At 72.6% G+C, this 41,917-nt stretch carries 36 protein-coding genes (1 of these 36 only partly in view); 18 read left to right on the top strand and 18 right to left on the bottom strand.

Going from position 1 to position 41,917, the window contains the following annotated elements; all coding sequences use genetic code 11:
- Positions 1–131: 131 nt before the first annotated feature.
- Positions 132–3,425, top strand: a complete 3,294-nt coding sequence (locus ACH4K4_RS33620) for a sacsin N-terminal ATP-binding-like domain-containing protein (protein WP_398172733.1) — start codon at positions 132–134, stop codon at positions 3,423–3,425.
- Positions 3,426–3,535: 110 nt separating this feature from the next.
- Here ACH4K4_RS33620 and ACH4K4_RS33615 read toward each other — a convergent pair whose 3' ends face one another.
- Both ACH4K4_RS33615 and ACH4K4_RS33610 read right to left on the bottom strand, forming a co-directional pair.
- A complete protein-coding gene (locus tag ACH4K4_RS33615; protein WP_398172731.1) occupies positions 3,536–5,977 on the bottom strand; it encodes an HAD-IC family P-type ATPase in 2,442 nt (813 codons plus the stop codon).
- A gap of 130 nt (positions 5,978–6,107) precedes the next feature.
- Positions 6,108–6,392, bottom strand: a complete 285-nt coding sequence (locus tag ACH4K4_RS33610; protein WP_398172729.1) for a DUF2530 domain-containing protein — start codon at positions 6,390–6,392, stop codon at positions 6,108–6,110.
- A gap of 275 nt (positions 6,393–6,667) precedes the next feature.
- On the opposite strand from ACH4K4_RS33610, the gene ACH4K4_RS33605 reads away from it, so the two are divergent.
- Positions 6,668–8,137 carry an NCS2 family permease gene (locus tag ACH4K4_RS33605; RefSeq protein WP_398172727.1) on the top strand — a complete coding sequence of 490 codons (1,470 nt, stop codon included), beginning with the start codon at positions 6,668–6,670 and terminating at the stop codon, positions 8,135–8,137.
- A gap of 28 nt (positions 8,138–8,165) precedes the next feature.
- Here ACH4K4_RS33605 and ACH4K4_RS33600 read toward each other — a convergent pair whose 3' ends face one another.
- The gene (locus tag ACH4K4_RS33600; RefSeq protein WP_073759267.1) at positions 8,166–8,354 is read right to left on the bottom strand and encodes a ribbon-helix-helix protein, CopG family; all 189 of its coding nucleotides are present in this window, start codon (positions 8,352–8,354) and stop codon (positions 8,166–8,168) included.
- Between the two features lie 130 nt (positions 8,355–8,484).
- On the opposite strand from ACH4K4_RS33600, the gene ACH4K4_RS33595 reads away from it, so the two are divergent.
- The 3 genes from ACH4K4_RS33595 to thpR are packed head-to-tail and all read left to right on the top strand — an operon-like array spanning position 8,485 to position 11,008.
- Positions 8,485–8,922 carry a MarR family winged helix-turn-helix transcriptional regulator gene (locus tag ACH4K4_RS33595; protein ID WP_053696432.1) on the top strand — a complete coding sequence of 146 codons (438 nt, stop codon included), beginning with the start codon at positions 8,485–8,487 and terminating at the stop codon, positions 8,920–8,922.
- A gap of 30 nt (positions 8,923–8,952) precedes the next feature.
- Positions 8,953–10,359 carry an MFS transporter gene (locus ACH4K4_RS33590; RefSeq protein WP_398172725.1) on the top strand — a complete coding sequence of 469 codons (1,407 nt, stop codon included), beginning with the start codon at positions 8,953–8,955 and terminating at the stop codon, positions 10,357–10,359.
- A 40-nt stretch (positions 10,360–10,399) separates the two neighbouring features.
- Entirely contained in the window at positions 10,400–11,008 is a 609-nt protein-coding gene (gene thpR, locus ACH4K4_RS33585; protein WP_398172723.1) for an RNA 2',3'-cyclic phosphodiesterase, read from the top strand.
- Between the two features lie 105 nt (positions 11,009–11,113).
- On the opposite strand, the gene ACH4K4_RS33580 is transcribed toward thpR, so the two are convergent.
- The 5 genes from ACH4K4_RS33580 to ACH4K4_RS33560 all read right to left on the bottom strand — a co-directional run bounded on the left by ACH4K4_RS33580 (position 11,114) and on the right by ACH4K4_RS33560 (position 14,765).
- Entirely contained in the window at positions 11,114–12,112 is a 999-nt protein-coding gene (locus ACH4K4_RS33580) for an aldo/keto reductase (protein ID WP_398172721.1), read from the bottom strand.
- A gap of 90 nt (positions 12,113–12,202) precedes the next feature.
- Positions 12,203–12,892: a GDSL-type esterase/lipase family protein gene (locus ACH4K4_RS33575; RefSeq protein WP_398172719.1), complete on the bottom strand. Its 690-nt coding sequence runs from the start codon at positions 12,890–12,892 to the stop codon at positions 12,203–12,205.
- Positions 12,893–13,041: 149 nt separating this feature from the next.
- Positions 13,042–13,545 carry an RICIN domain-containing protein gene (locus ACH4K4_RS33570; RefSeq protein ID WP_398172717.1) on the bottom strand — a complete coding sequence of 168 codons (504 nt, stop codon included), beginning with the start codon at positions 13,543–13,545 and terminating at the stop codon, positions 13,042–13,044.
- Positions 13,529–13,978: an RICIN domain-containing protein gene (locus tag ACH4K4_RS33565; protein ID WP_398172715.1), complete on the bottom strand. Its 450-nt coding sequence runs from the start codon at positions 13,976–13,978 to the stop codon at positions 13,529–13,531. The genes ACH4K4_RS33570 and ACH4K4_RS33565 overlap by 17 nt, the downstream gene beginning before the upstream one ends.
- Positions 13,979–14,228: 250 nt before the next feature.
- Positions 14,229–14,765, bottom strand: a complete 537-nt coding sequence (locus ACH4K4_RS33560; protein WP_398172713.1) for a hypothetical protein — start codon at positions 14,763–14,765, stop codon at positions 14,229–14,231.
- Between the two features lie 335 nt (positions 14,766–15,100).
- Here ACH4K4_RS33560 and ACH4K4_RS33555 point away from each other — a divergent pair, with 335 nt between their 5' ends.
- Positions 15,101–16,126, top strand: coding sequence for a hypothetical protein (locus ACH4K4_RS33555; RefSeq protein ID WP_398172711.1), 1,026 nt, complete (start codon positions 15,101–15,103; stop codon positions 16,124–16,126).
- A gap of 16 nt (positions 16,127–16,142) precedes the next feature.
- On the opposite strand, the gene ACH4K4_RS33550 is transcribed toward ACH4K4_RS33555, so the two are convergent.
- Positions 16,143–16,910 carry a TetR/AcrR family transcriptional regulator gene (locus ACH4K4_RS33550; RefSeq protein ID WP_398172709.1) on the bottom strand — a complete coding sequence of 256 codons (768 nt, stop codon included), beginning with the start codon at positions 16,908–16,910 and terminating at the stop codon, positions 16,143–16,145.
- 133 nt (positions 16,911–17,043) lie between these two features.
- On the opposite strand from ACH4K4_RS33550, the gene ACH4K4_RS33545 reads away from it, so the two are divergent.
- Complete coding sequence (locus ACH4K4_RS33545; RefSeq protein WP_398172707.1) at positions 17,044–18,006, top strand: ATP-binding cassette domain-containing protein; 963 nt, start codon at positions 17,044–17,046, stop codon at positions 18,004–18,006.
- A complete protein-coding gene (locus tag ACH4K4_RS33540; protein WP_398172705.1) occupies positions 18,003–18,830 on the top strand; it encodes an ABC transporter permease in 828 nt (275 codons plus the stop codon). Before ACH4K4_RS33545 ends, ACH4K4_RS33540 begins: the two co-directional genes overlap by 4 nt.
- Positions 18,831–18,889: 59 nt before the next feature.
- On the opposite strand, the gene serC is transcribed toward ACH4K4_RS33540, so the two are convergent.
- The gene (gene serC / locus ACH4K4_RS33535) at positions 18,890–20,008 is read right to left on the bottom strand and encodes a phosphoserine transaminase (RefSeq protein WP_398172703.1); all 1,119 of its coding nucleotides are present in this window, start codon (positions 20,006–20,008) and stop codon (positions 18,890–18,892) included.
- A gap of 17 nt (positions 20,009–20,025) precedes the next feature.
- The gene (locus tag ACH4K4_RS33530) at positions 20,026–21,048 is read right to left on the bottom strand and encodes a helix-turn-helix transcriptional regulator (protein WP_398172701.1); all 1,023 of its coding nucleotides are present in this window, start codon (positions 21,046–21,048) and stop codon (positions 20,026–20,028) included.
- Between the two features lie 68 nt (positions 21,049–21,116).
- Between ACH4K4_RS33530 and ACH4K4_RS33525 the strand changes: the two genes are divergently transcribed.
- From ACH4K4_RS33525 to ACH4K4_RS33515, 3 genes are all read left to right on the top strand, one after another.
- A complete protein-coding gene (locus tag ACH4K4_RS33525) occupies positions 21,117–22,499 on the top strand; it encodes an FAD-binding oxidoreductase (RefSeq protein ID WP_398172699.1) in 1,383 nt (460 codons plus the stop codon).
- 41 nt (positions 22,500–22,540) lie between these two features.
- The gene (locus ACH4K4_RS33520) at positions 22,541–25,393 is read left to right on the top strand and encodes an FAD-binding and (Fe-S)-binding domain-containing protein (RefSeq protein WP_398172697.1); all 2,853 of its coding nucleotides are present in this window, start codon (positions 22,541–22,543) and stop codon (positions 25,391–25,393) included.
- A gap of 97 nt (positions 25,394–25,490) precedes the next feature.
- Positions 25,491–26,465, top strand: a complete 975-nt coding sequence (locus ACH4K4_RS33515; RefSeq protein ID WP_398172695.1) for an EamA family transporter — start codon at positions 25,491–25,493, stop codon at positions 26,463–26,465.
- 73 nt (positions 26,466–26,538) lie between these two features.
- On the opposite strand, the gene ACH4K4_RS33510 is transcribed toward ACH4K4_RS33515, so the two are convergent.
- The 7 genes from ACH4K4_RS33510 to ACH4K4_RS33480 all read right to left on the bottom strand — a co-directional run bounded on the left by ACH4K4_RS33510 (position 26,539) and on the right by ACH4K4_RS33480 (position 32,432).
- The gene (locus ACH4K4_RS33510; protein WP_398172693.1) at positions 26,539–26,772 is read right to left on the bottom strand and encodes a ferredoxin; all 234 of its coding nucleotides are present in this window, start codon (positions 26,770–26,772) and stop codon (positions 26,539–26,541) included.
- Between the two features lie 3 nt (positions 26,773–26,775).
- Positions 26,776–28,023 carry a cytochrome P450 gene (locus ACH4K4_RS33505; RefSeq protein WP_398172691.1) on the bottom strand — a complete coding sequence of 416 codons (1,248 nt, stop codon included), beginning with the start codon at positions 28,021–28,023 and terminating at the stop codon, positions 26,776–26,778.
- A gap of 72 nt (positions 28,024–28,095) precedes the next feature.
- On the bottom strand, positions 28,096–28,887 hold the full coding sequence (locus ACH4K4_RS33500; RefSeq protein WP_398172689.1) for an ABC transporter permease: 792 nt from the start codon (positions 28,885–28,887) through the stop codon (positions 28,096–28,098).
- Positions 28,887–29,891: an ATP-binding cassette domain-containing protein gene (locus tag ACH4K4_RS33495; protein ID WP_398172687.1), complete on the bottom strand. Its 1,005-nt coding sequence runs from the start codon at positions 29,889–29,891 to the stop codon at positions 28,887–28,889. Before ACH4K4_RS33495 ends, ACH4K4_RS33500 begins: the two co-directional genes overlap by 1 nt.
- A 41-nt stretch (positions 29,892–29,932) precedes the next feature.
- The gene (locus ACH4K4_RS33490) at positions 29,933–30,823 is read right to left on the bottom strand and encodes a DUF4097 family beta strand repeat-containing protein (protein ID WP_398172685.1); all 891 of its coding nucleotides are present in this window, start codon (positions 30,821–30,823) and stop codon (positions 29,933–29,935) included.
- A 120-nt stretch (positions 30,824–30,943) separates the two neighbouring features.
- Positions 30,944–31,474 carry a hypothetical protein gene (locus ACH4K4_RS33485; protein WP_398172683.1) on the bottom strand — a complete coding sequence of 177 codons (531 nt, stop codon included), beginning with the start codon at positions 31,472–31,474 and terminating at the stop codon, positions 30,944–30,946.
- A 268-nt stretch (positions 31,475–31,742) separates the two neighbouring features.
- The gene (locus ACH4K4_RS33480; protein ID WP_398172681.1) at positions 31,743–32,432 is read right to left on the bottom strand and encodes a nitroreductase family protein; all 690 of its coding nucleotides are present in this window, start codon (positions 32,430–32,432) and stop codon (positions 31,743–31,745) included.
- Between the two features lie 106 nt (positions 32,433–32,538).
- Here ACH4K4_RS33480 and ACH4K4_RS33475 point away from each other — a divergent pair, with 106 nt between their 5' ends.
- From ACH4K4_RS33475 to ACH4K4_RS33445, 7 genes are all read left to right on the top strand, one after another.
- Entirely contained in the window at positions 32,539–33,150 is a 612-nt protein-coding gene (locus ACH4K4_RS33475) for a TetR/AcrR family transcriptional regulator (protein ID WP_398172679.1), read from the top strand.
- Positions 33,151–33,315: 165 nt separating this feature from the next.
- Positions 33,316–34,125, top strand: coding sequence for a TIGR03084 family metal-binding protein (locus ACH4K4_RS33470; RefSeq protein WP_398172677.1), 810 nt, complete (start codon positions 33,316–33,318; stop codon positions 34,123–34,125).
- A complete protein-coding gene (locus tag ACH4K4_RS33465) occupies positions 34,122–35,843 on the top strand; it encodes an acyclic terpene utilization AtuA family protein (protein WP_398172675.1) in 1,722 nt (573 codons plus the stop codon). The genes ACH4K4_RS33470 and ACH4K4_RS33465 overlap by 4 nt, the downstream gene beginning before the upstream one ends.
- Positions 35,840–37,438: an acyl-CoA carboxylase subunit beta gene (locus ACH4K4_RS33460; RefSeq protein WP_398172674.1), complete on the top strand. Its 1,599-nt coding sequence runs from the start codon at positions 35,840–35,842 to the stop codon at positions 37,436–37,438. Before ACH4K4_RS33465 ends, ACH4K4_RS33460 begins: the two co-directional genes overlap by 4 nt.
- Positions 37,439–37,445: 7 nt before the next feature.
- Positions 37,446–39,344: an acetyl/propionyl/methylcrotonyl-CoA carboxylase subunit alpha gene (locus ACH4K4_RS33455; protein WP_398172673.1), complete on the top strand. Its 1,899-nt coding sequence runs from the start codon at positions 37,446–37,448 to the stop codon at positions 39,342–39,344.
- Between the two features lie 26 nt (positions 39,345–39,370).
- Complete coding sequence (locus tag ACH4K4_RS33450; RefSeq protein ID WP_398172672.1) at positions 39,371–40,540, top strand: acyl-CoA dehydrogenase family protein; 1,170 nt, start codon at positions 39,371–39,373, stop codon at positions 40,538–40,540.
- A 130-nt stretch (positions 40,541–40,670) separates the two neighbouring features.
- On the top strand, positions 40,671–41,917 hold the 5' portion of the coding sequence (locus ACH4K4_RS33445; protein ID WP_398172670.1) for a 4-coumarate--CoA ligase family protein. 346 nt of this gene lie beyond the right edge of the window; the window shows 1,247 of its 1,593 coding nt (coding positions 1–1,247); its start codon is at positions 40,671–40,673; its stop codon lies beyond the right edge, outside the window.

Here is a 41,917-nt window from a genome sequence, read left to right as displayed (position 1 = left end):
TAGATGTCGCAATCCACACCGAGCCAGAAGGCCCTCACCTCGTTCAAGCACCACTCCAGGCGCGTCGCCTGTCACCAACGTCCCGGGACAGCACACCTAGGCGCAGGACGCGCACCCCCACCCGGTAAAAAATGAATCACGCGTCGACAACGGGAGAGAACGTGAGCGAAGCGGCAGAGGCAGATCCGTTCGGGACGGCTCGGCTGCGGCGGGGGGTGCTCGATGCCTGGGCGGCCTCGCCGGCCCGGTTCCGGGAGGATGCGAACGCCGAGGAGGACCTCGCGCTCGGCGGGTACCGGGACCGGCTCGTCGTGGAGCTGGCGCAGAACGCCTCGGACGCCGCCGGCCGCGCCGGCGTGCCCGGGCGGCTGCGGCTGACGTTGCACCCGGCGCGCGGTAACGACCCGGCCGTGCTGGTCGCCTCCAACACCGGTCTGCCCATCGACGCCACCGGCGTCGAGTCGCTGGCCACGCTGCGCGCTTCCGCCAAGCGCGAGACCGAGGCCGCGGTGTCCGTCGGCCGCTTCGGTGTCGGGTTCTCGGCGGTGCTCGCGGTCAGTGACGAGCCCGCGCTGATCGGCCGCACCGGCGGCGTCCGCTGGTCGCTGGCGGAGGCCCGCGAGCTGGCGAGCAAGGTCGCGGCGCACAGCCCGGGGCTGGGTGGTGAGCTGCGCCGCCGCGACGGCCACGTACCGCTGCTGCGGTTGCCGCTGCCTGCCGAGGGCTCCGCGCCGCAGGGGTACGACACCTCCGTCGTGCTGCCGCTGCGTGACGGTGCGGCGCACGAGCTGACGGTGCGGCTGCTGGCGGGTATCGACGCGGCGCTGCTGCTGACGCTGCCGGGCCTGGCGGAGGTCGTGATCGAGTGTCCGGACGGCGTGCGGGAGCTGAGGCGGCGTCAGGAGGGCGCGTACGTCGTCATCGAGGACAGCGAGCGCGGTTCCTCGCGCTGGCGGGTGGCGAGCGAGAGCGGCGCGCTGGACGCGGCGCTGCTGGCCGACCGCCCGGTGGAGGAGCGGCTGCGGCCGTTCTGGGCGGTGACCTGGGCGGTGCCGGTGGACGAGGAGGGCGCGCCGGTGCGTCCGGTGACGGCGCCGGTCGTGCACGCGCCGACGCCCACCGACGAGCCGCAGGGCCTGCCGGCGCTGCTGATCGCTTCGTTCCCGCTGGAGCCGACGCGGCGGCGGGTCGCTCCGGGTCCGCTGGCGGATCATCTGGTGCGGTGTGCGGCCGAGGCGTACGCGACGATGCTGGCCGGCTGGCAGCCGGTGTCGGCGGGGACGATCGATCTCGTACCGGGGCCGTTGGGCAAGGGGGAGCTGGACAACGAGCTGCGGCGGCTGGTGTTGGAGCTGTTGCCGCGGGTGCGTTTCCTGCCGAGCGCGGCGGCGCCTGCGACGGGTGTGGAGCTGTCGCTTGAGGCGGTGCCGGGTTCGTCGGGGCCGGACGAGCTGGCTCCCGGTGAGGGGGGCGGCTGGGGCGGTGCCAGGGGCGAGGAGGACGCGTTCGTCCTGCGGCCGGTGGACGCTGAGCTGGTCGAGGGGGCCGGGGCGGACACGGTCCGTGTCTTGGCGGAGCTGTTCCCGAGCCTGCTGCCCGCGGGGCTGGAGCGGCGGTCCGAGCTGCGTGCGCTGGGGGTGGCGCGGGTGCCGTTGGGTGAGGTGGTCGACCGGTTGGCGGGTGTGGACCGGTCGCCCGCGTGGTGGTGGCGGCTGTACGACTCGCTGGCCGGTACGGATCCGGAGCGGCTGAGCGGCCTGCCGGTGCCGCTGGCCGGGCCCGCGGGGGAGGACGGGCGGGCGGCGCGTACGACCATCGGGCCGCGGCAGGTGCTGCTGCCGTTGCCGGACGGTGACGGCGGCGACGCGGAGCGGCACGGGACGCTGGCCCGGCTGGGGCTGAAGGTGGCGCACCCCGACGCGGTGCATCCGCTGCTGGAGAAGCTGGGCGCCACTCCGGCGACCCCGCGTGCCGTGCTGACGACGCCTCAGGTGCGGGCGGCGGTCGCGGGCTCCCTGGACGCGGAGGAGGACGACTACGCCTTCGGGTTCGACGGCGGGCCGGGCGGGCTCGGTGGTGAGGAGCTGGCGGAGACCGTGCTGGGGCTGGTGCGCGACGCACACCTGGCGCCGGGTGACGAGCCGTGGCTGGGCGCGCTCGCGCTGCCGGACGAGGAAGGGGAGCCGGCGCCGGCGGGCGAGCTGGTGCTGCCGGGGAGTGATTTCGAGCGGGTCATGCGGGAGGGCGAACTCGCGAGGGTCGACGCGGGGTTCGCGGAGCGCTGGGGGGAGCAGCCGCTGACCGCCGTGGGCGTGCTGGCGGGGTTCGCTCTCGTACGCGCCCCTGACGTGGTGCTGGACCCGGACGAGCTGGAGCCGCGCGACGGCGACTTCACCGAGCCGGACGACGTCGGCGTGCTGGACGCGGTGGACGTGTGGTGCGAGGACGTCCTCGACGGGCTGCCGGAGACGCCGGTGCCGCCGGTCGCGACGGAGATCGTGGCCGTGCGGGACCTGGATCTCGTGGACGACGACGCGTGGCCGCAGGCGCTGGCGATGCTGTCGCGGCCGCCGCTGCGGGACGCGCTGACCGCGCCCGTACGGGTGCTGCTGCCGGACGGTACGACCGAGCTGGTGCGGCCGTACACGGCGTGGTGGCTGCGCGGGCACCCCGTGCTCGGCGGCCGCCGGCCGGCCGGGCTGCGTGCCGCGGGCGGCGATCCGCTGCTGGCCGGGCTGTACGAGTCGGCGGACGCGGGCGGGGTGGACGCCCAGGTGCTGCGGGCCCTCGGCGTACGGACCTCCGTGGCCGCGCTCCTGGAGGAGCCGGGTGGCGCGGCCGAGCTGCTGGGCCGTCTGGCGGACCCGGCGCGGGAGGTGGACTCCGCGCAGCTGCACGCGCTGTACGGGGTGCTGGCCGACCTGGACCCCGAGCAGGTGACGCTCCCCGACGAGCTGCGGGCCGTCGTCGACGGCGAGGTCCGGGTGGTGGACGCGTCCGAGGCGGTGGTCGCGGACGCGCCGGACCTGATGCCGCTGGCGGCCGGGCTGCCGCTGCTGCCGGTGACTCCCGGGCGCGCCGCGGAGCTGGCGGAGCTGTTCCAGGTACGGCGGCTGAGCGAGGTCTTCGCGGCGCCGGTGGCCTCGGAGGGCAGCCGGCACGAGGTCCCGGAGCCGGTGCGTACGCTGCTCGGTCCGGGCACGCCTGCCGTGTACGTCGAGCACGAGGAGCTGACCGTCGAGGACGGCACCGAACTGGACTGGCGCTGGACACCGGACGGCACGCTGCACGCGGCCACGCTGGAAGGTGTGGCGGCCGGTCTCGCCTGGGCCGCGGGCCAGTGGCCCCGCCGCTTCGAGACGGCGGCCCTCCTGGAGGATGTGGACCGGGCGGAGGAACTGGCGGAAGCCCGCTGGTTCGACTAGGCGCCGGGCGCCGCGGCCCGGCCGTAGACGCTCGCTTGAGCGTCCGCTGCACCGCCGGGCCGCGCCGTCGAGGTGTCGCGCCGTCGCGGAAGACCGCCGACGTGGCCGGCCTACGCCGGGAAGCGCCGCCCCACCACCCGCCAAGCGACCTCCAGGAGCGCCGCTGCCGTCACCGCTATGCCCACCGCGGCCCACGGCATCGTCGTGCCCACGAGTTTCAGGTCGAAGAAGTTCTGGAGCCAGGGGACGACGAGGACGATCAGGAAGCCGAGGCCCATGGCCAGGACCAGGCCGACGCGCCACCACGTGTACGGGCGGGCGATGATCGCCAGGACCCACATGGCGCTGAGGAAGAGGGTCAGCGTGGCCGCGCTGGTCTCGGCGGGCAGGGCGTCCGGGCCGGTGTAGTGGCTGCGGGCCAGGAGGTACGTGGCGAAGGCGGCGAGGCCGACGATCAGGCCGGAGGGGACCGCGTAGCGCATCACCCGCCGTACGAAGTGCGGCTTGGCGCGTTCCTTGTTGGGGGCGAGGGCCAGGAAGAAGGCGGGGACGCCGATGGTGAGGGTGGACAGCAGGGTGAGGTGCCGCGGCAGGTACGGGTACGGGATCTGGCAGCAGGCGACGAGGATCGCGAGCAGGACCGAGTAGACGGTCTTGGTCAGGAAGAGGGTGGCGACGCGGGTGATGTTGCCGATCACCCGGCGGCCCTCGGCGACGACGGACGGCAGCGTCGCGAAGCTGTTGTTGAGCAGCACGATCTGGGCGACGGCCTTGGTGGCCTCGCTGCCGGCGCCCATGGAGACGCCGATGTCCGCGTCCTTGAGGGCGAGGACGTCGTTGACGCCGTCGCCGGTCATCGCGACGTTGTGGCCGCGCGCCTGGAGCGCGCCGACCATGTCGCGCTTCTGCTGTGGTGTGACGCGGCCGAAGACCGCGCCCTCTTCCAGGACCTTGCCCATCTCCTCCCGGTCGGCGGGGAGCTTGCGGGCGTCCACGGGGGACTCGGCGCCGGGCATGCCGAGCTTGCCGGCCACCGCGCCGACCGACACCGCGTTGTCGCCGGAGATGACCTTCGCCTGGACGCCCTGTTCCTCGAAGTACCGCAGGGTGTCCATCGCGTCGGGCCGCAGCCGCTGTTCGAGGACGACGAGGGCAGTGGGGCGTACGTGGTCGGCGACGGAGGGGTCGTGCAGGTCCTGTTCGGCACGGGCCAGCAGGAGGACGCGCAGGCCCTGGGCGTTGAGGTCGTCGATTTCGGCGAGGGCGTCGTCGCCGGAGGGCAGGAGGACGTCGGGGGCGCCGAGCAGCCAGGTGGCGCTGTCGCCGTCCGGGCCTTCGAGGGCCGCGCCGCTGTATTTGCGGGCGGAGGAGAAGGGCAGCGCGTCGATGGACCGCCAGTGGTCGTCGGCCGGGTAGGCGTCGATGATCGCCTGGAGGGAGGCGTTGGGGCGGGGGTCGGACGCGCCGAGGGCGCCGAGGACCTGCTTGAGGTGGCCCTCGTCCGTGCCGCCGAGCGGCCGCAGGTCGCTGACGTCCATGCCGCCCTCGGTGAGGGTGCCGGTCTTGTCGAGGCAGACGACGTCGACGCGGGCCAGGCCCTCGATCGCGGGCAGCTCCTGGACCAGGCACTTCTTGCGGCCGAGCCGGATCACGCCGATCGCGAAGGCGACGGAGGTGAGCAGGACCAGGCCCTCGGGGATCATCGGGACGATGCCGGCGACCATCCGGCGCACCGCCTCGTCGCCCGGCATGTTCAGGGTGAACAGGTGGCTGAGGATGAGGCCGATGGCGGTCGGCACCATCATCCAGGTCACGTACTTGAGGATCTGGCTGATGCCGCTGCGCAGCTCGGAGTGGACGAGGGTGAAGCGGGACGCCTCTTCGGCGAGCTGGGCCGCGTATGCCTCGCGTCCGACCTTCGTGGCGGTGAACGCGCCGCCGCCGGCGACCACGAAGCTGCCGGACATCACTTTCTCGCCGGGCTGTTTGACCACCGGGTCGGCCTCGCCGGTCAGCAGCGACTCGTCGATTTCCAGGCCGTCGCTCTCCAGGACCTCGCCGTCGACGATGACCTTGTCGCCGGGGCCGAGTTCGATGACGTCGCCGAGCACCACCTCGGAGGTCGGGATCTCGGCGGCCTGCCCGTCGCGCCGTACGGTCGGCTTGGACTCGCCTATGACGGCGAGGCTGTCCAGGGTCTTCTTGGCGCGCAGCTCCTGGATGATGCCGATGCCGGTGTTGGCGACGATGACGAAGCCGAACAGGCCGTCCTGGATGGGCCCGACGATCAGGATGATCACGAAGAGGACGCCGATGATGGCGTTGAAGCGGGTGAAGACGTTCGAGCGGACGATGTCGGTGGTGGAGCGCGAGGACCGTACGGGGACGTCGTTGACCTCACCTCTGGCCACCCGCTCGGCGACCTCGCCGGTGGTCAGCCCGCGGTGGGCCGGCTCGGTGGCGGCCCCCGGCGCGGCCCCGGCGGCGGATCCGTTCGCGGCCCCGTCGTCCGGCTCGGGTCCCTCGACTTCGGTCTTCGCCCGCTGAGTCATGCCTTCGACGGTACGGGCGGACCGGACGATTCACCCGCTGGATGCGGACAGGAAGGTGGCGAAAGTTGTTGGAGGGGCCTGTGTCAACCCGGAAGAGGTGCGATGCGTCCTCGATCGGGTGGATTTGTCGTCAGGACGCGTCCACGGGGGCCCGGTCGGCGTCCGGGGCGGCGGCCGCCGCGCGCTTGATGGCGGCGTCGCGCTTGCGCACGTACCAGATGCCGAGGATGCCGAGGCCGCCGCCGGCCAGGCAGGTCCACACCCACCAGGTGCGGTCGTGGTCGGCGAACCAGCCGTAGAAGGGGAGCTGGGCCAGGAAGAGCACGAACCAGATGATGGTGCCGCCGGTGATCGTGCCGACGACGGGGCCCTCAAGAGGCTCCGGGGCCTCGCGCAGTTCGGACTTCTTCCACATGGGGCCAGCTTACGGGCAGCCGCTGACAGTGCCGGTCCCGGCAGGGCGGTGCGCGTCGGACGCTCCCGGTCAGGCAGCGGAAGGCCGGCGGCCCGTTTCCCACCGGGGTCTACGCGCGGAGATAGCGATCATCGACTTGTTTATTCATACTGAACCTATCCGGATCTGATTGGTTTGATTCGTTGAATCCTCCAATCTGATCCGGTTTGTTCGTGTTCTGGGCCCGATCCGGGGCCCCCACGCCTCCCCCAGGCCCGTACGACTGAGGTCCGCGCATGTCCCCCTCGGCCACCACGCCGGTCGACGCCGTCGAGAGTCCAGGCCCGCAGCAGCCCAAGAACGGTTTCGACCGGTTCTTCAAGATTTCCGAGCGGGGGTCGACGGTCTCCCGGGAGCTGCGCGGCGGCCTCGCCACCTTCTTCGCCATGGCGTACATCGTCGTGCTGAACCCGATCATCCTCGGCGCCGGCCAGGACAAGTTCGGGCACCACCTGGACAACGGTCAGCTGGTCACCGCCACCGCTCTGATGGCGGGCCTGTCCACGCTCCTGATGGGCGTCATCGGCAACGTGCCGATCGCCGTCGCCGCCGGACTCGGCATCAACGCCGTCGTCTCCCTCCAGCTCGCCCCCAAGATGAGCTGGCCGGACGCGATGGGCATGGTCGTGCTCGCCGGTCTGGTGCTGATGATCCTGGTCGCCTCCGGCCTGCGGCAGCGCGTCATGGACGCCATCCCGAACGGGCTGCGGCGCGCCATCGCGATCGGCATCGGCCTGTTCATCTCGCTGGTCGGCCTGGTCGACGCGGGCTTCGTCAGCCGCAACCCGGACGCCGCGCACACCACCGTCCCGCTCGCGCTGGGCCAGGGCGGCCAGCTCCAGGGCTGGCCGGTGCTGGTCTTCGTGGTCGGCCTGGCGCTGATGTTCCTGCTGACCGTGCGCAAGACCAAGGGCGCGATCCTGATCGGCATGGTCGTGATGGCGGTCGTCGCGATCGTGATCAACTCCGTCGCGCGGATCCCGGACGCGAGCTGGGGCCTGGCCGTGCCGAACGTGCCGGACAGCATCGTCGGCGCGCCGGACTTCGGCCTGGTGGGCCAGATCAGCCTGTTCGGCGGGTTCAAGGAGGTCGGCCTGCTGACCGGCTGCCTCTTCGTCTTCACCGTGCTGCTCTCGGGCTTCTTCGACGCGATGGGCACCATCATCGGCGTCGGCGAGGAGGCCGGGCTGACCGACAAGGACGGCAACCTGCCGGGCATGGGCCGCATCCTGATGGTGGACGGCATCGCGGTCGCGGCCGGCGGTGTCGGCTCCGCCTCCGCCAACACCTGCTTCGTGGAGTCCACGGCGGGCGTGGGCGAGGGGGCCCGTACGGGGCTGGCGAACGTGGTGACCGGCGGGCTCTTCCTGCTGGCGCTGGTCTTCACGCCGCTGGCGACGGTCGTCCCGTCGCAGGCCGCGACGCCCGCGCTGCTGGTCGTCGGCTTCCTGATCATGTCGGCGAATGTCCGGGACATCGACTGGAGCGACTTCACGATCGCGATCCCGGCGTTCCTGACGATCATTTCGATGCCGTTCACGTACAGCATCACCAACGGCATCGGCATGGGCGTGCTGGCCTTCATCCTGCTGCGGTCGGCGACCGGCCGCTTCAAGGAGATCCCCTGGCTGCTGAACGCCGTGGGGCTGTGCTTCCTGGTCTACTTCCTGCTCAACCCGATCGAGCAGGCGCTGGGCGTCAGGTAGCGCGCGGCGGCCCGCCGGGCGGCGGTCGTCACAGCGGCGGTGCCGCGTAGAACCGTTCCGTCCGGTCGACCGACATCTTGAAACGTTCGTCGAAGTCCTCGCGGATGAGCGTCCGGGTCACATAGTCCTGGACGCTCATTCCGCGTTTTGCGGCGTGCTGCCGAAGGCGCTCCAGCAGTTCCCCGTCCATGCGCAGGCTGAGCACTCCCGATCCCATACCGACACGGTCCTCTCGTTCCCTGGTCAGGTGCGTCACTTTCCGCTGCGTCCTCACCCGGAAGGGTGATGCGGGCGGACGCGCGTCCACCGGCTTTCATTAGAAAGGGTAATGAGTTATGCTAACGAACATGCCGGAACTGTCCCTGGGCGACGATGCTGCCGCCGTGAACGCACTGCGGTCCGCCGTGATGCGTCTGTCCCGCCGACTCAAACACCAGCGAGTCGACGAGTCGCTCAGCCCGACCGAGATGTCGGTGCTCGGCACCCTCGCCAGGTGCGGCCACGCCACCCCCGGCGAACTGGCCCGAAAGGAACACGTCCAGCCGCCGTCGATGACCCGCATCGTGGCGATGCTGGAGGCCAAGGGCCTGGTCCGGCTCGAAGCACACCCCGACGACCGCCGGCAGAAGGTCGTCACCCAGACCGAACAGGCCGAGGCGATGCTCGAAGAGAGCCGCCGCAAGCGCAACGCGTGGCTGGCCGAGCTGGCCTCCGGGCTGGACGAGGACGAGTGGGCCGCACTGCGGACCGCCGCACCCGTACTGGAGAAGCTCGCCCAGCTGTAGAACCGAAGAAGCCGAGGAGGCGAACCCGCTTTGAGTACGGGATCCGGAGCAGACTCCGCCCCCGCACCGATACCCGACGACACCACCGCCACCGACGCCGCGACCGCGCCCCCCAAAGGCTCCACGGGCACCGCCACCGCACCGCGCGGGGGCATGTTCCGTTCGCTGCGCGTCCGCAACTACCGCCTGTTCGCCACCGGACAGGTCGTCTCCAACACCGGCACCTGGATGCAGCGCATCGCCCAGGACTGGCTGGTCGTCAGCATCACCGGCTCCTCCGCCGCGGTCGGCATCACCACCGCCCTCCAGTTCCTGCCCATGCTGCTCTTCGGGCTGTACGGGGGCGTCATCGCCGACCGGGTCTCCAAGCGCAAGCTGCTGCTGGTCACCCAGGCGTCGATGGGCCTGACCGGCCTGGCGCTGGCCGTACTGACCCTCAGCGGGCACGTCGCGGTCTGGCACGTCTACCTGATGGCCTTCGTACTCGGCCTGATCACCGTCGTCGACAACCCGGCACGGCAGGCGTTCGTCGTCGAGATGGTCGGCCCCGACGACCTGCGCAACGCCGTCAGCCTGAACTCCGCCAACTTCCAGTCGGCCCGGCTGGTGGGCCCCGCGGTGGCCGGCGCCCTGATCACCTCCCTCGGCAGCGGCTGGGCCTTCCTCCTGAACGGCCTGTCCTTCGTCGCGCCGCTCGCCGGACTGCTGCTGATGCGCACCGGCGAGCTGCACAAGGTCGACCGCGCGCCGCGCGGCAAGGGCCAGCTCCGGGAAGGCGTGCGCTACGTCGCGGGCCACCCCGAGCTGATCTGGCCGATCGTCCTGATCGGCTTCATCGGCACCTTCGGCTTCAACTTCCCGATCTGGCTGACCGCCTTCGCCGACAAGGTCTTCCACGGCGGCGCCGGCATGTACGCCTGGTTCAACGGGCTGATGGCGGCCGGTTCGCTGGCGGGCGCCCTGCTCGCGGCCCGGCGCGGCACCTCGCGGCTGCGGCTGCTGGTGGGCGCGGCGCTGGTCTTCGGCGTGCTGGAGATGACCGCGGCGCTCTCCCCGGCCGTCTGGATCTTCGGGACGCTGCTGGTCGTCATCGGCGTCGTCGGCCTGACGATCAACGTTACGGCCAACTCCAGCGTGCAGATGGCGACCGACCCGCTGATGCGCGGGCGGGTGATGAGCCTGTTCATGATGGTCTTCATGGGCGGTACGCCGCTGGGCGCGCCCCTGGTCGGCTGGGTCACCGACGCGTACGGCGCTCGGCTCGGCTTCCTGGCGGGCGGCGCGGTCTCCGCCCTGGCGGCGGTCGGCGTCGGCCTGATGCTGACCCGCGCGGGCGGCCTGCGGGTGCGGATAGACCTGCGGCGCGGCCATCAGCACGTACGGTTCGTGCCCCGCGAGCGGGAGGGGGAGCCGGAGCGGCTGGCGGCGGCGGCCTGAGGCGCGCCCCGGCGCCCGTGGGGTGCGCGACACTGACCGCATGAGACTCTTCGCCGCGGTACTGCCGCCCGAGGACGCCGTCAGCGAACTCGACGCCCGGGTGCGCCGGTTGCGGGCGCTGCCGGGCGCGGACCGGCTGCGCTGGACCGGGCGGGCCGGCTGGCACTTCACGCTCGCCTTCTACGGCGAGGTGCCCGACGCGGCCCTCCCTGACCTGCGGGAACGGCTCGCGCGGGCCGCCCGGCGGCACGAGCCGTTCCCGCTGCGCCTCAAGGGCGGCGGGCACTTCGCCGACCGGGTGGTGTGGGCCGGGGCGGAGGGCGGCCTGCCCGGCATGCGCAAGCTGGCGGACTCGGCAGCGGCGGCGGCCCGCCGGGCCGGGGTGGAGATGTCCGGGCACCGTGCGTACACCCCGCACCTGACCGTCGCCCGCAACCGCGCGGACTCCCTGGACCCCGCCCCGTTCGTGGCGGGCCTGGCGGATTTCGCGGGCACCGGGTGGACCGTGCGGGAGCTGGCGCTCGTCCGCAGCCGGCTGCCGGTGGCGGGAGTGGCGGGCGAACAGCCCCGGTACGAGACGGTGGCGGCCTGGCCGCTGGGTTGCCGAGCGGTCCGGTTACGCTCGAAGGGTGGATCCCAAAACCCGTAACCGGATCATGTCCGGCCTGTTCGCCGTGCTCCTCGTCGTCGTGATCGTGGCGGCCGCCCTGCGCTGAGACGTGCCGGACGGCCCCGACGACTGAGCGGACTCACCTCACCAGGCGAACGCCTCCGGCGTGGGGCCAGGGCCCGGGAAGATCTCGTCGAGCGACTCCAGCAGCCCGGCCGGCAGCTCCAGCTCGACGGCGCGCAGCGCGGATTCGAGCTGCCCTGTGGTGCGCGGCCCGACGATCGGCCCCGTCACACCGGGCCGGGTGAGCAGCCAGGCCAGCGCGACCTCGCCGGGCTGCAGCCCGTGCTTGTCGAGCAGGTCCTCGTACGACTGGATCTGCGCCCGGATCGAGGAGTTCGCCAGCGCGTCGGCCGAGCGGCCCCCGTTCGTACGGGACGCGCCGCCCTCGCGCTCCTTGCGGAGGGCGCCGCCGAGCAGCCCGCCGTGCAGCGGCGACCACGGGATGACGCCGAGCCCGTAGGACTCCGCCGCCGGGATCACCTCCATCTCGGCGCGCCGCTCGGCGAGGTTGTACAGGCACTGCTCGCTGACCAGGCCGTACGAGGAGCGCCGCGCGGCGGCTTCGTTGGCCTGGGCGATGTGCCAGCCGGCGTGGTTGGAGGACCCGGCGTAAAGGATCTTGCCCTGCTGCACCAGGACGTCGATGGCCTGCCAGATCTCGTCCCACGGCGTGTGCCGGTCCACGTGGTGGAACTGGTACAGGTCGATGTAGTCGGTGTTCAGCCGCTTGAGGCTGGCGTCCACCGCCCGCCGGATGTTCAGCGCGGAGAGGCGTTCGTGGTTGGGCCAGGCCCGCCCGGTGTCGCCGCCCATGTTGCCGTACACCTTGGTGGCGAGCACGGTCTTGTCGCGGCGGCCGCCGCCCTGGGCGAACCAGGAGCCGACGATCTCCTCCGTGCGGCCCTTGTTCTCGCCCCAGCCGTAGACGTTGGCGGTGTCGAAGAAGTTGACGCCCGCGGCGAGCGCGGCGTCCATGATGGCGTGACTGTCGGCCTCGTCGGTCTGGGGGCCGAAATTCATGGTGCCGAGGACCAGTCGGCTGACCTTGAGTCCGGTGCGTCCGAGCTGCGTGTACTCCATGGCGCCTTAGCCAACGCCTTGGAGTGCGCTCGAATCAAGCGGTACGACGTGTCCGGCCGCCCCTCGTGCGGAACGCGTGGCCCGGCTCCGTCAGCCGGCCGACGGCTCGTACGGCGCGCCCACGTCCCACGCCTGGTACATGGCGTCCGCGAAGGCCGCCGCGAGCAGGTGCTCGCCGGACGGGGCGGGATGCGTCCCGTCGTACGTGTCCCGGTCCAGGTCGTAGCCGGCCGGAGGGGAGGCCAGCAGCAACGGCGAGGCCGGGGTGGAAAGGTCCGCGACCGCCTTGGCCAGCAGCTCGTTGAAGCGCTCGCACTCGGCGGCGAAGGGCGCGTCGGACAGGGCGCGGGTGTTCGGGATGACGGGCAGCAGCACGGCGCGTATCCGCGCGTTGGCCGCCCGCGCCCCGGCGACGAACGCGCGGACGTTCTCCGCCGTCTGTGCCGCGTCCGTATAGAAGCCGAGGTCTATCAGGCCGAGCGAGACCAGCAGGGTGTCGGCCTTGCCCGCCCGTACGGCACCGCCGATCAGCGGGGCCATGTGGCACCAGCCCTCGCCCCACCCGGCGAGGTGCCGCCGCGCCCGCTCGGGGAAGTCGGGAGCGCGGTAGGCGTGGGAGACCGCGGCGCCGGCGGACACGTCGTACAGCTCGGTGCGCGGCCCGACGATGCGGTACGGGCCGCCGAAGGTCCGGTTCAGGTGCTGCCACATGCGGTAGCGCCAGGTGAAGTCGCCCGCGCTGCCGATCGTCATCGAATCGCCGACGAACATCACGCGCATACGGACTCCCGGTGGTGCGGACCGGGGGCGCCGGAGGGCGCTGTCGGTGCGGTCATGCGGAGATCATAGGGAGCGCGGCGGCGGGGGCGGCAGCGCGGGGCCCGCTTCCGCCGGGAGGCTCGGGCCCTCGGGGAGGGCCCGAGGGCTGCTCAGAAACGCTCGCGCTTCCAGGTGGTGCGGCATTCGGTCTCGTCGTTCACGCGCACCGGATTCCCGCTCCCCTTGTCTTCCAGGCACCCCCCTTCCGGGATGGCGAGGATCTCGTCGGCGGAGGTGAACACCCATCGCTGGGGCCGCTCCGCCGGGTCGGCGCACGTCTGGAGGGTGACGTAGCCCTCTTCCTCCCGGCCCAGGCACAGGTCGGACTCGTCGTGCACGATCCGCTGGAAGCCGCCCTTGACCCGGAGCACCTGCCAGGACTGCGCGGGGCTCTGGTGGCACGGCCGCCACGTCATCACCACGGTGCCCACCTGGGGGGAGCGTGTCCCGTCGAGGCAGTTCCCGAGGCTGCTGCGGATCTCGTACCGGTCCGGCCGCTGGTACGCCGTGCCCGTAGCGGCCGAGTCCGTACCGGCCGAGGCCGCGGGGTGCCCGGCGCACAGCAGCGCCGCCACGGCGAGGGCGGCGACCGCCGCCTTACGCCCGCGTGGCATGCGGACCACCTCCTCGTACGCGGTCGAACGCCCAGGTGCTGCCGCGGTTCGCCATGCCGACGACCCGCCCGGCATCGCGGTCGTCCAGCAGGTATTCGCCGTGCTGGCGGGACCGGAGCTGGTGCGGGTTGGTCTCGTGGCCGGCGGGGAGGTGCTTGAAGTCCTGCGCGCCGCGCCGGACGGCGGGGGTGTCCTCACCGCAGGGCCGCAGGGTGAATTCGGACGCGCCCACCGTGCCGCCGGAGCGGGTGACGCACAGCATCGGCCACACTGCCGAGACGATGACGTCGTGGCCGCCGATGCCGCCGGGGGCGCGCATCCACAGCTGGGTGCCCTCCCGGTGACAGCGACGGGTGACGACCACGTGCTCTGCTTGTTCCTCGGGTGACACGTCCAGGCAGCGACCCGTTTCGGCGGCTCTGATCGCGTACATGGGCGAGGGAGGCGGGTCCTGCCCGGCTGCGGCGGCAGTCGGAAGGCCCGTGAGTACGGCGGTGAGCAGTCCTCCCACTACTCCGCTGACAGTTCTCCAGGTGCCGGGCATATGGCCGGCTCCGTACAATTCATCGTCGCTCCAGGCGATCGGAATGAGAAAAAGAAAAAGGAGAGGCGGGCCCGCTGCCCGGGGTGCGCACTAACCGGGCAGCGAGCGACGACGCAACAAGGTAAACAAATATCCGAGGCTAGACGATCTTCTTGAAGTCCCATCGGTTTGCGGAGCCGGCCACGCCTGAAATGGGGACGTTGTGGCCGTTGTCCTTCAGGTATTCACCGTGCCGCCGGTTGCGAATCTGCCCGACGTTGGGGTCGCCCTGGGGAAGGTGCCTGAAGTCCTGGGCGCCCTTCCGGTTCTCCTGGGTGTCCTCGTCGCACTTCTGGAGGGTGTACACGCCCGAGCCGACGCTTCCGCTGGTGCGGGTGACGCACAGAGAGGGGGTGTCGTAGAGGTAGTACTGCTCGTGGCCCACGGCGCCGCCCTGCCCCCGGCCCCACAGCTGGGCCGAGGACTCGTGGCACGGCGACCAGGTGACGACGGCGACGCCCTCCTTGGGGTCGGGCGTCGCGTCGAGGCACCTGCCGTTGTCGGACTTGATCTCCCACTTGGCCGCCGGCGCCGAGGGCGGCGGGTCGTCGTCGGCGTGCGCCGTCGTCGCCGCGGTGCCGAAGAACACGGCTGTGACAGCCGTAAGGGCCAGCGTGGCCTGCCATGTGCGCTTCATTCTTTTGTCTCCATCGGTAAAGTCAGCACAAATAATTCACGGGTGTAATATTGCGCACGGGGTGCCGCTCCGGCGTGCTGCCGCATCTCGCGCGGGAGGGGTATCCGGGTATCGGCTCCCCTCCAGGAGCGTGCATGCCCAGGCATTTCCCGGGTTATTCGACGGTGCGCCGAATTAATTATTTCGAAAGAATACGCACCCGTTCGGTCCGACCTGGCGGTGTGTCCGGACAAAAAATCGTGAAATGTGGTCCCGCGGTACGACTTTCATACGCCGCGAAGTATGCGCGGAGCCGCGGCCTGGGGCCCGCCGTGCCGAAGTGGCAAGCTGACCCCATGCGTTCGCTACTGTGCGCGGCCGGTGCCGCGGGGGTTCTCCTGTTCGCGGCGGCCGGGCCGGTGGTGGCCGACGACGGTCCGGACACCGACGGGTTCACGATCGGGGACGCGCGGATCACCGAGTCCAGCGGCCTGGCGGCCAGCCGGGCGCACCCCGGCGTGTACTGGACCCACAACGACAGCGACGACGGCCCGTACGTCTACGCCGTCGACGGGCGTACCGGCCGCACCGTCGCGACGGTCACCCTGCGCGGCATCGGCGATCCGCGCGACGTGGAGGCGGTCTCGGTCGGCCCGGACGGCAACGTCTACGTCGGCGACATCGGCGACAACTACGGCGGCAGCTGGAAGAACGTGTGGATCTACCGCTTCCCCGAGCCCCGGCGGTTGCGCGACCAGACCGTCACCGCGACCCAGTTCACCGTCACGTACGACGAGGGGCCGCGGGACGCGGAGGCGCTGATGGTGCACCCCAAGACCGGGCGCGTGTACATCGCCAGCAAGAAGAAGAGCGGCGGGGCCGCCCTGTACGAAGGGCCCGAGCGGCTGGCGGCGCGCGGCCCGAACGTCTTCCGCCGGGTCGCCGCCATCGACCAGTGGGTGACCGACGGGGCGTTCTCCCCGGACGGTACGCGGCTGGTGCTGCGCGGGTACTTCGGTGCGCAGATGTACCGGTGGGAGAGTGGCCGGCCCAAGGCCGCCGGGAGCGTGGGCGTGCCGTTCCAGATGCAGGGGGAGTCGGTCAGCTTCACCCCCGACGGGCGGACGCTGCTGTTCGGGTCCGAGGGCAAGGGCAGTCAGGTGCAGCCGGTGGGGCTGAGCGGCGACCAGTTGCCGGAGTCGGCGGCGGAGGGGGCCGACGGGAAGGGCGGCGGCGAGGGCAAGGGCGACGGCGCGGGAGCGAGCGAGGACGGGCAGGCGGGCGGCGACGGCAAGAACCGCAACGTGCTGCTGGCGGCGGCGACGTTCGGGGCGGCCACGGTGCTGGTGTTGCTGCTGCGACGGGTCTTCCGCCGCCGGTGAAGCCCCGGCGGTCGCCTCAGGCGCCGTGCGCCTCGATGTAGGCCGCGAAGCCGTCGAGCAGGCGGCCCAGCCCCAGTTCGAACACGGCGTCACCTTCGTCGCAGTCGTCGTCGAACGCGAACGTGTCCTCGGAGAGCTGGGCGAGGTGCGGGTAGCGGCCGCTCTCCATCGCCTGGACGAGGAAGGGGCCCTGGATCTTCCACCACTCCTCGTCGGTGATGCCGGTGCGCTTCTCGGCCATGGCGGAGTTCAGCCGGGTGCGTGCCGCGCCCGCGACATAGCCTTCCACGATCGTCAGCAGCCGGATCTTCTCCGGGTCGGGCAGGGAGACGCCGGACAGCCCGCGGACGGTGTGTTCCAGCACGTTCACCGAGTTGGGGCCCAGGAGCGGGCGCGTCTGGTCGACCTGGAGCAGCCAGGGGTGCCGGTGGTGGAGCTGCCAGGCGCGGCGCGCGACGTTCTCCAGGACGGCCCGCCAGCCGGCCTCGGGCCCGGGGAACCCGTCGGCGCCGAACGCGGCGATCTTGTCGAGCATCAGGTCCAGCAGCTCGCCCTTGCCCGGGACGTAGCGGTAGAGCGACATCGTGCCGACGCCCAGCTCGGTGGCGACCCGGCGCATCGACACCGCGCCGATCCCCTCGGCGTCCGCGACCGCCACCGCGGCGGTGACGATCCGGTCGAGGGTCAGGCCGGGCTTGGGGCCGCGGGTGGGGCGCTCGCCGGTGCCCCAGAGCAGCTCCATGCTGCGTGCCGCGTCGCCGCTGCCACTGTGTTCTGTCGTCATGGTGCCGTCAGTCTATGCCGCCGCCCCAAAACTGGGTACGCCGTACGCGGCCATCGGGTACGGTGGGCCGTATTACTGGGTACGGCGTACCCGATTCCGGGGTGCGCGGAGAACGGGGAGGACGGGGAAGCGCATGCACACATCCGACGTGGCGGTGCTCGTGGAGGGGCTGACCAAGCGGTACGGCGACAAACGCGCACTCGACGGCTTCGACCTCGCCGTACGGCGCGGCACCGTCCAAGGCCTGCTCGGCCCCAACGGCGCGGGCAAGACCACCGCCGTACGCATCCTGGCGACACTGCTGCGGCTGGACGGCGGCCGGGCGACGGTGGCCGGGCACGATGTGGCGCGCGACCCGCACGCCGTCCGCGCGCGGATCGGCCTCGCCGGGCAGTACGCGGCCGTCGACGAAATTCTGACCGGCCGCCAGAACCTGGAGATGTTCGGACGGCTCTTCCACCTCGGCGGGCGCCGTGCGCGGGCCCGCGCACAGGAGCTGCTGGACCGCTTCGGGCTGGCCGACGCGGGGGACAAGCAGGTCAGGGCGTACAGCGGCGGTATGCGGCGGCGCCTGGACCTGGCGTCGAGCGTGCTGCTCGCACCCGAGGTGCTCTTCCTGGACGAGCCGACCACCGGACTCGACCCCCGCAGCCGCAACGAGGTCTGGGAGGCCGTGCGGAACCTCGTCGCGGGCGGTACGACCGTCCTGCTGACCACGCAGTACCTCGACGAGGCCGACCGGCTCGCCGACCGGATCGCCGTCATCGACCACGGCCGCACCATCGCGGACGACACCCCGGACGGGCTCAAACAGGGCATCGGCGGCGACCGCGTCCAGGTGGTGCTGCGTGAGGCCGCCGAACTGCCGCGCGCCGCGCGGATCGTGGCGCGGGTGGCGGCGGACGGCGCCGAGCCGGACACGGACGAGGCGGAGCGCCGGGTCGGTGCGCCGGTCACGGACGGCGTGGCGGCGCTGACCGAGGTGGCGCGGGCGCTGCAGGACGCGGGCGTCGGCGTGGCCGACATCGGGCTGCGGCGGCCGACGCTGGACGAGGTCTTCCTGCGGCTGACGTACGGGACGGGGGCGGCGGCGTGAGCGCGCACACCCCCTCGGCCGGGAACCACCCGGGGCGGCGCTTGTACTGGGCCCTGGCCGACTGCCGGACCATCGTCCGCCGCGACCTCACCCACCTCGTCAAGCAGCCCGCCAACGTCGCCTGGCAGCTGGGTTTCCCGGTCGTCTCCGTCCTCCTCTTCGTCTATGTCTTCGGCAGCGCGATGGACGTCGGCGGCGAGGGCGACTACCGCGACTACGCCATGCCCGGGATCTTCGCCATGACGATGGCCTTCGGCTTCATGAACACCGCGATGCTGGTCGCGGTCGACAAGGACCGCGGGGTGACCGACCGCTTCCGCTCGATGCCGATGGCCCGGTCGGCGGTGGTCGGCGGCCGGGGCGTCTCGGACGTGCTGAGCGCGGCGCTCGACCTCGCCGTACTGGCGCTGATCGCCGTCGTCGTCGGCTGGCGCTCCGACGGCGGCCCGCTCGCCACCCTGGCCGCCTTCGGCCTGCTCCTGCTCCTGCGCTTCGCCCTGATCTGGGCCGGGGTGCTGCTGGGCCTGCTGGTGCCCAACCAGGAGGCCGCGGGCGGGCTGTTCGCGGTGGCCTTCCCGTTCGGCATGGTCTCCAGCGTCTTCACGCCGCCGTCGATGATGCCGGACTGGCTGGGCGCGGTCGCGATGTGGAACCCGGTCTCCTCGACGGCGAACGCCGTACGCGAACTGTTCGGGCAGCCGGGCGCGAGCGGCGGCAGCTGGATCGAGGAACACGCCCTGCTGATGGCGGTGGTCTGGCCGCTCGCGCTGACCGCGGTCTTCCTGCCGCTGGCGGTACGCCGTTTCCAGCGCCTCAGCCGCTGAACGCGCCGGGCCCCGGCGGGACCTGCCCGCCGGGGCCCGGGCGCGTCACGGGCGCGCTGCTACAGCTTGCCGATGACGTAGTCGACGCAGGCGGTCAGCGCCTCCACGTCGGCCGGGTCGATCGCCGGGAACATCGCCACGCGCAGCTGGTTGCGGCCCAGCTTGCGGTACGGCTCGGTGTCGACGATGCCGTTGGCGCGCAGCGCCTTGGCGACGGCGGCCGCGTCGATCTCCTCGTCGAAGTCGATGGTGCCGATGACCTGGGAGCGCTTGGCCGGGTCGGTGACGAACGGCGTCGCGTACGCGGCGTTCTCGGCCCAGCCGTACAGCGCCTTCGAGGAGGCCGCGGTGCGGCTCACGGCCCAGTCCAGGCCGCCCTGCCCGTTGATCCACTCCAGCTGCTCGTTGAGCAGGAAGAGGGTGGCCAGGGCCGGGGTGTTGTACGTCTGGTTCTTCAGCGAGTTGTCGATCGCGGTCGGCAGCGAGAAGAACTCCGGGATGTGCCGCCCCGAGGCGTGGACGCTGCGGGCGCGCTCCAGGGCCGCGGGGGAGAAGACGCCGATCCACAGGCCGCCGTCGGAGGCGAAGGACTTCTGCGGCGCGAAGTAGTAGACGTCGGTCTGCGTGATGTCCACCGGCAGGCCGCCCGCGCCGGAGGTCGCGTCGACCAGCACCAGGGAGCCGGCGTCGGCGCCCGCCACGCGCTCGATGGGCGCGGCGACACCGGTGGAGGTCTCGTTGTGCGTGAAGGCGTAGACGTCCACGCCCTCCTCGGCCTTCGGGTCGGGGTGACTGCCCGGATCGGCGGAGACGAGCGTCGGCTCCGCCAGCCACGGAGCCAGCTTGGCGGCCTTGGCGAACTTCGAGGAGAACTCGCCGAAGGTCAGGTGCTGCGACTTGTGCTCGATCAGGCCGTGGGTCGCGATGTCCCAGAAGGCGGTGGAGCCGCCGTTGCCGAGGACGACCTCGTAGCCCTCGGGCAGCTGGAAGAGCGTGCGTACGCCGTCGCGGACCTCGCCGACCAGGTTCTTGACCGGTGCTTGGCGGTGGGACGTACCGAGCAGAGAACTTCCGGTGGCGGCGAGGGCGTCGAGCGCCTCCGTACGCACCTTGGAGGGGCCCGCGCCGAAGCGACCGTCGGCGGGCTTGATGTCAGCGGGGATCTGGATATCAGCCACGGGCGAAGCGTAATCCGTCACGGGGCCGGGTCCGGACCTCGGTCCACCGGATGAGACGGATCGGACACCGCCGCCCGGGGCGCGTCCGCGTACAGGGCGGTGACCGACGCGGCGGCCCGCGCCAGCTCCGCCCGCGCCTCCGGCGGTGCCAGCACCTCCACCGACACCCCGAACTGCAACAGCTGCCGGGCGGCCCGCAACTCCCGGAATTCCAGCTCGACCGCCACCCACTCACCGCCGCCGTCGTCCTCCGGCGGCCGGGTCAGCGCGGGCCCGACGATGCGGGCGAAGAGGTCCAGCCGTGAGCGCAACACCCGCGCCGTCACCCGCACCCCCGCCGGCCGGTCCTCCACCTGCCGCCGCAACGCCTGCCACGCGTCGGCGAGCTCGACCCCTTCCCGCCGCCGCACCGGCGTGTCGAGCACGTCCGCCGCGGCCACCCGGTCGGCCCGGAACAGCTGCGGGCGCTGCCGGCGGTCCGCGACGAGATACCAGGTCCCGGCCTTGGAGACGAGCCCGTACGGGTCCACGGTGTACGTACGCGGCCGGTCGGCGCCGCTGTGCCGGTACCGGATGCGCAACCGCCGGTCGGCGAAGACCGCGGTGTGCAGGGCGTCCAGATCGACGGGCGGGCGCGGCCCCGACAGCCAGCGGTCGGGATCGACGAGGATCCGGCGGCTGGTCAGCTCCGCCGCCGGCCGGTGCGGCGCGGGCAGCGCGGCCATCACCTTGCGCAGCGCGGACCCGAACGCGTCGTCGAGCCCCAGCGCCCGGTGCGTCCCCTCGGCGGCCAGCACGAACAGCGCCCGCGCCTCGTCGGTGGTCAGCCCCGTCACATCCGTACGAAACCCCGGCAACAACGCGATCCCCCCATGCCGCCCCCGCTCCGCGTACACCGGCACCCCGGCAGCGGACAGCGACTCGACATCGCGGTAAATCGTCCGCACCGAAACCTCCAGCCGCCCGGCCAACTCGGCAGCGGACACCCGGGCGCGCGTCTGGAGGAGCAGGAGGATGGAGAGGAGGCGGTCGGATTTCACAGGGGTCTCCTGGAGCCTCGCGGAAAACCTGACGGAAAGTGTCAAGTTATCGCGTCAGAGTCCGCGGCATGGACATCACACAAAGGGCTTCCACCGCTTCCGTTTCCGCCGCTTCCGTCTCCGCCTCCTCTTCCGTCGCCGAGTTGGCCGGCCGGGTCGGTGGTGTCGTTCTTGTGCCGGGGGACGAGGGGTACGACGCCGAGCGGTCCGGGTTCCAGGACGGGTTCCGTCACCGGCCCTCGGTGATCGTCGGGGCCGTCTCGGCGGGGGACGTCGTGGAGGCGGTGCGGTACGCCCGCGTTCGCAGGCTGCCGGTGGTCGTGCAGTCGACCGGGCACGGGCTGGCGGCCGCCACCGACGGTGGGTTGCTGGTCAGTACGCGCCGGATGGACGAGGTGCGGATCGACGCCGGTGCGGGTACCGCGTGGGCCGGTGCGGGCGCGCTCTGGGCCGATGTGATCGAGGAGGCCGCGCCCTATGGGCTGGCGCCGGTGAACGGGTCGTCGCCGGGGGTGGGGGTCGTGGGCTACACGCTCGGCGGCGGGCTGGGCATTCTCGGGCGGGAGTTCGGGTATGCGTCGGATCGTGTCCGGGCGGTGGAACTGGTCACTGCTGACGGGGAGTTGCGGCGGGTTTCCGAGGCGCATGACCCGGAGCTGTTCCGGGCGCTGCTCGGGGGCGGGCACGGGCTGGGTGTGGTGACCGGCCTGGAGTTCGGGTTGGTGCCGGTCGGGCGGGTGTACGGCGGGCAGTTGGTGTTCGGTGCCGAGTTGCTGGACGAGGTGCTGGCGGCGTACCTGGCGTGGACCGAGGAGGTGCCCGACGCGCTGACCTCGTCGGTGGGGCTGATCGCGTACCCGGACGTGGCCGGCATGCCGCCGCACCTGCGCGGCCGCTACCTCGCGCAGATCAGGATCGCGTTCACGGGGGCGGCTCAGGAAGGCGAGCGGCTGGTCGCGCCGTTGCGCGCGGTCGGGCCGCGGGTGGCCGACACGCTGCGGGAGATGCCGTACACCGAGTCGCACACCATTCACCAGGACCCGGAAACGCCGCATGCCTACGACGGTGACAGCGTCATGCTGGGCGGCCTGGACGCGGCCGCGCTGCGCGCGGTGGCCGCGCTGACCGGGCCCGACGCCCCGGTGATGTGCGTGGTGCAGCTCAACCACCTCGGCGGCGCGCTCACCGAGGGCGCCGGCTCCGTCGGTCACCGGGACGCGCGCTATCTGCTGCGCCTGCTCTCGCCGCTGGACGGTACGGATGCCGGGACCGTACGGGCCCTGCACGAGGAAGTACGCGCGGTGCTGGCGCCGTGGGCGGTGGGCCGCAGCGTCAACTTCCTGTTCGGCGATCACGGTGACAAGGCGGCCGACGCGTACGAGGAGGCGGTGTACCAGCGGCTGGGCGACGTCAAGGAAGCGTGGGACCCGGAGAACGTGTTCCGGGCGTAGGGCGGGGGTCCGGAGGCCCGTGGAGCGGGCAGGCTGGGTGCATGGCTGATCGTATGGAGACACGCGAGACGCGCGAGCTGGCCGGGGAGTTGGCGCAGGCGGTGCGCGGCGAGGTGTCGGCCGCCGCCGGGGACCGGGCGCTGATGACCATGGACGCGTCCAACTACCGCCGGGTCCCGCGGGCGGTGGTCGCGCCACGGGACGCCGAGGACGTCGCCGCCGTCCTGCGGGTCTGCCGCGAGCGCGGCGTGCCGGTGGTGCCGCGGGGCGGCGGTACGAGCATCGCGGGGCAGGCCACCGGCGTGGGCGTGGTCATGGACTTCACCCGGCACCTGCGGCGGATCGTGTCGCTGGACGCCGAGGCGCGTACGGCCGTGGTGCAGCCGGGCGTGGTACTGGACGACCTGCGGGCGGCGGCCGGCGCGCACGGCCTGACCTTCGGCCCCGACCCGTCCACGCACAGCCGCTGCACCCTCGGCGGCATGATCGGCAACAACTCCTGCGGCTCGCACTCGGTGGCGTGGGGTACCACCGCCGACAGCGTGCGCGAGCTGGACGTGCTGACGTACGGGGGTGAGCGGCTGCGGGCCGGGCGGGGCACGGCGGCGCTGGACGCGCTCCCGCAGCGGCTGCGGGACGGCGTACGGGCGCTGGTGGACGGCGACTTGGCGCTGCTGCGGACCGGGTACCCCGAACTCCCGCGGCGGATCTCCGGCTACGCGCTGGACGCCCTGCTCCCCGAGAAGGGCACCGACCTGGCGCGTGCCCTCACCGGAAGCGAGGGCACGCTCGGCGTGCTGACCGAGGCCACCGTCGCGCTGGTCGCGGCGCCCGCGGCCCGGGTGCTGGCGGTGCTCGGGTACGCGGACGAGAGCGCGGCGGCCGAGGCGGCCCACACGCTGCTGCCGTACTCGCCGCTGACCGTCGAGGGCATGGCCGCCGACCTGGTGGGCAGCGCGGCGGACCTGCCCAAGGGCGGGGCCTGGTTGTTCGTCGAGATGGGCGGCGACGATCCGGGAGAGGCGCTGGCGCACGCCGGGAAACTGTGCCGGGGCGCCGGTGCGGCGACGACCGACCACGTCGTCGTCACCGACCCGGCGCGGCAGCGCGCCCTGTGGCGGGTGCGGGAGGACGCGTCGGGCACCGCCACCCGGATGCCCGACGGTTCCGAGGCGTGGCCCGGCTGGGAGGACTGCGCGGTGCCGCCCGCGCGGCTCGGCGCCTACCTGCGCGACTTCCGTGCCCTGCTGGCCCAGCACGGCCTGCGCGGCACGCCCTACGGGCACTTCGGCGACGGCTGCATCCACGTCCGCATCGACTTCGACCTGCTGGGCGCGGAGGGCGTCCGCAGGTTCCGGGAGTTCTCCTGCGACCTGGGCGACCTGGTCGTCGCGCACGGCGGGTCGCTCTCCGGCGAGCACGGCGACGGGCAGGCGCGCGCCGAGCTGCTGCCCAAGATGTACGGCACCGAGCTGGTCGGCCTCTTCGAACGCTTCAAGGACCTGTGGGACCCGGCGGGCGGCCTGAACCCCGGCATGCTCGTACGCCCCGGCCGGATGGACGAGAACCTGCGCTTCGCGCCGCTGCCGAAACGCCCGGTGGACGTGGAGTTCGGCTACCCGCACGACAGCGGCGACTTCTCGGCGGCCGTACGCCGCTGCGTAGGCGTCGCCAAGTGCCGCACCACCGCGCCCAGCCCCTCGGCCGTCATGTGCCCGTCCTACCGCGCCACCGGCGAGGAGCGGCACTCCACGCGCGGCCGCGCCCGGCTGCTGCACGAGATGCTGGCGGGCGAGGTGGTCACCGGCGGCTGGCGGTCGGAGGAGGTGCGGGACGCGCTGGACCTGTGCCTGTCCTGCAAGGGCTGCCGCAGCGACTGCCCGGTGGGCGTGGACATGGCCACGTACAAGGCCGAGTTCCTGCACCACCACTACGCGGGCAGGCTGCGGCCCGCCGCGCACTACTCGATGGGCCGGCTGCCGCGCTGGCTGCGCGCGGCGGCCCCGGTCGCGCCGCTGCTCAACGCCCTGGCGCGGACGCCGCTGGCCGGGGCGGGCAAGCGGCTCGGCGGCATCGCGCCGCAGCGGGCGATCCCGGAACTGGCGGCCGAGCCGTTCGTACGGTGGTGGGCGAAGCGGGCCGGGCCCTCCGGGACAGCACGCGGCCCGGCGGTCCTGTTGTGGCCCGACACCTTCACCAACTACCTCGCACCCGAGGTGGGCCGGGCCGCCGTACAGGTGCTGGAGACCGCCGGGCTCTCCGTACGGCTGCCACCGGCGCGTCGCCGCCAAGGGGCCCTGTGCTGCGGCCTGACCTGGGTCTCGACCGGCCAGCTCGACCAGGCGCGCACGGTCATGCGCCGTACGGTGGACGCGCTCGAACCGCTCCTCGCGGACGGCACGCCGCTGGCCGTCCTCGAACCGAGCTGCGCGGCGGCCCTGCGCACCGACCTGCCCGAGCTGCTGTCCGACGACCCGCGCGCCGCGCGGCTGGCCGCGTCCGTGCGCACCTTCGCGCAGGTGCTGGAGGAGCGGGCGCCCGGCTGGGAACCGCCGCGCCTCGACCGTCCGGCCGTCGGCCAGACCCACTGCCACCAGCAAGCCGTCCTCGGCGATGCCGCCGAACGGCGCCTGCGTGCGCGGGCCGGGCTGGCGGGCGCGCTCAGCGGCGGCTGCTGCGGCCTGGCCGGCAACTTCGGCTTCGAGCGCGGTCACTACGACGTGTCCGTGGCGTGCGCGGAAGAACAGCTCCTGCCGTCCGTGCGGGAAGCGGCGCCGGGCGCGGAAGTTCTCGCGGACGGCTTCTCCTGCCGCACCCAGATCGGCCAGCTGACAGACCGGCGCGCCCGCCACCTGGCCGAGGTGCTGGCGGCGGCGCTGCCGCCGCGGGGATGAAGATGCGGAGCGCCATGTTCCGGCCCGGGCCCGCACGGCATCCCACCTGATGAAAATCACATTTCACGGCCCGGGAGGCGGGCCGTAGCGTGTGCGTGTGAACGAGTCGCGCCACGAGTCCAGCAGCCTGCCGCCCCTCCCCACGGTCCCGGAGCCGGTGCCGGTCGCCAAACCGGTGATCCCCGCCTCCGAGGAGGTCCGTGCCGCGGGGGCAGGCGCGGCGGCCGGCGGGCGTCTGACGTCCGTGGCGCTGGTCATCGGCGGCATCATCTCGCTCCAGTTCGGCGCCTCGGTGGCGGTGCTGCTCTTTCCGCGGGCCGGCGCGCTCGGTGTGGTCACGCTCCGCCTGGTCGTCGCCGCGCTCGTCCTGATGATCGCCTGCCGGCCCAGGGTGCGCGGCTACGGCCGGGGCGACTGGGCCACGATCGTCGCTTTCGGCGTCGCCCTGGTCGGCATGAACTCGCTGTTCTACGAGGCGATCGACCGTATTCCGCTGGGCGCCGCCGTCACCCTGGAGTTCATGGGCCCGCTGATCCTGTCGGTGGTCACCTCGCGGCGGGCGCTGAGCCTGCTGTGGGCGGCGCTCGCGCTGGGCGGCGTGGCCCTGCTCGGGCGCGAGGGCTTCGACGGGCTGGACCCGCTCGGCGCCGGGCTCGCGCTGACGGCGGGCGCGCTGTGGGCCGCGTACATCCTGCTCTCGTCCCGTACGGGACAGCGCTTCCCGCAGGCGGACGGGCTGGCCCTGGCGATGTCGGTGGCGGCGCTGCTGAGCCTCCCGCTGGGCATCACCAGCGCGGGCACGGCCCTGCTGGACCCGGTCACGATCGGGCTGGGCGCCGCCGTCGCGCTGCTGTCCTCGGTCACGCCGTACACCCTCGAACTGCTCGCCCTGCGCAAGCTCCCGGCCTCCGGCTTCGCCGTGATGATGAGCCTGGAGCCGGCCGCGGCGGCGACCGCGGGCTTCCTGGTCCTGCACCAGGCGCTCGGCTGGGCCGAGGTGGCGGCGATCGGGCTGGTGGTCCTGGCGAGCGTCGGCGCCGTACGGAGCGCGGGGCGGGCCGGAACGGGATGAACCGGGGCCCGCACGCGCGAGAGCCCCTCACCGGTGCGCGGTGCGGGGTTCTCGGCCCGGAGTGCCACGGCTGTTACGGGTCCGTGGGCTCCGGGGAGCGGAGGGTGATGGCTCCGGCGGGGCAGAGGCCGGCGGCCATCCGGGCGGCGGCCCGGTGCTGGGGGTCCGGTGCGGGGGCCAGGAGCACCACCAGACCTTCGTCGTCGTCCTGGTCGAAGATTCCGGGGGCCGTCAGGGCGCACATGCCGGCGCCGACGCAGCGGTCACGGTCGACACCGAGCCGTAGTGGCTCTTGCGGATCGCTCATGGACTACTCCTTGACCCAGGTGACGGGCAGGCTGACCACGCCGTAGATGTTGGCGCGTTCGCGCAGCGGCACCTCCTGCGGCGGCACCGCGAGGCGCAGGGTGGGGAAGCGGGCGAAGAGCGCCGGGAACGCGACGGCCATCTCGACGCGGGCGAGCTGCTGGCCCAGGCACTGGTGGGCGCCGTGGCCGAAGGCCAGGTGTCCGGTGGCCTTGCGGTGGATGTCGAGCCGGTCGGGGTCGGGGAACTTGTGCGGGTCGCGGTCGGCGGCCTGGACGGACACGGTCACCGTCTCACCGGCCTTGATCAACTGGCCCTCGACCTCGACGTCTTCGAGTGCGGAGCGCAGGATGGGGTCGGCCACGCTGAGGTAGCGCAGCAGCTCCTCGACGGTCTGCTCCGCGAGGTCCGGGTCGGCGCGCAGGGCGGCCAGCTGGCCGGGGTTGCTCAACAGGGCGAAGGTGCCGAGGCCGAGCATGTTCGCGGTGGTGTCGAGTCCGGCGGCCAGGAGCACCCCGCCGACGCCGATCAGCTCTTCCTCCGTGAGGTCGGAGCTGGTCAGGTCGCTGAGCAGGTCGTCGGTGGGTTCGGCGCGCTTGGCGGCCACGAGTTCGCCCAGGAACCGGCCGAGGGCGGTGAACGCCTCGCCCTTCGCCTCCGCTTCCGCGCTCTGGTCGAAGAGGGTCGCCACATGCCCCTGGAACCGGTCCCGGTCGGCGTACGGCACGCCGAGCAGTTCGCAGATCATGAGCGCGGGCACCGGCCGCGCGAACGCCTCCACCAGGTCGACGGTGGGTCCGGCCTGCTCCATGGCGTCCAGGCACTCATGCGTGAACTGCTCCACGCGTTCGGAGAGCCGGCGCATCCTGCGGACGGTGAAGTTGCCGGTGAGCAGCCGCCGGAAGCGGGTGTGCTCGGGGGCGTCGAGGCCGAGGAAGTCACCGACCGGTGCCGGTGGCATCTCCGTCACTCCCTCCAGGCCCGGCATCGGCACGGGCAGGTGCAGGAATTCGTAGCGTGAGCTGAAACGCGGGTCGGACAGGACGGCGCGGGCCGCGGCGTGTCCGGTGGCCAGCCAGCCCAGGTGCCCGTCGGCGTAGCGCATGCGGCGTATCGGCTGGTCGCTCAGCGCGGTGAGTTCGGCGGGCGGGTCGAAGGGGCAGCCGGTGTGCCGGTCGGTGGGCAGGGTGGGCGGTTCCTCGGTGGCGGTGTCGTCGGTGGTGGTGCCGGGGGCCGTCGGGTCGTACGACATGGGTTCCTCCTGCGGTCGACGAGCTGGGTGTGGGTGGTGGGAAGCGGTGAAGTGGCGCGAGCGGGGCGGTGGTTACCGCTTGGCGCCGCTCTTGAAGGTGCGGCGTGCCCACAGGTAGCCGACCAGGGTGAGCGCCGCGCACCAGGCGAGGGCGATGGGCGCGCTGGAGCCGATCCCGGTGCCGAGCCACAGGCCGCGCAGGGTCTCGATGATCGGCGTGAAGGGCTGGTACTCGGCGAACCAGCGCAGGCCGGCGGGCATGGACTCGGTCGGCACGATGGCGCTGCCGAGGAACGGCAGGAAGGTCAGCGGCATCGGGATGTTGCTGGCGGTCTCGACGTTCTTGGCGACCAGGCCGATACCCGCGGAGATCCAGGTCAGGGCCAGGGTGAGCAGGGCGAGCAGGGCGATGACGGCGATCCACTCGACGGGCGTCGCGGTGGGGCGGAAACCCATCAGCAGGGCGGCGCCGGTGACCAGCGTGATACTGGCCATCGTCTGGATCACGCTGCCGACGACATGGCCGGTCAGAAACGAGGCGGGGGAGATCGGCATCGTGCGGAAGCGGTTGACGATGCCCTCGGTCTTGTCGCTGCACACGCTGATCGCGGTGGTCAGGGCGCCGGACGTGGCGGCCATCAGGATGATGCCGGGCGCGAGGTAGTCGATGTAGTCGCCGCTGCCCGTGGGCATGCCGCTGATGCCGGTGCCCAGGGCGCTGCCGAAGACGTAGTTGAACAGCAGCAGCATGGCGATGGGCATGATGACGACGGTGAGCGTCAGGGACGGGTAGCGCAGGGCCTTCTTCAGGTTGCGCCGCAGCATCGTCCTGGAGTCCCTGGCGGCGTAGGACATGGTGGCCATCAGACGTTCTCCTTGGACGAGGCGGCGGTGCCGGCGGGGCGGGGCTGACCGGTGAGGGTCAGGAAGACGTCGTCGAGGTCGGGGGTGTGCACGGTGAGCGACTCGGCCTGGAGGCCGGTGGTCTCCAGCGTGTCGAGGACGGCCCGCAGGTTGGGGACGGAGCCGTCGCTGGGGACCTGGAGGGTGAGGGATTCCTCGTCGGGCGTGGCGATGCCGAAGACGTCCGCCGCGGTGTGCAGGCCCCGCGCGTCGGCGAACCGCACCCGGATGTGACCGCCGGGGATGCGCTGCTTCAGCTCGTCGGCGGTGCCCTCGGCGATCAGCGTGCCGTGGTCCAGCACGGCGATCCGGTCGGCGAGCTGGTCGGCCTCTTCGAGGTACTGGGTGGTCAGGAAGATGGTCACGCCGTCGTCGGCGACGAGGCCGCGGATGATCTCCCACATGGTGCGCCGGCTGCGCGGGTCGAGTCCCGTGGTGGGCTCGTCGAGGAAGATGATGCGCGGATCGCCGACCAGGGTCATCGCCAGGTCCAGCTTGCGCCGCATGCCGCCGGAGAAGGTGACGGCGGTCTTCCCCGCCACCTCGGACAGGTCGAAGCGGCGCAGCAGGTCCTTGGCCCGCCGCTTGCCCTCGCGCCGGTCGAGGTGGTGCAGGTCCGCCATGAGGAGGAGGTTCTCCTCGGCGGTCAGCAGGTTGTCGACGGCCGAGAACTGTCCTGTGACGCCGATCGTGGCGCGCACCGCGTCGGCGGCCCTGGTCAGGTGGCGGCCCGCGACCCACGCCTCGCCCGCGTCGGCGTCGATGAGCGTGGACAGGATCTCCACCGTGGTGGTCTTGCCGGCACCGTTGGGCCCGAGCAGCGCGAAGATGGTGCCTTCGGCGATGTCCAGGTCGATGCCGTCGAGCACGAGCTTGTCGCCGTAGGACTTGCGCAGTCCGGTGGCGGTGATAGCCGACGCCTTCGCGTGCGCGGTGACCGGCGCGGATATCCGGGTGGCAGTCATGCCGTTTTCCCTTCGGCGGTGGAGCGTTGGGACGGGTGGGGTCAGGCGCGGCGGATGACGATGTCGCCGGTCGAGGTACGGGCGGTCACCTCGACGGTCTCGTCGGAGTCCGCGGGGCCTGCGGCGGAGCCGAGCGCGTTGCGTACGGCGCCGTACTTGGTGTGCGTGTCGAGCCAGGCGGCGGTGCCCTCGTGGATGCCCACTTCGAGGTTGCCGACGGCGGTGCGCAGGTCGATGCGGCCGCGGGTGACGTCGCCGACCCGGATGCCGCCGTTGGAGGAGGAGGCGTCGACTCCGGCGTGGGCGACGCCGATGTCGGTACGGCCGTTGGCGCACTTGGCGCCGACGTCGCCGTGCGCGGTGCCGACGGAGATGTCGCCGTTCGCCGCGGTGGTCCGCAGGCTGCCGGTGACCTCGCCGATCTCGATGGCGCCGTTGCTGTTCTTGACGGTCGCCGAACCGTTCACGGTGCCGATCTCGATCCGGCCCGAGCCGATGGCTTCGACGTCCCCGGTCGAGCGGGCCAGCCGGATGTCGCCGTGGTCGGTCCTGAGGTCGGCGCCGGCCGCCTCGTCGACCTGGAGGTCGCCGAGCGAGGTCTTGAGGGTGACCTCTCCGAAGCTGCCCTCGCAGAAGAAGGCGCCCAGGGCCGAGGTGCCCCGGACATCCGAACCGGCGGGCAGTTCGACGCTCACCTCGATGGTGCCCGGCTTGCCGAACAGGGACCGCTTCTTGGGCGTCTTGATCGCGAGGCGGCCGCCCGAGCAGGTGACCTGGGTCTGCTGCACGGCCTGTACGTCCTTGTCGTCGGCCTTGTTGCGCGGCAGCACCTCCACGATCGTGTCGGTGCGCTTGCCGGCGGTGATACGGGCGGTGCCGCAGTCCAGCTCAAGGGTGGCGGTGATCGGTCCGGGGGTCTCGAAAGCAGGCATGGCTGTGCCGTCCTCTTGGCTCGTGTGGGTGTTCCCGCCGGTGAGGCGGGTGATGATGACGTCGGCTGGATCGGCGATCCGCCGGTGGAAGCGGGTGGGGCGGGCCGGCGGCCCAGCGCCCTAGCGGACCCAGCCGGTGAAGCTCCGGCCGCCTGCGGGTGCGGCGCGGCCCGGCGGGTTGGCGCGCTGCCCGCCGTCGAGGGCGGTGGACACGGCCCGCACCAGCCAGGCGTTGACCGACAGGCCCTCCGCCGTCGCGGCGTCCTCGGCGCGGGCCTTGAGGTGGGCGGGGAGGCGGAAGTTGATCCGCGCCATGGCGCCGTCGTCGGCGTCGGCGGGCGGCGGGGGCGGCGGGGGCGGCGCGGGCGCCGCGAGGGGCTCCGGCTCGTCCCGGAGCGGCTCGGGGGCGGGCGGCGCCGTCACCACGAACTCCGGGTCGAGACCGCGCAGCCGTACGTCGACCGAGCCCGGCGCCAGCTCCCGGGTGACCTCGCCCATGGCGGCGGACAGCGCGTTCAGGAGGGTCAGGCGGGCGGCGGATTCCAGGGGGGCGGTGAGCCGCTCGGCGAGGGCGCGGGCGTCGTCGCCGCCGGCGTCCGCGGCGACGGCCAGCTCTTGCCGGAGGTTGTCGACGTAGGGCGTGAGGTCCATGACGCCATCATGGCACATTGATGGCGCCATGGCGAGCCAGACTGCCCCCAACGTGGCGCATGCGGCTCTGACCTGCGGTTATTTGAGAAAATTAACGAGTTGTGGCGCCGTTTCGGCAGCGGGATGGCATGTGGTGGTGTCACCGTGACGCCACCTTGGCGGCGTGGATGTGCCGAGCTGGCGTCACCGCGCTGCCGTGTTGAGCCCTTGCCGTGGCCGTTCCGTAGTCGCGGTCTTCCGGTGGGGCTGGCTCGCCGACGTCAACTGCCTAGTTGTGGAAGGCCGTTGTCGACTTGAGTGGGGCCCGCTCGGCCCTCACCCGGTTCACCGGTGCTGTCTCGTCGGCGTACCCGAAGGAGATGCCGACGAGCAGCTTCCCTCCGGTGACACCGAGTTCGGTGCGGACGGTGTCGGCGTAGAAGCTCAGCAGTCCCTGTGGGCAACTGTCCACGCCGTACGCGGTCATCGCCAGGAGCAGCGTCTGCATGTAGGCGCCGACGTCCGCGGCCAGCCGGGCCTCTCCGTCGCCGTGGACGAAGAGGAAGGCGGCGTGTGGCGCGCCGTAGAAGCGCAGGCTTTCCGAGTCGTAGGCCGCACGTGCGGTGTGATCGTCGTGGTCGATGCCCAGGGCCCCGTACAACTCGGCACCGAACGCCGCCCTGCGTGTCTGGTGCATCTGCGCGTACATCCCCTCGGAATACGGGAAGTCCACCGAGGTGCGCCGTTCGGCGTGGGCCGTCTGTAGGGCACCGGCCAGGCGTTGACGTGCCGTGCCGCTCACCACCTCCACCTGCCACGGTTGTGCGTTGGAGTTGGACGGCGCGGTGCCGGCCAGCGAGAAGATCCTGCGCATCGTGTCCTCGGGTACGGGTTCCGGACGGAACGCGCGGGTCGCGTGACGGCCGCGTATCAGCTTCTCCGCGCAACTGCTCAGCTCGGTAGGGGCGAACCTGCTCATGGCGCTCCTTGGTGACGAGAGAGTCGATGTAAACGGTTCCGTTTACATGTGGCGGTCACCTTACGTGACACGCCGACCTAAGTAAACGAGTGCGTATACTTAATTCATGAACACGACCGTGAGTACGACGGCCACGGCATCCCGGCGGGGGCGCGGCGGGCGGGAGCGCATCCTGGCTGCCGCCGCCCGGCTGTTCGCGACCCAGGGCATCGGCGCGACCGGCATGGAACAGGTCGCCGAGGAAGCGCCGGTGTCCAAGCGGACGCTCTACTCGCACTTTCGCACCAAGAACGATCTGGTCATCGCCCACTTGCAGGGCCTCGCACTGTCGGGGGCGACCCTGGAAGGCGTGCTGACCCGCGAGGACATCCCGCCGCGTGACCGGATCCGCAGGTTGTTCGACCAGCCGGTGGCGGACGCGGCTCCGGTGCGCGGGTGTCCGTTCATCGATGCCGCCGCGGAGTTCCCCGACCCGGAGAGCGCGGTGCACTCCTACGCCCGGGAGCAGAAGCTGCGCATGGTGCAACTGATCGTCGCGGTGGTGACGGAGCTGGGCTGCCGCGAACCCCTCGCACTCGCCGAGCAGCTGGCCACCCTCGCGGACGGGGCGGCCAGTCGTGCCATGGTGCTGGACGAAGCGGACTACGGCCGACACGCGCGGGCGGCGGCGGAAGTCCTCCTCGATCAGGCTCTGCCGGGAAGGGCGGGAAAGGGCTGACGGGGAAGGCGGCCGGGCCTGCCGCGTATGGCGGACTCGTGGCCGCGCAGAAAATCATGCAGGCGTGCTTGATTGTTTCTCTCCGCGCTGCCACGCTCGGTATCCGCACCGCATGAGTCAACGCGCCCTGCCCCGGCGGCAGATGGCCGACGAGGGGAGTGCCGCGTGTCCGACGCCGACGCCGTACTGGCGGATCTCAAAGCCGAAGGGGACGCGCTCGACGCGCTGGTCGGCGGCCTGGCGCCCGGACGGTGGGCGGAGCCGACACCCGCCGCGGGCTGGACGATCGCCCACCAGATCGGGCACCTGGCCTGGACCGACCGGCAGGCCCTGCTGTCCGCCACCGACCCCGGCGCCTTCCAAGAAGCCGTTCAGCGGGCCCTGGCCGCGCCCGAGACCTTCGTCGACGAGGGCGCGGAGGCGGCGGCGCAGGCGCCGCCCGCCGAGTTGCTGACGCGCTGGCGGGCGGGCCGGGACGAGCTGTACGAGGCCCTGGCCACCCGCACCACGGGGGACAAGATGCCGTGGTTCGCGACGTCGATGAGCACCGCGTCCATGGCCACGGGACGGCTGATGGAGACCTGGGCGCACGGCCAGGACATCGCCGACACGCTGGGCGTCGCGCGCGAGCCCACCGCGCGGCTGCGGCACGTGGCCCGCATCGGTGTGCGCGCCCGGAACTTCGCGTACGCGGCACGCGGACTCACGCCCCCGGCAGAGGAGTTCAGGGTCGAGCTGCGTGCCCCCGGCGGCGGCACCTGGACGTACGGGCCGCAGGACGCGGCACAGCGGGTGACCGGCGACGCGCTCGGGTTCTGCCTCCTGGTGACCCAGCGCGCCCACCGCGACGACGTGGACGTACGGGCCGAAGGCGCCGACGCCGAGCACTGGCTGGGTATCGCCCAGGCGTTCGCCGGGCCGCCGGGCAAGGGCCGCGAGCCGAGCGGCCGCGGTGGCCGGGAGAGCGCCCGGTGACCGGCGGCGACACGCTGCGCGTCGGCAACGCCTCCGGCTTCTACGGCGACCGCTTCGACGCCGTGCGCGAGATGCTGACCGGCGGCCCGCTGGACGTGCTGACCGGCGACTACCTCGCCGAGCTGACCATGCTCATCCTGGGCAGGGACCGGCTCAAGGACCCGGCGCGCGGCTACGCGAAAACCTTCCTGCGGCAGCTGGAGGACAGCCTCGGCCCGGCCGCCGAGCGCGGCGTGCGGATCGTCACCAACGCCGGCGGCCTCAACCCGGCGGGACTGGCCGACGCCGTACGGGAGTTGGCGGACCGGGTCGGCGTTCCGGTCCGAGTCGCGCACGTGGAGGGCGACGACCTGCTGCCCCGGTACGGCGGGCGCGCCGGTGTGCTGACGGCCAACGCCTACCTGGGCGGCGGCGGCATCGCCGCGTGCCTGCGGGCCGGCGCCGACGTGGTCGTCACCGGCAGGGTCACGGACGCCGCGCTGGTCAGCGGGGTGGCGGCGGCCCACTTCGGCTGGGCGCCCACCGACCACGACCGGCTGGCGGGGGCGGTGGTCGCGGGCCACGTCCTGGAGTGCGGCACCCAGGCCACCGGCGGCAACTACTCCTTCTTCGCCGCCGACGACTTCCCCGGCGCCCACGACCTGCGCCGCCCCGGCTTCCCGCTCGCCGAGATCGCCGCCGACGGCTCCTCGGTGATCACCAAGCACCCGGGCACGGGCGGCGCGGTGACCACCGGCACGGTCACCGCGCAACTCCTGTACGAGACGGCCGGCGCGCGCTACCCGGGCCCCGACGTGACCGCGCGGCTGGACACCGTACGCCTGACGCAGGACGGCCAGGACCGGGTACGCATCGACGGGGTACGCGGCGAGGCGCCGCCGCCGGCGCTGAAGGTGGGCCTGACCCGCCTCGGCGGCTGGCGCAACGCGGTCACGTTCGTGCTGACCGGCCTGGACATCGAGGCCAAGGCCGCCCTCGTACGGGAGCAGATGGAGGCGGCCTTCGACGCGGCGAAGCGCCGCCCGGCGTCCGTGGAATGGACGCTGGCCCGCACCGACCACGCGGACGCCGCCGTCCAGGAGGAGGCGAGCGCCCTGCTGCGGCTGGTGGTGCGGGACGCCGACCAGGACGCGGTGGGCCGGGTGGTCAGCGGGGCGGCGGTCGAGCTGGCGCTCGGCAGCATTCCCGGGTTCCACGTCACGGCGCCGCCGGGCAAGGGCGAGCCGTACGGCGTCTTCGAGGCGGAGTTCGTGGCCGCGTCGGACGTGCCGCACACCGCCGTACTCCCGGACGGCAACCGCGTCACGGTGCCGCCACCGGCGGAAACCCGCGAGCTGACACCGCTCGCCGAGCCTGCCCTGCCCGAACCCCTCGCCCACGACGGCCGGACACGCCGCGTCCCGCTCGGCCTGGTCGCCGGGGCCCGCAGCGGTGACAAGGGCGGCTCGGCCAACGTCGGCGTATGGGTCCGTACCGACGCGGCGTGGCGCTGGCTGGTCCACGAACTGACGGCCGAGCGGCTGCGCGACCTGCTCCCCGAGGCGGCCGGGCTGCCGGTCACCCGCCACCTGCTCCCCGGCCTGCGTTCCCTGAACTTCGTGATCGACGGCCTGCTGGGCGCGGGCGTCGCCGCGCAGGCCCGCTTCGACCCGCAGGCCAAGGCGCTGGGGGAGTGGCTGCGCGCCCGCCACCTGGACATACCGGAGGTGTTGCTGTGACCGTGCTGGGCAGCCGACTGGACCCGGCAGGGCCCGAGTACGCGGCCAACCGCGAGGCGATGCTCGCCAAGCTGACGGAGATCGAGGCCGAGCACGCCAAGGCCATCGGCGGGGGCGGCGAGAAGTACGTCGAGCGGCACCGCAAGCGCGGCAAGCTGCTCGCCCGCGAGCGCATCGAACTGCTCCTCGACCCCGACACCCCGTTCCTCGAACTGTCGCCGCTGGCGGCCTGGGGCAGCGACTACCCGGTGGGCGCCTCCCTGATCACCGGCATCGGCGTCATCGAGGGCGTGGAGTGCCTGGTCACCGCCAACGACCCGACCGTACGCGGCGGCGCCTCCAACCCCTGGACGCTGAAGAAGGCGCTGCGCGCCAACGAGATCGCCTTCGCCAACCGGCTGCCCGTCGTGTCGCTGGTGGAGTCCGGCGGCGCCGACCTGCCCAGCCAGAAGGAGATCTTCATTCCGGGCGGCGCCCTGTTCAAGGACATCACCCGGCTGTCCGCCGCCGGCATCCCCACCGTGGCCGTGGTCTTCGGCAACTCGACCGCGGGCGGCGCGTACATCCCCGGCATGTCCGACCACGTGATCATGGTCAAGGAGCGGGCGAAGGTCTTCCTCGGCGGTCCGCCGCTGGTCAAGATGGCCACCGGCGAGGAGAGCGACGACGAGTCGCTGGGCGGCGCCGAGATGCACGCCCGCACCTCGGGGCTCGCCGACCACTTCGCGCTGGACGAGCCGGACGCGCTGCGCCGGGCCCGCCGCGTCGTCGCCCGGCTGAACTGGCGCAAGGCGCACACCGATCCGGCACCCGCCGCGCCGCCCAAGTACGACGAGGACGAACTGCTCGGCATCGTCCCCGGCGACCTCAAGGCGCCCTTCGACCCCCGCGAGGTCATCGCGCGGATCGTGGACGGCTCGGATTTCGACGAGTTCAAGCCGCTGTACGGGCCGAGCCTGGTCACCGGCTGGGCCGGGCTGCACGGCTACCCCGTAGGCGTCCTCGCCAACGCGCAGGGCGTGCTGTTCAGCGCGGAGTCCCAGAAGGCCGCCCAGTTCATCCAGCTCGCCAACCAGCGCGACATCCCGCTGGTCTTCCTGCACAACACCACCGGCTACATGGTCGGCAAGGAGTACGAGCAGGGCGGCATCATCAAGCACGGCGCCCAGATGATCAACGCGGTGTCCAATTCGAAGGTCCCGCACCTGTCCGTCCTGATGGGCGCCTCGTACGGCGCCGGGCACTACGGCATGTGCGGTCGCGCCTACGATCCGCGCTTCCTGTTCGCCTGGCCCGGCGCGAAGTCCGCCGTGATGGGCCCGCAGCAGCTCGCCGGGGTGCTGTCGATCGTCGCCCGCGCTTCCGCCGCCGCCAAGGGGCAGCCGTACGACGACGAGGCGGACGCCGCACTGCGCGCCATGGTCGAGCAGCAGATCGAGTCCGAGTCGCTGCCGATGTTCCTGTCCGGGCGGCTGTACGACGACGGCGTCATCGACCCGCGCGACACCCGCACCGTCCTCGGCCTGTGCCTGTCCGCCGTCCACACCGCGCCCGTCGAAGGCGCGCGCGGCGGCTTCGGCGTCTTCCGGATGTGAGGAACCAGTGATCTCTTCCCTCCTCGTCGCCAACCGTGGCGAGATCGCCCGCCGGATCTTTCGCACCTGCCGGGAGCTGGGCATCGCGACGGTGGCCGTGTACTCCGACGCGGACGCCGGCGCGCCGCACGTCCGCGAGGCCGACGCCGCCGTGCGCCTGCCGGGCAACGCCCCGGCCGACACCTACCTGCGCGGCGACCTGATCGTGAAGGCCGCGCACGCCGCCGGTGCCGACTCCGTCCACCCCGGCTACGGCTTCCTCTCCGAGAACGCCGGCTTCGCCGCCGCCGTCGCCGACGCGGGCCTGACCTGGGTCGGACCGCCGCCCGCCGCCATCGAGGCGATGGCCTCCAAGACCCGCGCCAAGGAACTCATGGCGGCGGCCGGAGTGCCGCTGCTCGCCCCCGTCGACCCGGACCGCGCCACCGACGCCGACCTGCCGCTGCTGGTGAAGGCGGCGGCGGGCGGCGGCGGGCGCGGCATGCGCGTCGTACGGGAACTGGCCGGCCTGCCGGGCGAGCTGGCGGCGGCGCGGGCCGAGGCCGCCGCGGCCTTCGGGGACGGCGAGGTGTTCGCCGAGCCGTACGTCGTCGGCGGCCGCCACGTCGAGGTGCAGGTCCTCGCCGACGCGCACGGCACGGTCTGGACGCTCGGCACCCGCGACTGCTCCCTCCAGCGCCGCCACCAGAAGGTCGTCGAGGAAGCCCCCGCGCCCGGTCTCCCCGACGAACTGCGCGCGACCCTGCACACGGCGGCGGCCGACGCCGCCCGCACCATCGGCTACCGGGGCGCGGGCACCGTCGAATTCCTCGTCTCCGCCACCGGCCACGCCCACTTCCTGGAGATGAACACCCGCCTCCAGGTCGAGCACCCGGTCACCGAGGCCGTGTACGGCGTCGATCTCGTCGCCCTGCAACTGCGGGTGGCCGAGGGCGAGGCGCTGGCGGACGCCCCGCCCGCGCCGCACGGCCACGCCGTCGAGGCCCGGCTGTACGCGGAGGACCCGGCGGCGGGCTGGCAGCCGCAGACCGGCACGCTGCACCACCTGTCCGTGCCCGGCGGCGTCCGGCTCGACTCGGGCGTGGCCGACGGCAGCGTCATCGGCGTGCACTACGACCCGATGCTCGCCAAGGTCGTCGCCTGGGCGCCGACCCGCCCCGAGGCCGTACGGAAGCTGGCGGGGGCGCTGGAAAGGGCCCGCGTGCACGGCCCCGTCACCAACCGCGACCTGCTCGTACGGTCCCTGCGCCACCCCGAGTTCGCCACCGCGTCCGGGCTGGACACCGGCTTCTACGACCGCAACCTGGACGGGCTGACGGCGGCCCCCGACGCCACGGTCACCGGCCTGTGCGCACTGGCCGCCGCCCTCGCCGACGCCCACGGCCGGTCCCGCTTCGGCGGCTTCCGCAACGTGCCGTCGCAGCCGCAGACCAAGAGCTACGCCTGCGGCGGCACCGAGCACGCGATCCGCTACCGCCTCGGCCGCGACGGCCTGCACGCCGAGGGATTCCCCGGCGTACGGCTGCTATCGGCGGCGCACGGGCGGGTCGTGCTGGAAGCGGACGGCGTACGGCGCGAGTTCGCCGTCACCCGCCACGGCGACCAGGTGTACGTCGACTCCGCCGCGGGATCCCGCACCTTCACCGCCCTGCCCCGCTTCCCCGACCCCACCGCCCGCACCGAACCGGGCTCGCTGCTGGCCCCCATGCCCGGCACGGTCGTCCGGGTGGCCGGAGGACTGGCCGAGGGCGACCGCGTCGAGGCCGGGGCCCCGCTGCTCTGGCTCGAAGCCATGAAGATGGAACACAAGATCACTGCCCCCGCCTCCGGCACGCTGACCGCCCTGCACGTCAAGGCCGGTCAGCAGGTCGAGGTCGGCACGCCGCTGGCCGTCGTCACCGCATGACGGCGCTCCCCCTCGAAGGAGTACCCGTGAGCACCCCCGTGATCGAAACCGAGGAACACCGCGCCCTCCGCGCGTCCGTCGCCGCGCTCGGCAAGCGCTACGGACGCGAGTACTTCGCCCGCGTCGTCGCCGAGGGCAGGCACACCGACGACCTGTGGGCCGAGGCCGCCAAGCTGGGCTACCTCGGCGTCAACCTGCCCGAGGAATACGGCGGCGGAGGCGGCGGCATCGCCGAACTCTCCCTCGTGCTGGAGGAGCTGGGAGCGGCCGGCTGCCCGCTGCTCATGCTCGTCGTCTCGCCCGCCATCTGCGGCACGGTCATCGCCCGCTTCGGCACGGAGGAGCAGAAGCGGGCCTGGCTGCCCGGCCTCGCCGACGGCTCCCGCAAGATGGCCTTCGGCATCACCGAACCGGACGCCGGCTCCAACTCGCACCGCATCACCACCACCGCCCGCCGCGACCCGGCCACCGGCGAGTGGGTCCTCAACGGGCGCAAGGTCTTCATATCGGGCGTGGACATCGCCGAGGCCACCCTCATCGTCGGCCGCACCGAGGACGCCCGCACCGGCAACCTCAAGGCCTGCCTGTTCATCGTCCCGCGCGACACCCCGGGGTTCGGGCGCAGGCAGATCGCCATGGAACTGGGCGCGCCGGAGAAGCAGTTCGAACTGACGCTGGACGACGTACGGCTGCCCGCGGACGCGCTGGTGGGCGACGAGGACGCGGGACTGCTCCAGCTCTTCGCCGGGCTCAACCCCGAACGCATCATGACCGCCGCTTTCGCCCTCGGCATGGCCCGTTACGCGGTCGGGCGGGCCGTCGACTACGCCCGCACCCGCCAGGTCTGGAAGGAGCCCATCGGCGCCCACCAGGCCGTCGCCCATCCCCTCGCCCAGGCCCACATCGAGATCGAACTCGCCCGCCTGATGATGCAGAAGGCCGCCCACCTGTACGACGCCGGCGACGACACGGGCGCGGGCGAGGCCGCCAACATGGCCAAGTACGCGGCGGGGGAAGCGGCCGTCAAGGCCGTGGACCAGGCCGTGCACACCCTCGGCGGCAACGGCCTGACCCGCGAATACGGCCTGGCCGGCCTGATCACCGCGGCCCGCGTCGCCCGGATCGCGCCGGTCAGCCGGGAAATGATCCTCAACTACGTCTCCCACCAGAGCCTCGGCCTGCCGAAGTCCTACTGACCGGCCGCGCCCGGCATCGCGGTCGCCGTGCTGACAACCGCACCCGCAACCGCGATGCTGCACGCACACGGACAGGCGCCCGCCCGCGCCGCACCGGCACCGGGCGAGCGCCGCTGCTGAGGGGATGGCCATGCTCTTCCACAGTGAGTACGCCGACGTCGCGCCCGTCGACCTGCCGATCCACGAGGCCGTGCTGGGCCGGTCGGCCGTCGAGCACGCCGCCCTGCCCGCGCTGATCGACGGCCAGGACGGCACCACGGTCAGTTACGCCGAACTCGACGGTGCCGTCCGCCGCATCGCCGCCGCGCTGGCCGACGCCGGGGTGCGCCCCGGCGACGTCCTCGCCCTGCACAGCCCCAACACCATCGTCTACCCGGCCGTCTTCTACGCCGCCTCCCGCTGCGGCGCCGCCGTCACCACCGTCCACCCCCTGTGCACCTCCGGCGAGTTCGCGCAGCAACTGCGCGACTCCGAGGCCAACTGGATCGTGACCGTCTCCCCGCTGCTGGAGACGGCCCGCAGCGCCGCCGAACAGTCCGGCGGCATCACCGAGGTCTTCGTCTGCGACGGCGCGGTCGGGCACCGTTCCGTACGCGACATGACCGCCTCCACCGCGCCGGAACCGGCCGTCCGCACCGACCCGGCCCGCGACGTGGCCGTCCTGCCGTACTCCTCCGGCACCACCGGCACGCCCAAGGGCGTGATGCTCACCCACCGGTCCATCGCCACCAACCTCGCCCAGCTGAACGAACTGATCGGCAGCGGCCCCGGCGACCGCGTCCTGGCCTGCCTGCCGTTCTTCCACATCTACGGGCTGACCGCCCTCATGAACGCCCCGCTGCGCAACGGCGCCACCGTCGTCGTGCTGCCCCGCTTCGACCTCGAACCCTTCCTGCACACCATCGAGAAGTACCGGGTCAACGCGGTGTACGTGGCCCCGCCCATCGTCCTGGCCCTCGCCAAGCACCCCTCCGTGACCCGGTACGACCTGTCCTCGCTCGACTACGTCGTCAGCGCCGCCGCCCCGCTGGACGCCCGGCTCGCCGACGCCTGCGCCCGGCGCCTGGGCCTGCCGCACATCATGCAGGGCTTCGGCATGACCGAACTCTCGCCCGGCACCCACGCCGTGCCGCTGGACGCCGCGGCCCCGCCGCCCGGCACGGTCGGCAAGCTGCTGCCCAACACCGAGATGCGCATCCGCTGCACGGACACCGGCAAGGACCTCGGCGCCGGCGAGAGCGGCGAGATCCTCATCCGCGGCCCGCAGGTCATGAAGGGCTACCTCGGCCGCCCCGCGGAGACCGACGCGATGATCGACGCCGACGGCTGGCTGCACACCGGCGACATCGGGCGGGTGGACGACGGCGGCTGGCTCTA

The organism is Streptomyces sp. NPDC017529, assembly GCF_044329785.1.
In the GTDB taxonomy this organism is placed as follows: Bacteria; Actinomycetota; Actinomycetes; order Streptomycetales; family Streptomycetaceae; genus Streptomyces.
Note: the sequence above shows the minus strand (reverse complement) of the source record. Positions and strands in the feature narration are given on the sequence as shown.

Bases quoted from the DNA above. Each gene is read 5' to 3' on its own strand.
- ACH4K4_RS33525 (WP_398172699.1), top strand. From the start codon at position 21,117: ATGGACATCACACAAAGGGCTTCCACCGCTTCCGTTTCCGCCGCTTCC.
- ACH4K4_RS33500 (WP_398172689.1), bottom strand. From the start codon at position 28,887: ATGGCCACCATGTCCTACGCCGCCAGGGACTCCAGGACGATGCTGCGG.
- ACH4K4_RS33510 (WP_398172693.1), bottom strand. From the start codon at position 26,772: ATGAGCGATCCGCAAGAGCCACTACGGCTCGGTGTCGACCGTGACCGC.
- ACH4K4_RS33495 (WP_398172687.1), bottom strand. From the start codon at position 29,891: ATGACTGCCACCCGGATATCCGCGCCGGTCACCGCGCACGCGAAGGCG.
- ACH4K4_RS33575 (WP_398172719.1), bottom strand. From the start codon at position 12,892: ATGCGCGTGATGTTCGTCGGCGATTCGATGACGATCGGCAGCGCGGGC.
- ACH4K4_RS33480 (WP_398172681.1), bottom strand. From the start codon at position 32,432: ATGAGCAGGTTCGCCCCTACCGAGCTGAGCAGTTGCGCGGAGAAGCTG.
- ACH4K4_RS33580 (WP_398172721.1), bottom strand. From the start codon at position 12,112: ATGGAGTACACGCAGCTCGGACGCACCGGACTCAAGGTCAGCCGACTG.
- ACH4K4_RS33600 (WP_073759267.1), bottom strand. From the start codon at position 8,354: ATGGGATCGGGAGTGCTCAGCCTGCGCATGGACGGGGAACTGCTGGAG.
- ACH4K4_RS33520 (WP_398172697.1), top strand. From the start codon at position 22,541: ATGGCTGATCGTATGGAGACACGCGAGACGCGCGAGCTGGCCGGGGAG.
- ACH4K4_RS33605 (WP_398172727.1), top strand. From the start codon at position 6,668: ATGTCCCCCTCGGCCACCACGCCGGTCGACGCCGTCGAGAGTCCAGGC.
- ACH4K4_RS33505 (WP_398172691.1), bottom strand. From the start codon at position 28,023: ATGTCGTACGACCCGACGGCCCCCGGCACCACCACCGACGACACCGCC.
- ACH4K4_RS33545 (WP_398172707.1), top strand. From the start codon at position 17,044: ATGCACACATCCGACGTGGCGGTGCTCGTGGAGGGGCTGACCAAGCGG.
- ACH4K4_RS33595 (WP_053696432.1), top strand. From the start codon at position 8,485: ATGCCGGAACTGTCCCTGGGCGACGATGCTGCCGCCGTGAACGCACTG.
- ACH4K4_RS33485 (WP_398172683.1), bottom strand. From the start codon at position 31,474: ATGGACCTCACGCCCTACGTCGACAACCTCCGGCAAGAGCTGGCCGTC.
- ACH4K4_RS33550 (WP_398172709.1), bottom strand. From the start codon at position 16,910: ATGACGACAGAACACAGTGGCAGCGGCGACGCGGCACGCAGCATGGAG.
- ACH4K4_RS33560 (WP_398172713.1), bottom strand. From the start codon at position 14,765: ATGAAGCGCACATGGCAGGCCACGCTGGCCCTTACGGCTGTCACAGCC.
- ACH4K4_RS33610 (WP_398172729.1), bottom strand. From the start codon at position 6,392: ATGTGGAAGAAGTCCGAACTGCGCGAGGCCCCGGAGCCTCTTGAGGGC.
- ACH4K4_RS33555 (WP_398172711.1), top strand. From the start codon at position 15,101: ATGCGTTCGCTACTGTGCGCGGCCGGTGCCGCGGGGGTTCTCCTGTTC.
- ACH4K4_RS33620 (WP_398172733.1), top strand. From the start codon at position 132: ATGAATCACGCGTCGACAACGGGAGAGAACGTGAGCGAAGCGGCAGAG.
- ACH4K4_RS33565 (WP_398172715.1), bottom strand. From the start codon at position 13,978: ATGTACGCGATCAGAGCCGCCGAAACGGGTCGCTGCCTGGACGTGTCA.
- ACH4K4_RS33475 (WP_398172679.1), top strand. From the start codon at position 32,539: ATGAACACGACCGTGAGTACGACGGCCACGGCATCCCGGCGGGGGCGC.
- thpR (WP_398172723.1), top strand. From the start codon at position 10,400: ATGAGACTCTTCGCCGCGGTACTGCCGCCCGAGGACGCCGTCAGCGAA.
- ACH4K4_RS33490 (WP_398172685.1), bottom strand. From the start codon at position 30,823: ATGCCTGCTTTCGAGACCCCCGGACCGATCACCGCCACCCTTGAGCTG.
- ACH4K4_RS33570 (WP_398172717.1), bottom strand. From the start codon at position 13,545: ATGCCACGCGGGCGTAAGGCGGCGGTCGCCGCCCTCGCCGTGGCGGCG.
- ACH4K4_RS33615 (WP_398172731.1), bottom strand. From the start codon at position 5,977: ATGACTCAGCGGGCGAAGACCGAAGTCGAGGGACCCGAGCCGGACGAC.